Source organism: Neobacillus sp. BF23-41, from assembly GCF_041106275.1.
The window spans coordinates 115,344-172,439 of record NZ_JBGBPR010000008.1; the positions used below are offsets into that span (position 1 = coordinate 115,344).

Annotated in this window: 65 protein-coding genes and 2 riboswitches (2 of these 67 running past the window's edge); of the genes, 47 read left to right on the forward strand and 18 right to left on the reverse strand. The window is 39.2% G+C overall.

The genetic code is table 11. The features are described 5' to 3' along the window. Positions 1-322, reverse strand: the beginning of a protein-coding gene (locus AB7942_RS14260) for a cation diffusion facilitator family transporter (RefSeq protein ID WP_335712333.1). Its footprint begins 548 nt before the window's first position; the window shows 322 of its 870 coding nt (coding positions 1-322); it begins with the start codon at positions 320-322; its stop codon lies beyond the left edge, outside the window. A 233-nt stretch (positions 323-555) separates the two neighbouring features. Between AB7942_RS14260 and AB7942_RS14265 the strand changes: the two genes are divergently transcribed. From AB7942_RS14265 to AB7942_RS14280, 4 genes are all read left to right on the forward strand, one after another. Next, entirely contained in the window at positions 556-972 is a 417-nt protein-coding gene (locus AB7942_RS14265) for a BlaI/MecI/CopY family transcriptional regulator (RefSeq protein WP_098932687.1), read from the forward strand. Position 973: 1 nt separating this feature from the next. Continuing rightward, positions 974-1,834, forward strand: coding sequence for a M56 family metallopeptidase (locus AB7942_RS14270; protein ID WP_369447359.1), 861 nt, complete (start codon positions 974-976; stop codon positions 1,832-1,834). Between the two features lie 216 nt (positions 1,835-2,050). Then, positions 2,051-2,455, forward strand: coding sequence for a DoxX family protein (locus tag AB7942_RS14275; protein WP_369447360.1), 405 nt, complete (start codon positions 2,051-2,053; stop codon positions 2,453-2,455). 48 nt (positions 2,456-2,503) lie between these two features. Next, on the forward strand, positions 2,504-3,190 hold the full coding sequence (locus AB7942_RS14280) for a DsbA family protein (protein WP_369447361.1): 687 nt from the start codon (positions 2,504-2,506) through the stop codon (positions 3,188-3,190). 70 nt (positions 3,191-3,260) lie between these two features. On the opposite strand, the gene AB7942_RS14285 is transcribed toward AB7942_RS14280, so the two are convergent. Genes AB7942_RS14285 through AB7942_RS14295 form a run of 3 tightly spaced genes read right to left on the reverse strand, consistent with a single transcriptional unit; the run spans position 3,261 to position 5,649 of the window. Then, positions 3,261-3,431 carry a twin-arginine translocase TatA/TatE family subunit gene (locus AB7942_RS14285; RefSeq protein ID WP_088089754.1) on the reverse strand — a complete coding sequence of 57 codons (171 nt, stop codon included), beginning with the start codon at positions 3,429-3,431 and terminating at the stop codon, positions 3,261-3,263. Between the two features lie 16 nt (positions 3,432-3,447). Next, on the reverse strand, positions 3,448-4,614 hold the full coding sequence (locus tag AB7942_RS14290) for a ZIP family metal transporter (RefSeq protein WP_335440149.1): 1,167 nt from the start codon (positions 4,612-4,614) through the stop codon (positions 3,448-3,450). A gap of 21 nt (positions 4,615-4,635) precedes the next feature. Beyond that, positions 4,636-5,649 carry a multicopper oxidase domain-containing protein gene (locus tag AB7942_RS14295; protein ID WP_369447362.1) on the reverse strand — a complete coding sequence of 338 codons (1,014 nt, stop codon included), beginning with the start codon at positions 5,647-5,649 and terminating at the stop codon, positions 4,636-4,638. A gap of 417 nt (positions 5,650-6,066) precedes the next feature. Here AB7942_RS14295 and AB7942_RS14300 point away from each other — a divergent pair, with 417 nt between their 5' ends. The 5 genes from AB7942_RS14300 (at position 6,067) to AB7942_RS14320 (ending at position 11,615) form a co-directional block, all read left to right on the forward strand. Beyond that, positions 6,067-6,612, forward strand: coding sequence for a copper resistance CopC family protein (locus AB7942_RS14300; RefSeq protein ID WP_369447363.1), 546 nt, complete (start codon positions 6,067-6,069; stop codon positions 6,610-6,612). 2 nt (positions 6,613-6,614) lie between these two features. Next, entirely contained in the window at positions 6,615-7,691 is a 1,077-nt protein-coding gene (locus AB7942_RS14305) for a copper resistance D family protein (protein ID WP_369447364.1), read from the forward strand. Between the two features lie 310 nt (positions 7,692-8,001). Continuing rightward, entirely contained in the window at positions 8,002-8,733 is a 732-nt protein-coding gene (locus tag AB7942_RS14310; RefSeq protein ID WP_369447365.1) for a ZIP family metal transporter, read from the forward strand. A 191-nt stretch (positions 8,734-8,924) separates the two neighbouring features. Next, on the forward strand, positions 8,925-10,457 hold the full coding sequence (locus AB7942_RS14315; protein WP_369447366.1) for a CehA/McbA family metallohydrolase domain-containing protein: 1,533 nt from the start codon (positions 8,925-8,927) through the stop codon (positions 10,455-10,457). Between the two features lie 102 nt (positions 10,458-10,559). Beyond that, complete coding sequence (locus tag AB7942_RS14320; protein WP_369447367.1) at positions 10,560-11,615, forward strand: HupE/UreJ family protein; 1,056 nt, start codon at positions 10,560-10,562, stop codon at positions 11,613-11,615. 103 nt (positions 11,616-11,718) lie between these two features. On the opposite strand, the gene AB7942_RS14325 is transcribed toward AB7942_RS14320, so the two are convergent. The 3 genes from AB7942_RS14325 to AB7942_RS14335 form a co-directional block, all read right to left on the reverse strand. Continuing rightward, positions 11,719-11,925, reverse strand: a complete 207-nt coding sequence (locus AB7942_RS14325; RefSeq protein WP_369447368.1) for a hypothetical protein — start codon at positions 11,923-11,925, stop codon at positions 11,719-11,721. Positions 11,926-12,299: 374 nt separating this feature from the next. Next, positions 12,300-12,476 carry a hypothetical protein gene (locus tag AB7942_RS14330; RefSeq protein WP_369447369.1) on the reverse strand — a complete coding sequence of 59 codons (177 nt, stop codon included), beginning with the start codon at positions 12,474-12,476 and terminating at the stop codon, positions 12,300-12,302. Between the two features lie 80 nt (positions 12,477-12,556). Beyond that, a complete protein-coding gene (locus AB7942_RS14335; RefSeq protein ID WP_369447370.1) occupies positions 12,557-12,880 on the reverse strand; it encodes an ArsR/SmtB family transcription factor in 324 nt (107 codons plus the stop codon). A gap of 289 nt (positions 12,881-13,169) precedes the next feature. Here AB7942_RS14335 and AB7942_RS14340 point away from each other — a divergent pair, with 289 nt between their 5' ends. From AB7942_RS14340 to AB7942_RS14430, 19 genes are all read left to right on the forward strand, one after another. Beyond that, positions 13,170-13,616, forward strand: coding sequence for an ArsI/CadI family heavy metal resistance metalloenzyme (locus AB7942_RS14340; RefSeq protein ID WP_369447371.1), 447 nt, complete (start codon positions 13,170-13,172; stop codon positions 13,614-13,616). 205 nt (positions 13,617-13,821) lie between these two features. Continuing rightward, positions 13,822-14,625, forward strand: coding sequence for a prohibitin family protein (locus AB7942_RS14345; RefSeq protein ID WP_369447372.1), 804 nt, complete (start codon positions 13,822-13,824; stop codon positions 14,623-14,625). A 248-nt stretch (positions 14,626-14,873) separates the two neighbouring features. Beyond that, positions 14,874-15,581 (forward strand): DUF421 domain-containing protein, encoded by a 708-nt coding sequence (locus tag AB7942_RS14350; protein WP_369447373.1) that lies wholly within the window; start codon positions 14,874-14,876, stop codon positions 15,579-15,581. Between the two features lie 195 nt (positions 15,582-15,776). Continuing rightward, entirely contained in the window at positions 15,777-15,857 is an 81-nt protein-coding gene (locus AB7942_RS30545) for a YjcZ family sporulation protein (RefSeq protein ID WP_410884644.1), read from the forward strand. A gap of 205 nt (positions 15,858-16,062) precedes the next feature. After that, positions 16,063-16,764 carry an alpha/beta fold hydrolase gene (locus AB7942_RS14360; RefSeq protein WP_369447374.1) on the forward strand — a complete coding sequence of 234 codons (702 nt, stop codon included), beginning with the start codon at positions 16,063-16,065 and terminating at the stop codon, positions 16,762-16,764. 185 nt (positions 16,765-16,949) lie between these two features. Continuing rightward, positions 16,950-17,741, forward strand: coding sequence for an IclR family transcriptional regulator (locus AB7942_RS14365; RefSeq protein ID WP_369447375.1), 792 nt, complete (start codon positions 16,950-16,952; stop codon positions 17,739-17,741). Positions 17,742-18,024: 283 nt separating this feature from the next. Beyond that, positions 18,025-19,302 (forward strand): MFS transporter, encoded by a 1,278-nt coding sequence (locus tag AB7942_RS14370; protein ID WP_088089744.1) that lies wholly within the window; start codon positions 18,025-18,027, stop codon positions 19,300-19,302. Between the two features lie 159 nt (positions 19,303-19,461). Continuing rightward, positions 19,462-19,998: a cupin domain-containing protein gene (locus AB7942_RS14375; RefSeq protein WP_369447376.1), complete on the forward strand. Its 537-nt coding sequence runs from the start codon at positions 19,462-19,464 to the stop codon at positions 19,996-19,998. Positions 19,999-20,133: 135 nt separating this feature from the next. Next, a complete protein-coding gene (locus AB7942_RS14380; protein ID WP_369447377.1) occupies positions 20,134-21,048 on the forward strand; it encodes a VOC family protein in 915 nt (304 codons plus the stop codon). A gap of 17 nt (positions 21,049-21,065) precedes the next feature. Beyond that, entirely contained in the window at positions 21,066-21,857 is a 792-nt protein-coding gene (locus AB7942_RS14385) for an SDR family oxidoreductase (RefSeq protein WP_369447378.1), read from the forward strand. A gap of 25 nt (positions 21,858-21,882) precedes the next feature. Continuing rightward, a complete protein-coding gene (locus AB7942_RS14390) occupies positions 21,883-23,571 on the forward strand; it encodes a thiamine pyrophosphate-binding protein (RefSeq protein ID WP_098932677.1) in 1,689 nt (562 codons plus the stop codon). A gap of 12 nt (positions 23,572-23,583) precedes the next feature. Continuing rightward, positions 23,584-25,029, forward strand: a complete 1,446-nt coding sequence (locus AB7942_RS14395; protein ID WP_369447379.1) for an aldehyde dehydrogenase family protein — start codon at positions 23,584-23,586, stop codon at positions 25,027-25,029. Between the two features lie 15 nt (positions 25,030-25,044). After that, the gene (gene nadX, locus AB7942_RS14400; RefSeq protein ID WP_369447380.1) at positions 25,045-25,827 is read left to right on the forward strand and encodes an aspartate dehydrogenase; all 783 of its coding nucleotides are present in this window, start codon (positions 25,045-25,047) and stop codon (positions 25,825-25,827) included. Between the two features lie 102 nt (positions 25,828-25,929). After that, positions 25,930-27,234: an aromatic ring-hydroxylating oxygenase subunit alpha gene (locus AB7942_RS14405; protein WP_369447381.1), complete on the forward strand. Its 1,305-nt coding sequence runs from the start codon at positions 25,930-25,932 to the stop codon at positions 27,232-27,234. Between the two features lie 55 nt (positions 27,235-27,289). Continuing rightward, positions 27,290-27,799: an aromatic-ring-hydroxylating dioxygenase subunit beta gene (locus AB7942_RS14410; protein ID WP_335437450.1), complete on the forward strand. Its 510-nt coding sequence runs from the start codon at positions 27,290-27,292 to the stop codon at positions 27,797-27,799. 26 nt (positions 27,800-27,825) lie between these two features. Continuing rightward, on the forward strand, positions 27,826-28,611 hold the full coding sequence (locus tag AB7942_RS14415; RefSeq protein ID WP_369447382.1) for an SDR family NAD(P)-dependent oxidoreductase: 786 nt from the start codon (positions 27,826-27,828) through the stop codon (positions 28,609-28,611). A 34-nt stretch (positions 28,612-28,645) separates the two neighbouring features. Further along, a complete protein-coding gene (locus AB7942_RS14420; protein ID WP_369447383.1) occupies positions 28,646-29,608 on the forward strand; it encodes a VOC family protein in 963 nt (320 codons plus the stop codon). A gap of 135 nt (positions 29,609-29,743) precedes the next feature. Next, a complete protein-coding gene (locus tag AB7942_RS14425) occupies positions 29,744-30,418 on the forward strand; it encodes a hypothetical protein (RefSeq protein WP_369447384.1) in 675 nt (224 codons plus the stop codon). A gap of 71 nt (positions 30,419-30,489) precedes the next feature. Further along, positions 30,490-30,915, forward strand: a complete 426-nt coding sequence (locus AB7942_RS14430; protein WP_098932670.1) for an OsmC family protein — start codon at positions 30,490-30,492, stop codon at positions 30,913-30,915. A gap of 452 nt (positions 30,916-31,367) precedes the next feature. Here AB7942_RS14430 and AB7942_RS14435 read toward each other — a convergent pair whose 3' ends face one another. Next, on the reverse strand, positions 31,368-31,901 hold the full coding sequence (locus AB7942_RS14435; RefSeq protein ID WP_088089732.1) for an NUDIX hydrolase: 534 nt from the start codon (positions 31,899-31,901) through the stop codon (positions 31,368-31,370). Positions 31,902-32,047: 146 nt separating this feature from the next. Here AB7942_RS14435 and AB7942_RS14440 point away from each other — a divergent pair, with 146 nt between their 5' ends. Both AB7942_RS14440 and AB7942_RS14445 read left to right on the forward strand, forming a co-directional pair. Next, complete coding sequence (locus AB7942_RS14440) at positions 32,048-32,812, forward strand: hypothetical protein (protein ID WP_369447385.1); 765 nt, start codon at positions 32,048-32,050, stop codon at positions 32,810-32,812. An 18-nt stretch (positions 32,813-32,830) separates the two neighbouring features. After that, positions 32,831-33,286, forward strand: coding sequence for a hypothetical protein (locus AB7942_RS14445; RefSeq protein ID WP_369447386.1), 456 nt, complete (start codon positions 32,831-32,833; stop codon positions 33,284-33,286). A 90-nt stretch (positions 33,287-33,376) separates the two neighbouring features. Here AB7942_RS14445 and AB7942_RS14450 read toward each other — a convergent pair whose 3' ends face one another. Next, positions 33,377-33,847 carry a DUF6376 family protein gene (locus tag AB7942_RS14450; protein ID WP_369447387.1) on the reverse strand — a complete coding sequence of 157 codons (471 nt, stop codon included), beginning with the start codon at positions 33,845-33,847 and terminating at the stop codon, positions 33,377-33,379. A 347-nt stretch (positions 33,848-34,194) separates the two neighbouring features. Here AB7942_RS14450 and AB7942_RS14455 point away from each other — a divergent pair, with 347 nt between their 5' ends. Further along, positions 34,195-34,362 carry an aspartyl-phosphate phosphatase Spo0E family protein gene (locus tag AB7942_RS14455; RefSeq protein WP_088089728.1) on the forward strand — a complete coding sequence of 56 codons (168 nt, stop codon included), beginning with the start codon at positions 34,195-34,197 and terminating at the stop codon, positions 34,360-34,362. Between the two features lie 195 nt (positions 34,363-34,557). Here the strand turns inward: AB7942_RS14455 and AB7942_RS14460 are convergent, their stop codons facing one another. Continuing rightward, entirely contained in the window at positions 34,558-34,950 is a 393-nt protein-coding gene (locus tag AB7942_RS14460) for a hypothetical protein (RefSeq protein ID WP_369447388.1), read from the reverse strand. A 215-nt stretch (positions 34,951-35,165) separates the two neighbouring features. Between AB7942_RS14460 and AB7942_RS14465 the strand changes: the two genes are divergently transcribed. The 9 genes from AB7942_RS14465 to AB7942_RS14505 all read left to right on the forward strand — a co-directional run bounded on the left by AB7942_RS14465 (position 35,166) and on the right by AB7942_RS14505 (position 44,887). Beyond that, positions 35,166-35,807 carry a response regulator gene (locus AB7942_RS14465; RefSeq protein ID WP_098932725.1) on the forward strand — a complete coding sequence of 214 codons (642 nt, stop codon included), beginning with the start codon at positions 35,166-35,168 and terminating at the stop codon, positions 35,805-35,807. A 1-nt stretch (position 35,808) separates the two neighbouring features. After that, a complete protein-coding gene (locus AB7942_RS14470; RefSeq protein WP_369447389.1) occupies positions 35,809-36,912 on the forward strand; it encodes a sensor histidine kinase in 1,104 nt (367 codons plus the stop codon). A 119-nt stretch (positions 36,913-37,031) separates the two neighbouring features. After that, positions 37,032-37,970 (forward strand): ABC transporter ATP-binding protein, encoded by a 939-nt coding sequence (locus AB7942_RS14475; protein ID WP_369447390.1) that lies wholly within the window; start codon positions 37,032-37,034, stop codon positions 37,968-37,970. A 13-nt stretch (positions 37,971-37,983) separates the two neighbouring features. Further along, positions 37,984-39,096, forward strand: a complete 1,113-nt coding sequence (locus tag AB7942_RS14480) for an ABC transporter permease (protein WP_369447391.1) — start codon at positions 37,984-37,986, stop codon at positions 39,094-39,096. Beyond that, positions 39,096-40,241 carry an ABC transporter permease gene (locus tag AB7942_RS14485; RefSeq protein ID WP_369447392.1) on the forward strand — a complete coding sequence of 382 codons (1,146 nt, stop codon included), beginning with the start codon at positions 39,096-39,098 and terminating at the stop codon, positions 40,239-40,241. The genes AB7942_RS14480 and AB7942_RS14485 overlap by 1 nt, the downstream gene beginning before the upstream one ends. Positions 40,242-40,526: 285 nt before the next feature. Next, a riboswitch (SAM riboswitch) is annotated at positions 40,527-40,633 on the forward strand. Positions 40,634-40,724: 91 nt separating this feature from the next. After that, entirely contained in the window at positions 40,725-41,738 is a 1,014-nt protein-coding gene (locus AB7942_RS14490; protein ID WP_369447393.1) for a methionine ABC transporter ATP-binding protein, read from the forward strand. Continuing rightward, entirely contained in the window at positions 41,728-42,399 is a 672-nt protein-coding gene (locus tag AB7942_RS14495) for a methionine ABC transporter permease (protein ID WP_088089722.1), read from the forward strand. The genes AB7942_RS14490 and AB7942_RS14495 overlap by 11 nt, the downstream gene beginning before the upstream one ends. A gap of 20 nt (positions 42,400-42,419) precedes the next feature. Then, complete coding sequence (locus tag AB7942_RS14500) at positions 42,420-43,247, forward strand: MetQ/NlpA family ABC transporter substrate-binding protein (RefSeq protein WP_369447394.1); 828 nt, start codon at positions 42,420-42,422, stop codon at positions 43,245-43,247. Between the two features lie 284 nt (positions 43,248-43,531). Further along, the gene (locus tag AB7942_RS14505; RefSeq protein WP_369447395.1) at positions 43,532-44,887 is read left to right on the forward strand and encodes a C40 family peptidase; all 1,356 of its coding nucleotides are present in this window, start codon (positions 43,532-43,534) and stop codon (positions 44,885-44,887) included. A 571-nt stretch (positions 44,888-45,458) separates the two neighbouring features. Here the strand turns inward: AB7942_RS14505 and AB7942_RS14510 are convergent. After that, complete coding sequence (locus AB7942_RS14510; RefSeq protein ID WP_098932658.1) at positions 45,459-45,677, reverse strand: spore germination protein; 219 nt, start codon at positions 45,675-45,677, stop codon at positions 45,459-45,461. Positions 45,678-45,902: 225 nt separating this feature from the next. Between AB7942_RS14510 and AB7942_RS14515 the strand changes: the two genes are divergently transcribed. From AB7942_RS14515 to AB7942_RS14525, 3 genes are all read left to right on the forward strand, one after another. Continuing rightward, the gene (locus AB7942_RS14515; protein WP_098932656.1) at positions 45,903-46,418 is read left to right on the forward strand and encodes a DoxX family protein; all 516 of its coding nucleotides are present in this window, start codon (positions 45,903-45,905) and stop codon (positions 46,416-46,418) included. A gap of 207 nt (positions 46,419-46,625) precedes the next feature. Further along, positions 46,626-46,916 carry a hypothetical protein gene (locus AB7942_RS14520; RefSeq protein WP_369447396.1) on the forward strand — a complete coding sequence of 97 codons (291 nt, stop codon included), beginning with the start codon at positions 46,626-46,628 and terminating at the stop codon, positions 46,914-46,916. Positions 46,917-47,319: 403 nt separating this feature from the next. Continuing rightward, a complete protein-coding gene (locus tag AB7942_RS14525) occupies positions 47,320-47,454 on the forward strand; it encodes an anti-repressor SinI family protein (RefSeq protein ID WP_335719817.1) in 135 nt (44 codons plus the stop codon). Positions 47,455-47,547: 93 nt separating this feature from the next. On the opposite strand, the gene AB7942_RS14530 is transcribed toward AB7942_RS14525, so the two are convergent. Then, positions 47,548-48,459, reverse strand: a complete 912-nt coding sequence (locus AB7942_RS14530) for a DMT family transporter (protein WP_088089714.1) — start codon at positions 48,457-48,459, stop codon at positions 47,548-47,550. 294 nt (positions 48,460-48,753) lie between these two features. Beyond that, positions 48,754-48,800: riboswitch (PreQ1 riboswitch) on the forward strand. A gap of 127 nt (positions 48,801-48,927) precedes the next feature. Here AB7942_RS14530 and queF point away from each other — a divergent pair. Then, entirely contained in the window at positions 48,928-49,428 is a 501-nt protein-coding gene (gene queF, locus AB7942_RS14535; protein WP_088089713.1) for a preQ(1) synthase, read from the forward strand. A gap of 42 nt (positions 49,429-49,470) precedes the next feature. Here the strand turns inward: queF and AB7942_RS14540 are convergent, their stop codons facing one another. After that, positions 49,471-49,647 (reverse strand): hypothetical protein, encoded by a 177-nt coding sequence (locus tag AB7942_RS14540; RefSeq protein WP_179195961.1) that lies wholly within the window; start codon positions 49,645-49,647, stop codon positions 49,471-49,473. 115 nt (positions 49,648-49,762) lie between these two features. On the opposite strand from AB7942_RS14540, the gene AB7942_RS14545 reads away from it, so the two are divergent. Together AB7942_RS14545 and AB7942_RS14550 are read left to right on the forward strand one after the other, a co-directional pair. Beyond that, positions 49,763-49,894 carry a hypothetical protein gene (locus AB7942_RS14545; RefSeq protein ID WP_369447397.1) on the forward strand — a complete coding sequence of 44 codons (132 nt, stop codon included), beginning with the start codon at positions 49,763-49,765 and terminating at the stop codon, positions 49,892-49,894. 223 nt (positions 49,895-50,117) lie between these two features. Then, on the forward strand, positions 50,118-50,399 hold the full coding sequence (locus AB7942_RS14550; protein WP_369447398.1) for a hypothetical protein: 282 nt from the start codon (positions 50,118-50,120) through the stop codon (positions 50,397-50,399). A gap of 136 nt (positions 50,400-50,535) precedes the next feature. On the opposite strand, the gene AB7942_RS14555 is transcribed toward AB7942_RS14550, so the two are convergent. The 3 genes from AB7942_RS14555 to AB7942_RS14565 all read right to left on the reverse strand — a co-directional run bounded on the left by AB7942_RS14555 (position 50,536) and on the right by AB7942_RS14565 (position 53,743). Further along, positions 50,536-50,952: a VanZ family protein gene (locus tag AB7942_RS14555; protein ID WP_369447399.1), complete on the reverse strand. Its 417-nt coding sequence runs from the start codon at positions 50,950-50,952 to the stop codon at positions 50,536-50,538. Positions 50,953-51,160: 208 nt separating this feature from the next. Beyond that, positions 51,161-52,684, reverse strand: a complete 1,524-nt coding sequence (locus AB7942_RS14560) for an N-acetylmuramoyl-L-alanine amidase (protein WP_369447400.1) — start codon at positions 52,682-52,684, stop codon at positions 51,161-51,163. Between the two features lie 249 nt (positions 52,685-52,933). Continuing rightward, positions 52,934-53,743 (reverse strand): N-acetylmuramoyl-L-alanine amidase, encoded by an 810-nt coding sequence (locus AB7942_RS14565; RefSeq protein ID WP_369447401.1) that lies wholly within the window; start codon positions 53,741-53,743, stop codon positions 52,934-52,936. A gap of 329 nt (positions 53,744-54,072) precedes the next feature. Between AB7942_RS14565 and AB7942_RS14570 the strand changes: the two genes are divergently transcribed. Further along, positions 54,073-54,264: a hypothetical protein gene (locus AB7942_RS14570; RefSeq protein WP_088089707.1), complete on the forward strand. Its 192-nt coding sequence runs from the start codon at positions 54,073-54,075 to the stop codon at positions 54,262-54,264. A gap of 221 nt (positions 54,265-54,485) precedes the next feature. Here AB7942_RS14570 and AB7942_RS14575 read toward each other — a convergent pair whose 3' ends face one another. Together AB7942_RS14575 and AB7942_RS14580 are read right to left on the reverse strand one after the other, a co-directional pair. Beyond that, on the reverse strand, positions 54,486-55,787 hold the full coding sequence (locus AB7942_RS14575; RefSeq protein ID WP_369447402.1) for an NCS2 family permease: 1,302 nt from the start codon (positions 55,785-55,787) through the stop codon (positions 54,486-54,488). Between the two features lie 218 nt (positions 55,788-56,005). Continuing rightward, positions 56,006-57,096 carry the 3' portion of a sensor domain-containing diguanylate cyclase gene (locus AB7942_RS14580; RefSeq protein WP_369447403.1) on the reverse strand. 418 nt of this gene lie beyond the right edge of the window, so only the last 1,091 of its 1,509 coding nucleotides appear in the window; the start codon falls outside the window, past its right edge; it ends in the stop codon at positions 56,006-56,008.

A 57,096-nucleotide genomic window follows, 5' to 3' on the forward strand; every position in this document is an offset into this window, starting at 1 on the left:
TACTAGTAATCGCTTCATATGTTACTTGTATTCCAACAACCATCATAATAAATGAAGCGACCATGGAGGCAACTGTTTCAGATTTCCAGTGCCCATATGGATGGTCATCATCAGCTGGACGTTGTGATAATTTAAGACCAATCAGTACAGCAATTGATGCAATTATATCTGTTGCATTATTTAGACCATCCGCTTTTAGTGCTTCAGAGTTAGCTATTAAACCTACTGCTAATTTTAATGAAGATAAGCATATGTAAGCAATAATGCTTATTATCGCTCCTCGCTCTCCTCTTTTCAGATCCAAATATCCTTGTTCATTCATGCTTCTATCCCCCACTATTTCATCCTTAACTATTATGGAATAAAAGTATCTAGTGGGTCTAGAGAAACCTTTTGTCTTCCTTCAAACTAAGTAATGGCAATGAAAAATAGTTTCACTGGGGCAACTATTCGGAGTATTGTTTTAGAAAGGAAGGGTAGTTTTTTAATTAACCATTAATAATTGAAAAAGATAAAACATTACACTACAATATGTAATGGATGGGAGGCTGTTATATGACAATCAATAATTTTCGTTTTGACCAAGAAGGACTTAATCGTTTTTTCGGTCCGCTTGAGTCTAAAATAATGGACATTCTTTGGGAAGGCAATGAAAAGAGTATAAAGGACGTTCAACAAAAATTAGAAAATGAAAAACCGATAAACTTTAATACGGTTATGACGGTTATGAACCGTCTTGTCGATAAAAACATACTTACCAAAAGATTGGAAGGGAGAACATCTCTCTTTAAACCTGTAAAGAGCAAAGAGGATTTTATTAGCGACCAATCTAAAAAACTAACGGATAACCTTTTGGACGAATTTGGGGGATTAGTTGTAAATCATATGCTGGATTCATTAAATGAAGTTGATGATCGATTACTTCAGAAACTGGAACAAAAAATTGAACAATTAAAAAAGGGCAGAAAGTAAAATGGCCTGGAAACATAAATCAATTGCCGTTTTAGGTTTAGCCCTTTTCTTTGCGATCATTTTGTTTGTTCAAATAGCTATGTACCTATTAAATATTCTATTTGGCCCATTAGAGCTATTTAATATCTTTAATTTTTGCGTTAGCCTATTTGAGAAAGGCACATTTGCCCATTATGCAATCTTACTAATTGTGAATGCTTATATTTTTTATACCGTTTTCATCATTTGTAAAAAAATCGTTCAGCAAATCTCGCTATTAAGTTCATTTCAAAATAAAATTCAACTCCTTATTAATAACGATAAATCCAAACAATTGAATCAAACTTTTAATAGAAATAATGATGATATAGTGGTTATCGATTATAAAGAGCCTTTGGCATTTACATTTGGGTTTTTTAAACCTGTAATTGTCCTTTCTACTACATTAACTGAAATGTTAGATTCAAAGGAATTAGAGGCAGTCATCTACCACGAGACTTCCCACCAAAGGTATTATGATGGAGTTAAGGTTTTTATTTTACAAATCATTTCAGAATCTATATGGTATATCCCTCTTACGAGATGGTCCTATCAGAATTATCGGATTATGATTGAACTAGTTGCAGATGAATATGCTATTAATCGGATGGGTTCAGAACTTGGATTAGGAAGTGCTTTATTAAAGCTAATTAAGAAGAAGCAACTAAAAGTTAATTCAAATCTTACTCCAGCAATTGTGCATTTTGCGGATACGACAGTCGATTACAGGCTTCAACAATTGATTAATCCGCAACAATCCATTCCCGTTAAAGTTCAGACACGATCAATCGTTATCTCTTTAAATGTATTTATTTTAATATTATTCCTATTAGTTATTGCCTAACAAGGATTGGAGGTAAAGTCCAATCCTTTATGTATTGATTGGTTAATAGATTAAGTTGTAGAAAATTATTATCTCTTGACCATTTACAACAGTTTACACTACAATAGGTAGTGTAAATTAAGTTATTTCATGTAAAAGGGAGAATATGTTACCTTTTAACACTACGATTTGTAGTGTGAAATTAAAGACATTTAGATTTTGAAAGGAGAAAGTAAATTGAAAAAATCAGAAGTCGGGACACTAATTCTAAGGTTATTTTTAGGGTTATCATTCTTTATTCATGGTGTTTCAAAGTTTCAAAATGGGATTGAAAATACTATAGGTTGGTTTGATAGTCTAGGAATTCCAGGTTTTGTGGCGTACATAGTCGCCATTATTGAATTAGTAGGGGGTCTGTTGTTAACAATTGGATTTGGAACACGATATATCGCAGCTCTCTTTGTATTCATCATGATTGGAGCCATTTGGAAAGTAAAATTGGCAGCAGGTTTCATGGGAAATGGACAAGGTGCGGGGTTTGAATTGGATCTTGCCTTTGCGGTCATGGCAGTATTTATATTCCTAAATTCAACTTCTGCTCTTTCTCTTGATTCAAAATTGTTATCTAAAAAACCACAATAAAGATGTAAATTCATAGAGAGATTAAAAGTTTAAATAGAGGGTGAATAGATGTCTTCAGGAAACAAAAAAACAAAAAAATCGAAAAATCAATCATCTAAATTTATATTCTGGGTGATTGGTTTAATAGCTGTTTGTCTAGTCGGTATAATTTTTTTATCAAATACGGCTAAAAAAGAAGCAATAGACTATGAGGGACAACCCTTTTTAGGAGAGAAGTCTGCCCCAGTAAAAATAGTTGAATTTGGTGATTATAAATGTCCTTATTGTAAAAATTTTAATGACACACTTCTCCCGAATATCGAAAAGGATTTTATCGATACAGGAAAAGCTTCGTTTTATTTCATGAATTATTCGTTTATCAATGTGGATTCTACTCGTTCTGCAAAATTTGCAGAAAACGTCTTTAAGGAACTGGGAAATGAAAAGTTTTGGAAGTTCCATGAACTATTATATGAAAAACAGCCTGATGATACTGAAGCAGAGCAAATGGATATATATTCAGATTCTTTTCTTAAGGACACTTTAAGCGAAATTGTTTCTGAAGCAGAGGTGAAAAGAGTGGTTAATGCCTTTAAAAATGACCAATCAAAAGAGGCATGGGAAAAAGATATGAGTGCAGCTAATAAGTTAAGTATTACAAGTACCCCTTCGATTTTTATTAATGGTGTGAAATTTGAAGGGAACACCTATGACGATTTCAAGAAGCGAGTAAACGAAGCAGCAAAGGAAGAGTAATTTCTAGAATAAAAAGTAATACATCAAAAAAGGTGGTACATCGTCTTAATCGATGAGCCACCTCGTAAATTTATTTCTTCTCTTTATCGTGGTCATCATCCATTATGCCCTTTGTTGACTGTTTAAATTCTCTAAGTGTAGATCCTACGGCACGACCGAGCTCTGGGAGTTTTTTCGGCCCAAAAACAATTAAGGCAATCACAAATATCAATAATGCACCACCAATTCCTATATTAGCCATTTCAAATTCCTCCAGATTATTTTACGAAAAAAGCCGTAAAATACATGATTAATATTCCAAGAGTAAATCCAGTAAAATTCATCCATGATACAACTGGTTCATTATTCTTTTTGTGTTCTTCCATCAGCATTTTGGAAATAACGAATATTACCTGTAAAATGGCACCTGCACCAACACCTAAAAATACTGCACCCCAAATTGGTGAAAAAATAAACCCTCCGAACCAAGTTCCCAATATCGCAGGGGCACCTGCAATCGTGCCTAATAACACAAATTGGCTAATCTTTGGCTTACTTTTCAGTAATGGTGCAGCAATCCCAATCCCTTCAGTAATATTATGCAGAGTAAATCCGATTACTAAAAATGTACCCAATGCAGCTTCACCTAGTGCAAATGATGAGCCAATAGCCAATCCTTCACCAAAATTATGAAGACCAATTCCTGTTGCCATCAATAATGAAATTCCTAGTGGAGAATAACCCGTTCGTTTTTGTCTTTGGTTTTGATATTGATCAAATCCAACCAGTAAAAGAAATGAAAGAACTGTACATATAATCACAACCATGTTGCCCTGGAATACTGACGGTGCTTCTGCTCCTATTTCAAATCCATCAAATAACGTACCAAAAAATAAGAATAGCAGGAGGCCAACTGTGAGAGCAAGAATGGCATTAATCCAGCTTTTTTTCAAACGTTTCATAAATGGAAACCATAGTAATCCTAATGTAATGGGAACAATTCCTACATAGAAGCCAATAAATCCGTAGTTCAACACATTATCCCATGAAAATTCGGGAGTTAAGGTGGCTGCATCAATAACAGCTTCTGTTATTATCCCATTTTCAGATATTAATAGAATTGTATGAGGATCACCTTCTACCCATGGATACTTAATCGTCACCTTTCCATCTTCAAATCGTTTAAGTGTTGAATCAGGAGTTATTGAAAAATTCCATACAGAATCATCCACAATCACTTGAGATATGGTCAATGTCTCTGGGCCAGTATTACTGACATCTAGCTCAAATCCTGAAGGTACAATTTTAATCTGTTCAACATTTAGAACCTCTATTGGAGCAGCAGGATCTCGTTCTACTCCAGCACCATTTTTAAATACCCACCCCAATACAAGCAGTAACAGAACAAGTGGAATAAGACCTGTAATTAACCACTTTGATTTCATAAACATGATGACCACTCCTTTCTATTCAACCTCAAAGAATCCCATCCAGCCAAGTTCTGCAAACTCACTAACATGAGCGTGAAACATATATTTCCCCTTGTACGGAAAGCGAACTTCAATGATTCCACGTTCCCCTTGGCATTGCATGATGGTATCAGTAAATTGAGTCGGATTGTCGTTTCTACCAGTTGGAATATAGGTAAAATAATTTGCGTGTAAATGGAAGGAGTTTAGTAAGTCAAACTCGGTTAAATTGCTCAAATAGATGCGGACAAGTTCATCCTTCTTGATTTTAATTGGATGATTCATAAAGGCAAAAGCGTACCCATTCACCGTATAAAATTCGTTTGCACCGTCTAAATCTAAATCAAAAGCATTCATGACCATATTTAATTCTAGTGCAGGTTCCCTTGGAGTTTTTGGATCTATAATAAAATTACCGTATAACCCTTTATGAATATGTCGTCGTAGCGGTAGAACATGGCAATGATAAAGTTGTAATCCATATGGATTTGCTTCAAATTCATACGTAAATGATTGACCTGGATCGATAGGATCTAATCCATCCATGTCTGGTGGGTGAATCCCATGAAAATGAATAGAATGTGGATGACTCCCACTGTTTGTAAAATGAAATCGTAGAAGATCGCCTTCGGTACAGCGGAATGTTGGACCTGGAACGGTTCCATTATAAGTCCAGCCTGGAAACTTAATACCATTTGCAATTTCAATTTCCTTGTCAATCGCTACAACTTCATATTCACGTAAAGTCCGACCGTCTGAAAGTTTTGTTGCTTTTCCATAATCAAATTCGGTTAAAAGACGTTCAGCCATCTTATAACCCTCTGTTTTTGAAGAATCATACTTATTGGTGTGATTTGCAGAATGACTATTGTGATTGGAAGCATGATTCTCTGCATGAACTACACCTGAAAAGGGTGCCACTTTATTTAAATAAATACTGCCTGCAATCCCTAGTGCTCCAGTAGTTCCCATTTTTAAAATATCTCGCCTAGAAATTTTATTTTCCGCCATTCTTTGACCTCCTCTTAAAAAGTTTCCTTTATGCAAATTTATTTGTCCTTGCCAATACTCTATGACAAAGACAAACTTATTGTCAATAACCAAATATAAGTTTTTATTAAAACATTCAAATAATTGTTTGACCATTGGAATACCTTTTTATATACTAATAATCAAATAGGTGTTTGAACGAGATAGTAAGGGTTTTGAAGAAAAATGGCCACTTTCTTATTTTTGATGGAACAAAAAAATGACTAGAAAACAGCGGATCCTTTGTCCAATTCTTAAATTTCTCGGTACGGATATAGGATTGGATTTTTATGATATTCACAAAATTGTTGAAAATCAATACAAATTAATACAAGATACAAATGTTATGATGAAAGGAATGTATAGAAAAATAGTGGCTATGAAGAAAGGAAATACAAGATGAAAAAATTACTTTTCTTACTAATTAGTATGTTGGTGATGATTCCAACAATCGCAAGTGCACATACAGAATTAACTTCATCCAATCCTGCTGCAAATCAAATAGTTAAAGAGGATCTAAAAGAAATCGATCTTACATATGAAGGTAAGATTGAATCCTTAAGCACCATGACTTTGGTAAAAGATGGGCAAGAAGGACCCTTAGTAAGTGTTACACCAAAAGAAAATCAATTAATAGGTACATTATCAACACCGCTAGAAAATGGCTCCTATACGATTAAATGGAGTATTGCTGGTGAGGACGGTCACCCCATAACAGGTGAAATTCCATTCACTGTACAAAAAGAAGTTAAGGAGGAACCAAAAGCTGAAACAAAACAGCCAGTTACTCCTAAAAAAGAAGAACCTAAAAAAGAGAATACCAAACAGGAAAAAACTAATAGTGAATCGACGGATAAGACATCTAATTTAAACCCAATTATTATTGTAGTGGTACTCGTAATTTTTATCATCGGTCTATTCCTGTTATTTAGAAGGAAGCGTTAAAAATGGGGTTCGTAATTCCTATTACAGAATTCGGAAGTTATTTATTGTATTCCATCCTTGTTGGTCACGTAGCGTTACAATTTGTACCAGAAGCCAATAAGCCCAAAATAAATATTCCGAAACCAATTTTACTGCTTTCTACACTTGGTCTGATTATCTTTTCGTTAGGACCCATTATTCAAACCGTTTCCTATTTTCAGGATGGTATAGGTCTTGCACTAGCAACGAAATCTGTTTTGTTAGACTTTCAAGTTGGGCGAGCATGGATCTTAATAGGTTTAATAGCCACATGTTTATATCTAACGATTTTGCAAAATGGCTCAAAATATATACAAGCTATTTTACTGTTCTTAATGATATTGGCTGTTGGTTATTCTAGTCATGTGGCTTCGCTCTCATTTTGGGCAGGTTTATGGTCGCATAGCATTCATTTTTTAATAGTTACATTATGGACAGGCATACTGATTAATGTTGCCTGGTTCTCAAAAGAGGAGACAAATTGGTCTAAATTTTTAAGGTGGTTTACTCCATTTGCGGTTTTATGTTTAATCATCATTCTTTTAAGTGGTATCTATCTGATGTTATTTTTGGTTGAACCAAAGGACTATGTAACGGCTTGGGTTTTGCCTTATGGACAAATGCTGCTTTTAAAGCATATTAGTATAATCCCTGTTTTAGTTTTTGCCTTTATAAATGGTGTACTTTCAAGAAAATCATTAAAGATTTCATCCTTCAATCCTAGACCATGGATAAGAGGGGAAAGCGTGATTCTTTTATTCGTTTTTTATTTCACGGCTGTGATGGGAACGTTATCCCCACCACATGAAGTTGAATTTACCGTGAAGTCGGAGGGTGCATCTAAGTGGGTGGAATGGTTATGGGGGAAAAATATCGTTTCAACCTTACAAGTGCATTTTGCACCTTCATTCCAATCGCTATTGTTAGTTATTCTTTCAATGCTATTTTTGTTAATGATTTTGTTCAGTTTTAAACAGAAAAGACCTATATTAGCAGTAGCACTTGGTGTGACTTTTATCATTGTTTTATATATGGGTTTGATGTTCTCTTTGTCCATTTAAATTTTAAAACGTAAAAATCGCTTCGAAAATTGCTGGATAATAACAAAAATCAAATCATAAATTATAAGAATAATTTAATACAGGAATATATAAAAGATGGTAGCCATATTATTGGCTACTTTTTTGTTGCCTTTAGAAAGTAAGTGCATAAACGCCCAACTAATAACCCATGATAATATCATTTCTAAATGTTTACCTACTAACTAGGAGATTGTCCCAATCATTTTTTGCTTTTAAGCCTAATATACAGCTAAATATCATATGTTAGTAAGAATTATTTTTTAAGCAAAAACGGATTGGGAGGATCTTTATGATTGAAGAAATAAGGTTAAGCAGTTTGGTAACCTTGCTTATTTTTGGTGCTATGTTTTTGGGTGGATCCTCCGTTCGACTTATGATTCATTTCTTAAATAAGAACTCTTTATACTTACAAGTCCTTTGCGGAGGAATGTTAACAGGCATGTTTGCATTTGATTTACTTCCTGAAGTATTTAGCCATTTTCAAACAATCGGTATTCTTACGGGCATTTCAATCGGTATCTTTATCATGATAACAATGGAAGTTTTCTTGCATAATAAATCTTATCTTCATCAAGGTGATCAAGAGACGCTTTATCTTTTATTTATAGCATTAATCATACATAGCATTCCTACGGGGGTCACGTTTGGAATTAGCATCCAACAGGGGCAACTGATAAACTTTGGACTTTTGGCAGCTTTTATTCTCCACCATATCCCCGAAGGTATGATTCTTATGTCATTAATACCAATTACAAAAATGAAAAATCGATTGTTTACAATTTTTTGCTCAACACTATCGATAGTGATTGGCCTGAATATCCTTATGGGACTAAATATGAGATGGGATTCATTAAAATGGAACACTGTCATGATGGGAATGACAATTGGAACCATGGGTTACGTTACATTTTATGAACTGCTGTGGAAGAAATCGAAAAACCTGCCGAAAGGAAAAGTAGCTTTCGTCGTTCTTTTGGGGATGATTGGTATTCATTATTTCCTAAGATTAATTGGTCTTTGAAAGACTACCTGATGTTTAGGTAAATCTAAAAGGAGTAATTTTTATGCCGCACTTCCAGGGCTCTTTATGTGGTATCGAGATAAAAGAAATGTTATCAAAATTTACAATAATTTTACTGAATATCCATCTCCCTATAACACAACTAAATTACTATTATAACTGTTGAATAATATAAATGGGGGCCAGTAAACATGAAATCTCGTTTTAAGAAGGCTATTCCTTTAATCGCAACGACTGTTCTCGCAACCACTGCTTTTACAACCCAAACCTTATTTAATCAGGGTGGTAATCAAAAAGCGGAAGCACAAGCATTCTCAAAAGAAGATGTGAAAAAGAAAGACGTTACTTGGCTTGCAGGTGATCACCATATACATAGCGAGTGGAGTGTAGGCTGGGACAATTCTACAAACCCTCCAACGGCAATTCGAGGTGGAGATGCCATTTATCCAACTGTAAAAAATGCAACAAATGCCAGAAAGTACGGACTTGATTGGATGGTCACAACGGATCACGGCGGTCCGAACCATTCTAAAGTGAATTTAGAACAAGCATATCCTGAATTATTGAAATCTCGTCAAGCAGTACCTGAAGTTCTTCAATTCTACGGAATGGAATTCGATACACCTGCTGCTGATCATAGTTCATTAATTATTCCAAATGGGGATAATGAATCGCAAACACTTTATGACATTGAAAGCAAGTTTAATACTCGTGAACCATATCCGAATGATGGCAGCAGAAATACTGAGTCTAACATGATAGATGCTCTTAACTATATGAAAGGACTAGAAGAAAAACCTGTTCTTTTTGCCAACCATCCTTCTCGTTCTGCAAGCGGGGATGCAAAGTGGGGGCAGGATACACCGCAGGAATTCCGTAATTGGAATGATACAGCACCGAATGTTTCTGTAGGTATGGAGGGTGCTCCAGGCCATCAAGCGGGTGCGATCAATCCAGATGGGTCTATCGATCCTAGTGGTACTCGTAGTGGATACGGAAATTATCCGACAATGGGCGGATTCGATCAAATGACGGCTAAAGTTGGAGGCTTTTGGGATTCAATGCTAGGTGAAGGAAGACATTGGTGGGTAACTTCTACTTCTGACTCACACGTCAACTGGCGTGATGGAGGCAGCGACTTCTGGCCTGGTGAATATTCGAAAACATACGTAAAAGCAGAGAAAAACTACAAAGATATAATGGAAAACCTTCGTAATGGTCATGTTTTCGTTACAACTGGTGATCTTATCTCAGAACTAGATGCTAAAGCACAAGCTGTGGGCAATACTCCAATGCATGCTGAGGCTAAAGGAAATACAGCATCATTTGGTGAAACTCTAACTCTTCCAGGGAAGAAATCTAGCGATGTAGCGGTAACGATTCGCCTGAAAGATCCAAATGCTGCGAACTCTCATGGCGATAAGCCAAATGTAAAACGTGTAGACTTAATTATGGGTGTTGTAAAGGGAAAAGTGGAAGACCGTTCAACTGCTGCTAATCCTACAACAAAAGTCGTGAAACGTTTCACTGAAAGTGACTGGAAACAAGACGGTGAATATATCAAGATTTCCTATACATTAAAAGATGTGGATAATGATAGCTATATTCGCTTGCGTGGCACGAATACAGACCAATTAGAACCAGTAGCAGATCCAAAAGGCGAGAACCCATGGACCGATCTTTGGTTCTACTCAAACCCAATTTTCATCAATTCTAGTAAATAATTAGGTACAAACGGAAACTTGACGAGGGGCATAAAAACTCCTCGTCTTTCCATTATCTTGGTCAGACAACATTGAAATAACATAGAAATGGACGTGAATATAGTGAAAAAGTTATGGTTCCCTATTTTGCTCATCTTTCTTTCATTAAGTTCTTTCCCTCCTCCCTCGGCATCTGCTCATACCAATAATAGTGAAGGTTTTTCCACCATTGAAGTCAAAGAGAAATCATTGGATTATGAATTGAAGCTCGATCTGGAAGAACTAGGGCATGCGCTGAATAAGGAAACTGATCAAAAGCAGTTAATTGACCACAAGGTTGTGCAGCAATATATTAATTCCCATATAAAACTTTATACAGACAGCGAACTGATTGAAGGTAGCGTGGTAAAAACAGATGTAGAGATGATAAAGGAGCGTCCTTTTGCGGTCATTAACTTGGCGTATAAAACCGAGCATAAACCAGAAAAACTAGTAGTCCAATATAATATGTTTATGGATGATTCTGACCCAAGCCATGCGAACTTTGCCACCATTAAAATGGATGGGAAACAGCAAGAAAAGATTCTTACATTCGAATCAAGAGAATTAGAGATTGGAGAAGTAAGTTTCTTACAGAATACGAAACAGTTTTTAGTTCTTGGATTAGAACATATTTTCACAGGTTATGATCATATCCTGTTTGTTATTAGTTTGCTTTTTGGGGCAAAAACGATTCGTCACATTTTATCCTTAGTAACAGCCTTTACGATTGCCCATAGTATCACATTAGCATTGGCAACTTTCGATATCATTCATCTACCAAGTAGATTTGTAGAGTCTGCTATCGCATTAAGCATTATTTACGTTGCACTCATTAATATTTTTAATCAGGACTCAAAACACCAGCCATGGCTTGCTTTTGGTTTTGGATTAATCCATGGATTCGGTTTTGCAGGAATCTTATCGGAAATGAGATTAGACACAAACCATATGGTTACGTCCCTTGTATCCTTTAATTTAGGAATTGAAATAGGTCAATTAATAATCGTTTCTTTAGCATATCCGCTAATTTTGTGGATCAAGAAATTAACCTTAAAACCAATTAAATGGGTCATCCCTGGAACCTCAGTAGCTATATTAGCATTTGGACTAGTATGGTTCATTGAAAGAGCTTTTTAAATTGAATTATTATCAACCTGATTCCTAGTAAGAAATAGAAATAGATAAGAAAGGGAAAATTAATATCTCTGAACCCCCAAAAAGAGACTTTCAGCTAGTCTCTTTAACTATTAAGCATTTCCAATTGGTAATAGGCATCTAAAAATTTTTCATAAGTTTGTTTACCATATTGTTCGAAATTGTTATGGAAAAACAGATCCATAGTTAATTCCTTAGCTTCTTCAAGAGAACAATTTCGAGAAATCATTATTAAATTTATATAAGAGAGAAAATACTCTTTTTTTAACGTACTGGCATGATTTATAGTCATGAGAACCCCCCTTTCTAGAAATAAAACTATGGCCACAATAAGTTACCTTGTTCTGTGGCCATCTATTTATACGAGGTAAAAGATGAAACCTCTTAGCACATTTTAAAATTCTCCTAGCACCCGCAAACGCAATTGTTTTGGTTACTTAAATCCGTTTTTACATTCTTGGTAAAAGTAAATTTCCTAACTAATTTTTGTAAAAATGATTCATTATTAACGTTAGTAAATATCCAAGCTTCGTATGATATTTTCTCAAGTTCTTTCTGTTTATCCCTAACTAACACTTCGATATTGTAATGATACATATAAAAATCCTCCTTCTTAAAAGTTTTAATCAAAAAAAATTGATTTATTTTCGAGAAGTAATTTTTTCACTAAGCGCGAGCACACTGGCAGCAGAGGGAAACTGAGGTTGTAGATTCAGGTAAGAAAGGTTTTAAGTCTTTTTTATCAGATGAATCAGTGTAATGTTTCCATGCATTTCTCGCATTCCTTTCGGTTTCTTCCTGACGAAATTTCATCATTTGATAAACTGAATACTCATGAAACATAATGAATTCCTCCTATTAATCAAATGATATTGATATATATATAAATCAAAAAAAATTGATATATGCTTTAAAAAAATTTATTAACTGGACGGCTTGAATATGCAACAAAGTTCATGGGATAACAAATGATTGAGCTCTTCTTGATTCAGTTCGTAATAACTCCAGGTTCCTCGTGTTTCTTTTGTTATAATGTTGGCATCTAATAAAATCTTTAAATGATAAGATAGCTTTGATTGAGCCATATCCATCATTGGAGCAAGATCACAAACACACATAGAACCTTTTTGAGTTAAAATATTCATGATTTGAAGTCTCTTTTTATCAGCTATTGCTTTAAATTTTAACTCATAGTCTTCAAATACCTTTTCTAATGATATATCTTGTAATTGAATTTCTTCTTTCACGTTTTTCACCTACTTTTTAAATCAAATAATCTTGATACATTCATAATATATCCAATATTTTCATATGTCAATCACCTTTATCAAAAAAAATTGATTTAGTTAAAGGCCTCATTTAGAGGATAAATAGCTGCTCAATGAAAAAACAATTTTTTTTGATTTAAGGGTTGCAATTAGAAAAATTTGCTAATATACTTAAAATGCAAAATCAAAAAAAGTTGATTTATAATTATTAAATCAATTTTATTTGATTTAATATACTTTTTAAAATAAATCATTTGGAGGGTTTATTATGAGAATGCATGTTGGGGTAAATGTCACTGATTTAAACAAGTCGATTGAATTTTATACAAAAGTTTTTAATTCGGAGCCGGTTAAAGTCAAGTCGGACTATGCTAAGTTCTTACTTGATGATCCTGGTCTTAATTTCACTTTAAATTTAACAGAAGCAGTTGCAGGAAACCAAGTTGGTCATTTTGGTTTCCAGGTGGAAAATCTAGAAGAAGTTCTACAACATAAAGACCGTTTAGAGAAATTAGGCTTTTTTGCAAGGGAAGAGATGGGTGTTACCTGTTGTTATGCAACACAGGATAAATTTTGGGTAACCGATCCAGACGGGAACGAGTGGGAATTCTTTTTTACAAAAGGTGATGTCGAGACAATGAAAACTGAATCAACATGCTGTACAACTCAACCAGTAAAAGTTGAAATCAAAACCGCTTCATCTTGTTGTTCATAAGTTTGGAGAGTATAATGCCTCCTGATATCAATAAGTTCTTAATGCCTCCTTTCAGTTAAATGAAAGGAGGCATTTTTTTGTTGGATAGAAAATTATAAAATAATTAATCGCGGCTAACATTGCAATAGTTCTTTGCTTGCTCCTGTTTGTTCCCTGTATAAATCTGGAACTATTTTCATAAGGTTATCTTAAAGGGGGGATCAAAATGTACTATACGAAATCTATAGTAAGCGGAATTATTGCGCTGGTTATTATCGTGGTTGGCTTTTTTTCTAGTACATCCGTTGATTCTGGATATAGAGGAGTTCTTTTACAGTTAGGGGCCGTTAAACCGACTATTTTAACGGAAGGATTTCATTTTAAGATTCCGTTTATTCAAACCGTTCAACCCATTGAAGTTCGGGTCCAAAAAGAAGAAAGTTCGCAAACAGCTGCCTCAAAGGATCTGCAAATGGTCACCGCCATGGTGGCCGTAAACTATTCTGCTGATCCAGATGCGGTGAATAAGCTCTATCAAGAAATCGGCTTGGATTATCGTACCCGCATCGTTGACCCAGCAATTGCCGAATCACTTAAGGCAATCACCGCCCAGTACACAGCGGAAGAATTAATTTCCAAACGACCGGAAGTATCCGCAAAAGTGAAAGATATGCTCGCAAGTAAATTAACTAAATATTATATGATTCTTGAAGATATCAATATCAAAGAATTTGCTTTTAGTGAAGAATTCAATAAAGCAATTGAATCGAAACAAACCGCGGAACAAAATGCGTTACGTGCAAAAAGAGATCTCGAAAGAATCAAAATCGAGGCCGAGCAGAAAATTGCTCAAGCTGGTGCAGAGGCTGAAGCCTTACGATTGAAAAAACAAGCGGTAACGGCGGAATTAATCCAATTAAAGCAAATTGAAGTCCAAGAAAAGGCTTTAGAAAAATGGGATGGCCGCTTGCCAAGTGTAACAGGCGGAGCCACTCCATTTGTTGATGTGGAGGGACTTTCAAAAAAATAAGCTGGGATATGTCTCACGCAAACCATGCTGATTATACTTCAACAATATACGGTGATAAAGGAGAGGCAATGGGCCTCTCTTTTTCTATGGTGAATTGCCGTTTCCAAAGTGTCCGAGACGAAATCGGAGATCGCGATATGTATTGCAACCATCCTTAAGAGGTTTAGACAGGAATGAAACTTCTAATACTATAGATAACTTTAGTTCCGTTACGGCGTTTGATAGGATTTATAAGGAGAGATGCAAATTTGGAAGCAATTTACCATGCATTTTTGGTTTTTGTGGTAGGATATTTGTTTTTAAGGCTGACTGGAAAAAAAGCTGTAGCTCAAATGCACAGTTTCGATTTATTGTATATTCTTGTCCTAACCAATATCATCAGTACCCCTATAGAGGTTAAAAGTATGGGAATGGCTATTACCTATGCTGGAATCACAGTCATTCTATATAAAATCTTTATACGTTTATCCTTACATAATAAATTAAGATGGATTCTTTATGAAAGTCCAACGGTATTAATTCATAACGGGGATATCGATCGAAAAGGGCTGAAAAAGGTGCGTATGACAATAATTGAGTTATTGTCATATTTAAGAGTACAAGGGTACACTGATACTCAAAACATTGCCATTGCAGTGATGGAGGAAACAGGAAGTATTAGTGTGATCCCCAAGTCGGAATACCGACCAGTTCAACCTAATGATTTAAATTTACATGTAAAGAGAGAATATCTTCCTATCCCACTGATTATGGACGGTCAAATTGTTTACCATAATTTAAAATATCTGCAATTAGACCGTGGTTGGCTAATTGACGAGCTCGAAAAATCGGGTGAAAAAGTAGAGAATATTCTATTAGCAACTTTTTTAGAAGATGGAAAGTTATTTATAGACAATAATGAAATGAAGGAACATAAAGGCGATCCATATTACTACAAACCAGGGAGAGATAATTAAATTAAGTATAGTTGGCTGGGGAGCCTACATATTCTATATGAAATAGAAATTTGTTTGTCCTTATAAAAATCCTAGGGAAAGAGCCCTTCCGATTCTTATTTCTTAACATAAATTGTAGGGAATAAGTCTAAGGAGGGGTATAAAATGTTTGGATATGGTGGATTTGGTGGTTGTTGTGGCTATGGCTACGGTGGTATCGGCTACGGGGGCGGATTTGCCTTAATCGTTGTATTGTTTATCTTGTTAATCATCGTTGGAGCCACAATCTGTTTCTAAGAAAATTCGATTAGTCGTAACTTAAAAAAGCCCTACAAGGGCTTTTTTGGTTGAAACTATACTTCATTAATATCGTCCATGGGATTTTGAAGCCGTTATAAAGATTTCAGGAACTTCTGAAAATTCGGTTGACTTATCCTGCAGTTGTTTTATTATAGGAAATATAAAACGATGTTTTACTTATAAAACGAATAGGAGGGAGAATATGCCTTTTTTACAAGTGGAAGATTTACAGATCCATTATGAAATCGAAGGAGAGGGTGCCCCATTAATTATCTTACATGGAATGGGGAACAACTCTCAATCATGGCAAAAGCAATTAAAGGGATTATCCAATCAATTCACGGTGATTGCATGGGATGCACCTGGGTATGGAAAAAGCTCTGATCCAAAAGTGGAATTTAGGGAATTTAAGCAATTTGCTGACGTTTTAAAAGGATTTATCGAAAAATTAAACTATGAATCTGTCACGCTGCTAGGACATTCAATGGGGTCGGCGATTGCACTCGATTTTAGTTACCGCTTTCCCGAACTGGTTGATGCGTTAATTATTTCAGATGCAACAAGAGGGGCAGCGGCACTAAGTAAAGAAGAGAATGAACGGAAATTAAAAAATCGTCTACATAACATTGAAACAGTAGAGCCGGCAGAACTGGCGAAGCTTCGCGTAAAGGAACTCCTTTCACCGCAGCCAGATCTGGAAATAAAGAAAGAGGCAGAAAGAATCTATTCGCAAATCAGACCGAAGGGATTCCGCTCTGTCGCCTATTCACTTTTTTCTTTAAATCAAATGAATATTATATCTTCGATCACTACACCTACCCTTGTTATTTGCGGAGAATTAGATAGAGTAACACCAGTTAGTGAGTCGCAGATTTTTCATGAGACAATAAAGGATTCAACATAAATGACCATCCCTAGGACTGGTCATTTATGTTATCAAGAAGATCCCAATAACTTTAATGCAATCGTTCTAGACTTTCTGACCTCATTGGTGAAAGTATAAATCAAGAAGAGATTGCCCTTCTTTGCATAAACTTTGATATGATTGTAGTATATGAAAATTAATAACAATGAGATGGTGAAATGCTTATGGCAAAAGATGAAAAGGAACGATATAATGCCAATGCCTTAGTGCGAGGATTGGAAATTTTAAAGCTATTTAGTGAAGAGCGTCCCACATTATCCTTGGTTGAAATCGCGAAAGAACTGGATGTAAGTCGAACTGTTCCGTTCCGGTTATTGTATACACTTCAAACACTTGGATATCTCTATCAAGATGAACATACGAAGCGCTACAGTTTAACCCCAAAGGTGTTGGAATTAGGCTTTGCCTATTTAAGTACCTTAAAACTCCCTGAAATTGCGCAGCCATATTTAGAAAAATTAAGGGATGAAACTGGGGCATCTTGTCATTTATCGATTTTGGATGGTCAAGAAGTTGTCTATGTTGGCAGTGCGCCAGTCCGAGGAGTCTCGGCAATTAATGTGAATATTGGCTTAAGACTGCCCGCCCATGCGATCGCTAATGGAAAAGTACAGCTGGCCTATCAACCCCAAGAAAAATTAAACCAAATATTATTTGGTTCTAATTTAAAACCATATACGGAAAGAACGCAAACAGATTACATGGATTTTCAACAAGAATTAGCTACGATTCGGCAAAAGGGATATGCGATTACCAAGGGTGAATTCCATCATGGAATTCAATCGGTTGCTGCTCCCATATTTGAGCGAACGGGTCAAGTGATGGCAGCGATTAATGTGGTCGCCACAGAAGCTACCTTCAATCAAGAATTTATTGAAAAAATTGCCTTACCTAAAGTGCTGGAAGTTTCCGACATATTATCTGGATTTATGGGCCGCCACTCAAAAATGAACTAGAAAGCTTGCGAATTTTCGCAAGTTTTTTTGTTGTTGTGTTTTATATATGAAACTAATTTTATTTTGTGAAACAAAATGAATGATTTTTGTTGACGTAATATTCTCAAAACTTTAAAATGAACTTAGTGGTAAACTGTGTTTTGTATATAAAACATTTTTCTTACTGCGAAAAATAAAAAAAGGAGTGATAAGAGTCCGTTTGGGCGTTTGAAGTATTATATATTTAATAATTAAATCTTCTGGAAGCGCATTCACTCGATTAAAATCAAAAGGGGGCTCTTTAATGCTGAGAACGAATAAACGTTGGATTTATATTGCTATGCCAATTTTCTTTTTTTGGTTTTTTGGACAAATTGATAAATTAGGTATTTCAATTATCCAAACGGATCAAGGTTTCTTAAATGATCTGGGATTAACAGGTGCAGATAAGAATGCAAAAATTGGGATGATTACATTTATCTTTACCATAGCTTATGCCTTATCCAATATCTTTTGGGGATTTATCATTGACAAGCTTGGAGCAAGGAAGACAGGTATCTTCGGTCTGATTGTATGGGCTATTACCATGATTATTGGCGGGTTATCTACTTCCTACGAGATGTTTATCTTGAGCCGTGTCATTCTTGGTATTGGTGAGGGGATGATGATTCCGATTTGCGGAAAATTTATCTCAAACTGGTTCAATCAGCGTGAACTTGGGCGGGCACAATCCTCATGGCTGGTAGGAAACTATTTAGGACCTGCTAGTGGAGCGATTATCTTAACGCTTGTTATTGCCACCTTCCATTGGCAAGCCGCCTTTTTCGCTTTAGCAGCCTTTAATATTTTAATCGTTCTTCCTATGTTTATCTTCCTTACTCGCGATACACCTGAAGAACATCCACGACTAGATCAAAGGGAATTAGCGTATATTCGACAGTCAGATTCCAAAGTATCAACGAAAAAACAAAGCTTTGTTCAAGACTATCGTTATTGGATTGTCTGGTTCGGTATGTTAGTGTCGTCATTTTTATTTTTCGGTATTAGTATTTGGCTGCCTACTTATTTAGTCGGAGCGAAAGGTTTCACAAGGGAGGCTATGACTGGAATCACCTCTTTATCTTGGCTATTTGCTTTAGGATTCGTATTAATTTGCGGATTTCTAGCGGATAAAACCAAGCGTCCTGGTTTACTTGCGACGATCCTATTTCTTTTGACGGCATCATTTTTAACTGCGGCCATTCTTTCTCCGCAGCCAGTTATGGCCGGGGTATGCATGGGCTTAGCAATGGGAACACAAGGCGGCGTATTCCATTTAAGTAATTTATTTATGGTTAAATTCTCTACGCCTGAAACAGCAGGACGTGCTGCCGGGTTGATGGGATTTACTAACATTCTTGGCGGTTTTTCAAGCTATATTATGGGTTGGATGGTTGATATTGCCGGTGGGGACTTTGGACCTTCCATTGTGATGTTGATTATCGCAGCTACGCTTGGGTTCATTGCGTATCTATTTACATTGAAAAGGGAAGCAGCAGAGCTAAAGATTGAGAATCTACCTCCTCAACAGGTGATTTTATAATATGTTAGTAGGCTATATTGTTTCTCATATAAAACATAGTTTGATATATTAAATATTCTCAATATTTATAATTGACAATTATAGTATTGGGGATTAATATTAGTTTATAAAGGAAACAACGTTTTGTATATAAAACATATTCAAGAAGGAGTGTTGTAAATGTCTGAGGAAAAGTTTTCAGTTGAAGCGTTTGAGAAAAAATATGTGGCGAGGTTAAAGGATCGCTCACTAGATTTTAACGTGTTGAAGTTTCAGGAAGAAGTGGACCCAGCTTATCGTAGAGCACAGATGAGATATATCGGCCGCGGTGCCACGGCTAATAATGATGCAAATGTGATTGCTGCAGAACACTTCACATTAAGCACCATGGTTTTACCAGCAGGGTGTAAAGGACCACTTCATTTACATGATGATGTGGAAGAAGTTTTCTTTATCTTAAAAGGCAGTGTGACTGCACTCATCCAAGAAGAGGGTGAAAGTGAAGTCCATGAAATCGTCTTAAATGAAAGGGATTGTATCAGCTCTCCTCCAGGCGTCTATCGCGGACTGCGCAATGATAGCGATGAAGAGGCATTAATGCTCGTTATGCTGGGTGCTGTTAAGCCGAATTTACCGACCTATCCAAAAGGAAGTGCTTTAGAAGAACTTCGCATCAAACGTGCAAAGGAAAGAGAAGCAGTTATTAACGGAAAATAATTTTTCAATAGGCAGATGTTTCTCAGCAAACATACTCCCTGAAACTTAAGAATTTGTTCGTTGACAGGGATGGTCCTCTTATTTTCATGCGGGATCATCCTTGTTAACTTTAAACGAAAAAATGGAGGTAGCAGGATGTTAGGAATCACACATTTAAGGCATATTAGCTTAATTACCCCCGTTCTCAAGGAACAAGCTGAATTTTATGAGAAAATTTGGGGCTTGGATAAGGTTTCTCAAGATGAACAGTCTGTTTACTTTCGCGGGGCCGGCCCTGAAAACCATATATTAAGCTTGCATGCAGGAGAAAAAAGAGGGCTGCACCATATTGCATTCGGAATGGTGGATAAAAACGCAGTCGACAGAGCGGCAGAAATCCTTGCTTCAAAAGGTGTGAAGATTGTTTTTCCGCCTGGTTATTTGGATGAGGAAGGAAAAGGTTATGGGTTGCGTTTTGTCGATCCAGAAAATCGCTGTATCGAATTATCAGCTTGGGTGGAAATCCATACCTCGATTTGGAACAAGAAAAATGTCGATCCAGTCAAACTGAACCATGTCGTAATGAATACGAAAGACCTTGATATGATTACTGATTTTTATACGAATGTCCTAGGGTTTAAGGTGACCGACTGGAGCGAGCACCAAATGTCCTTCTTACGCTGTAACAGGAAACACCACTCGATTGCCTTCAATCAGGATGCTCACGCTTCTGTTAATCATATTGCCTACGAAGTGGATACGGTGGATGAAGTGATGCGAGGAATCAGTAATGTCAGAAAAGCAGGCTATCAAGAGATTTGGGGCCCAGGACGCCACGGTCCTGGAAACAATGTTTTTTGTTACTTCCAAGATCCAGGGAAGTTTGTGATGGAGTATACCTGTTATTTGGAAACGATTGAAGATGAGTCAGAATGGAGAGCGCGTGTCTGGAAGCGAGTGCCACATTTAATGGACCAATGGGGAATTGCCGGCCCTCCAAAACCGGAAACACGGGCAGCAATGGGCGGCGAGCCAGACCCAGGCTGGGTAGATGTTAAAGCATTGGTATAGCAGGAAGGGGTGTCATAATGGATTTGGGATTAAAGGATAAAGTAGCGGTCATTATGGGTGGAACATCTGGAGTGGGCTTAAAGACAGCAGAAATGTTTCTTCAGGAAGGTGCCCGCGTCGCGGTTTGCGGCAGAAATAGCGAGCGGAAAGAAAAAGCCTTTGATCACCTGCTGAAATTTGGACCAGCCGATTCGATTTTTGCAGCAACCTGTGACGTGACTAATAAGGATGATGTTAACGCGTTTATCAACGGGACAGCGACACACTTTGGCGGGATTGATATCCTTGTGAATGCTGCTGGACAAAGTGTCATGGGTTACTTTTTTGATGTGACGGATGAACAATGGGAGCAGCAAATCCAGTTGAAATACTTTGCGATTATTTATGCTGTGAAGGCGGTTCATCCTTATTTGGTTAAGAATGGCGGCGGCCGCATCATTAATATCAATGCTACGTTAGCGAAAGAGCCGGAAAGACATATGATTGCGACGGCGGCAACAAGAGCCGGATTATTGAATTTAAGTAAGACTCTATCGCAAGAGCTTGCTTTCGATAATATTTTAGTCAACTCAGTGAGCTTAGGGTTGATTCGTACCGATCAATGGGAGCGAAGAAGATTGAAAAATGCCCCAGATATGAACGCAGAAGACTATTATTCTGACTTAGCCAAAAAGCGAAATATCCCTTTAGGGAGAGTTGGCGAAGCAGAAGAAGTGGCGAGTGTGATTTTATTTTTAGCATCAAGCAAAGCGAGTTATGTAGCGGGTTCAACCATTGAAACAGCTGGAGCGCTGGGGAAAGCGCTTTAATTACTGATAAAGGCAGGAATGAATGATGAGCGAACAAAATCAGATGGAATATACCACAGCAGATGCAGTTGTAAAAGAACTTGTCCGTGCTGGAGTGGAAACAGCGTTTGGAATTGTCAGTATACACAATATGCCGATCTATGATGCGATTCTCCGGGAAGGAAGCATTCATTTAGTCTGTTCCCGCGGTGAGAGCGGCGCGGCAAATATGGCAGATGGTTATGCCAGAGCAACGGGTAAATTGGGAGTCGTGATTACGAGTACGGGAACAGGTGCCGGAAATGCGGCAGGTTCGTTAATTGAAGCATGGGCCGCAGGTGTACCAGTTCTTCATCTTACCGGTGAGGTGGCTTCCCCTTACCTAGGAACGGGCAGAGGATATATCCATGAATGTAAAGACCAGTTGTCGATGATGGAAGGGTCTTGTAAAAAAGCAGTTCGCTTAAGAAGACCAGAGCAGGCAGCTGCCGTCGTCCGGCAAGCCATACAAGACGCGTTTGCCTATCCGGCAGGACCAGTAACACTTGAAATCCCCATTGATTTTCAATCAGCCATTATCCCTAATCATCCGATTGAGGATATCAGTTTAATAGCTCCAACCAATCAAACCATTCCATCCATTCCTGAAGAGGCATTAGCCAAAATTAGTCATGCTCGCCGGCCGGTCATTTGGGCAGGAGGAGGAGTGATTACATCTGGCGCCTCAAATGAGGTTACCGCGTTGGCAGAAACGATTGGGGCGGCCGTGATCACCAGCCAATCTGGAAAAGGAAGCATTCCTGAAAATCATTCACAATGTATCGGTCACTTTGCTGCGAATGAATTAACGAAAAACCTACTGAAAGATTCAGACCTGTTGATCAGTATTGGGGTTCGCTTTAGAGGGAATGAAACAGCCAATTGGAAAGTCCCTGTTCCAAAAGAACATATCTCGATTGACGCGGATTGGCAGGCGATTAATCGTAACTATGAAGCGACCTATGGATTAGTAGGCGATGCGAAACAAATTTTACAAGGATTAAATCAGGCATTATCACAGAAATCAATCGTTCCAGATCCTGCCTATCTAGATGAAGTACAGTCCGTTCGGGAAGAATTGCGGACGCAGTTACGAGCAACACTGGGTCCTTATGAGCAAATCCTCGATGGGATGAGAAACGTGTTACCAGAAAACACGATTTTAGTCCGGGATGTAACCGTTCAGGCGAATGTGTGGGGAAGCCGCTTATTTGAAATCTATCAACCTAGGACATCGATTCACGCGTCCGGCGGCGGGATTGGACAAGGGCTGCCAACAGCGATTGGTGCGCAAATGGCTTTTAAGGATCGTCCGGTTGTGCTGATGGCAGGCGATGGCGGATTTATGGTCAATGTCGGTGAAATGGCCACTGCGGCCCAGGAAAAACTACCGTTGATTGTGGTCCTGTTTGATGATGCGGGTTACGGGGTGCTTCGAAATATTCAAAGTGCGGCCTATGGTCGTCAAGTTGCCGTTGATTTAATGAGCCCTGACTTTGTGCTACTAGCGCAATCGATGGGATTTGATGCCTCACGGATCGGTTCAGCCACAGAATTTGTCACTGAACTGGAAAAGGCCGTTGCTGGTAAAAAGCCAACGATGATTGTGGTTGACATGGAAGCGGTCGGACCAATGGCGAAACCCTTTGGAGGTCCTCCAGGTGCAGCAGATGCTTTCAAACCGAAAAAGTTATAGGGAGGAATTAGTGTGATTTCAACACATCCATTTGTTTCAGGAAAATACCTGATTGGCGGGCAGTGGCTTCAAGCGGAAAGAACAGCCAATGTCACCAATCCAGCACATACGAGTGAAGTGGTCGGTGAAGTTGCCTTATGTTCAAAAGCGGATGTAGATCAAGCGGTGGGAACGGCTGCTAAAGTCTATGAAAGCTGGTCGCAAAGTGACATAGAGGATCGGGCAAACCGGATGAAGCTCGCAGCTGATGAGATTAAGGAAATCGTGGAAGAGAATGTCAGTTTGTTAGTTCGCGAGAATGGCAAGGTCCTAGTTGAAGCGAAAAAGGATTTGCTTCGAGTAGTCGATATAATGAAACAAGGGGCAGAAGAATTACTAGAATGGTGGAAACCTGAAAGTTTGCCTGGAGGTCAAAAGGTGCAAATCCGCAAGCGTCCGCGCGGGGTTGCAGCTATCATTTCTCCCTGGAATTCACCGCTGATTCTTACCTTTAAACGAGTCATTCCCGCTGTGTTGACAGGAAATACGGTGGTCGTTAAGCCTGCAACCAGCTGTCCATTAACGATCATGACGTTCTTGAAAGTGGTAGCTTCCTATTTTCCAGATGGGGTTATCAATGTTGTCACCGGTTCTGGCGGTGTGATTGGTGATGCCCTTTGTTCTGATTCGCGCGTCCGTACGATTGCGTTCGTCGGCAGTACGGAAACAGGCAAAGAAATTATGCGTGCTGCTGCTGGGACAGTAAAGAAACTGTATATGGAGCTGGGCGGGAATGATGCAGCAATTCTTCTTGCTGATGCTAAGTTGGATGACGAAGCAATCAAACGTCTCCGTTTTGGGGTTCTTCGCGCGGCAGGGCAAGTGTGCTCCGCCATCAAAAGGATCTATGTTCACGAATCCAGATATGAGGAAGTCATTGAAAAATTAACGAAGGAATTTAGCCGTATTCGGGTTGGGAATGGGATTCAACCGGATGTTGAAATGGGTCCATTAAATAACAAATCCCAATATGACTATGTAAATGGCCTGATCAATCGAGCAAGTGAATCAGGAGCAAATGTCATTACTGGAGGAATTCAGTTAGATCCGGAATCGTGGGAACAAGGTTATTTTATTATGCCGACGATCATTACTGGTGTGGATCAACAGAGTGAAATCGTTCGTGCCGAACAATTTGGCCCGGTTATTCCGATCTTACCGTTTTCAGATGTAGATGAAGTAGTGCGGCTCGCTAATGACAGTGAATTCGGGTTAAGAGCGTCTGTTTGGACGGAGGATGAATTGCTCGCCGTGAAATTAGCTGATCGATTAGAAGCAGGCGCCGTCTTTTATAATAATCATACCGTTTTCCAGGATCTCCATCTTGATTTTCCTGGCCTAAAAGAAAGCGGCTTGTCCCGTGAAACGAGACATTGCGGACTCGAATATTTTGCTGATTCATACGGTTTGGCCAACTAAGAAGGAGGGCATCAGATGAGAATAGGATTAATTGGCGGAGGAAATATTGGAAAGTTCCTCCTTCAAAGCATCAATATTGAGGGTCTTCTTACAGGTGGTAAAATTGTAGGTATTTATACACGGAATCAGCAAGCAGCCGGGGAGCTTGCTACTGAGTTTGCAGTAGAAAACTATTCGGATATTCAATCACTTATCCAGTCTAATATTGACCTTGTTGTTGAAGCAGCGACCATTCAAGTAGTTAAAGATTATGCAATGGCGATCTTAGCAAGCGGCAAAGATTTAGTGTTAAGCAGTATTGGCGCCTTAGCCGATGTGGATTTTTTTCGAAATCTAGAAAGAATATGTCAAGAAAGCAGTACAAAAATTTATTTACCATCAGGTGCCATTGGTGGATTAGATGTTCTAAAAGCGGCGAAATCGATCGGCGAACTAGAATCTGTTTCGATTACAACTAGGAAACCGCCACAAGCATTGCCTGGTGCTCCTGCCGATCAAGAAAAAGTGATGTTCGAGGGCTCTGCGGCTGAAGCGATTGAATTGTTCCCGAAAAATATTAATGTATCGATCATCTTGTCTTTGGCGGGCCTCGGACCAGAGCAAACAGGTGTGAAAATTATTTCCGATCCAGCGGTGAGGAAAAATAGTCATTCGATTGAGGCAACAGGGTCTTTCGGAACATTATTACTAAAAGTGGAAAATGATCCGATGCCTAATAATCCCAAAACAAGTTATTTGGCTGCATTAAGTGTGCTGTCCGCATTGAAAAATAAAGATGCGGTCATTAAAATGGGATAAGTGTTAAAAATATTATATGGAAGAAAACAGGGGAAACCCGTAGATTTTTGATCTCATTCTCCTGGAAAAAGTATAAGAAAATAGTGTTAGGGGGAATAGTTGATGGTTAAAACAAACATAAATCTAGAAGACATGTCGCAAAAAGATGTTGTTGAATACTTAAGTGAATCCGTTCAGCCAGAAATTGGCGCGATTCCTGCCTCTCTATTAGGAGATCCAAAAATCTATGATCTTGAACATAAAAAGGTGTTTTTAAAAACATGGATATTTGTTGGTCATGAATCAGAAATTCCCAATAAAAATGATTTCATTACAAGAGATGTTGCTGGTTATTCTGTCATTATTACACGAGGCGCTGATGGTGAAATTCGCTGTCTCTATAATATGTGCACCCACCGCGGCATGAAGCTTTGCCGGGCGGATGCAGGAAATAAATCTTTATTTACTTGCCCGTATCATGGGTTTAATTTTAAAAACAATGGGGATTGTGTTGGGGTACCGCTGCAAAAAGATATTTATGGTGAGGGATTGGATAAATCTGGTTTAGGGCTTCATCAAGTTAGAATCGAAACCTACAAGGGTCTTATGTTCGGGACTTGGAATGACGAGGCTGAACCATTAGAAGATTTCTTAGGCGATTTTAAATGGTATCTCGATATTTTGGCAGGCCGGGCGGAAATGGAAGTATTGGGGCCGCCGCAACGATTTATTATTCATTCGAACTGGAAAATTGGCGCGGATAACTTTGTAGGTGATTCGTATCATACCATGGTTACGCATGGCTCGATTGTCAAATTGGGAATGGTCCCAAGTGCTACCTATTCCAAAAAGGGTTATCAAATTCATACTGACAAGGGGCATGGCTTAAATCTAGGCACGCCTAATCCTGATTTTGCCTTTCCAGAGGAACTTAAAGAAGAATATAAGTCTAATTTAACAGCAGAGCAGTATGACGTTTTGTCTAATCTAAAAAATATGATTGGCAATATTTTTCCCAATCTATCTTTCTTAATTTCTCATACGAAGGTAAAAGGCCAGTTGATTTCGAATACTTCGGTTCGTCTATGGCGGCCGGTTGGTGTCGATAAAATGGAAGTGATCACTTGGTTTTTAGTGGAGAAAAATGCTTCAGCCGATTGGAAAAGACGATCTCGTGAGTCGTTTGTTTTAACCTTCAGCCCGTCAGGAATCTTTGAACAAGATGACACAGAGGTATTTACCGATATTACTGCTGCAGCCTCCGGGACGATGCCATTAGTGAAGCAGCTGACCTTTAATTATACGATGGGCTTACATCGAAAGCCTGTGAAAGATTTTATTGGACCGGGTGTCGTTTTTGATGATAAATTCACCGAGGCCAATCAAAGGAACTTTTATCATTACTGGCTCGATCTCATGACTTCTTAAGGTTTTATTTTTTGAAGAGAGAAAGCGCCTACAAAAAAAGATTGGAGGAGTCATGATGAGTTTAGAGAAGATGCTTGCAACCTTTGAAATGGAGCAATGGTTATACCGGGAAGCGAAGTTTCTCGATGATATTGATTTTGATGGCTGGTTTAGTTTGCTGCACCCAGACATTTCTTATCAAATGCCGGTAAGGGTTAATAAGGAAGGGATTGAACGTCCCGATTATTCCTTCGATATGTTTGCTTTTGATGATGACATTGAATTATTGAAAATTAGAGTGGACCGTTTAAAAACAGATTATGCCTGGGCGGAAATCCCGCCGTCTCGTACACGAAGGTCAGTCAATAATGTTCGCCTTCTTGAGTATGTTCCCAATGAAACAGCGGTTGTTAACAGCTATTTGACGATTTATCGCAGCCGAAGTACCGATATTCATCACGATTTAATTTCAGGTGAACGTCAGGATGAATTCACGTATGTTGACGGGGAATGGAAGCTTTCTAAGCGCGTATTCATTGTAGATCAAACGACTTTAAATACTAGAAATCTGGCTATATTTGTATAGAAGCTAAAGTAGAAAGGAGCACCTTGATGGCTCAGCTTAGTGGGAAATCAACTTATTTGACCGGAGGTGCCTCCGGAATTGGAAGGGCTGTCACCGAGGCATTTGTAAAAGAGGGCGCCGTTGTGACCATCCTTGATCGGTCTGCAGCAGGCTTACATGAGCTCAAACAGCAATATGGTGAACAGGTTCAATGCATTGAAGGCGACGTTACGATCTATGATGATCATGTACGAGCAGTGCAAACGGCTGTAGAAACTTTTGGAAAGTTAGATGTCTTTGTGGCCAATGCAGGTGTATTCGATGGTTTTGCCAAATTTGAAACCGTTACACCGGAAGCCATGTCAGATGCCTATGACCTCCTGTTCAATATTAATGTAAAAGGATATTTTAATGGGGCAAAAGCGGTCACTGCGGAACTTAAAAAAACAGCAGGGAATATGATTTTCACTGTCTCAGGTGCTGGGTTTTATCCGGATGGCGGCGGGGTTTGGTATACGGCGAGTAAGCATGCTCAAATTGGACTAATGCGCCAACTGGCGTTTGAATTAGCACCGGAAATCCGGGTGAATGCGGTGGCACCTGGAGGAACGGTAACGGCATTACATGTCATTCCGCCTCTACAGCCCTTTGTAAAAATGGTCGATAATGAGACGAAAGAGAAAAGCATAAAAAAACGGAACCCGCTACAAATTGCGATGAAATCTGAAGATCATGTTGGGGCCTATCTACTTCTTGCTTCGGAACAGGCACGTGCTATTACGGGTGAAGTGATTTCAAGCGATGGAGGATTAGCTGTTCGCGGGCTAGGTTGATTTGTATCCGAATTACTAATTGAGGTGAATTTAATTGACCGAATCATTGACGGAAAAAAAGCCGTTAGCTGGAAATAACGTCATTAATCAAATTGCATTCGTTGTTCGTGATATTGAGCAGGCATCGGAAGCATATGCGAAACTTCTTGGGATACCAAAACCAAATTGGTTCTTAACAGGCAATCGTGAAGTTTCTAAAGTGGTCTTTCGCGGTCAGCCAAGTGCTTCTCGGAGTAAACTAGTATTTATGAACACGCCGACTGTTCAAATCGAATTGATTGAACCCAACCAAGAACCTGGGACGATGCGTGAATTTTTGGATACTGTTGGGGAAGGAATTCATCATATCGCCTTTGATGTCGATGCTATTCAAGAGAAACTTCCTATTTTTGAGGAGAACGGTTTCCCATTGCTTCAGAGCGGGGAATTTACGTCTAGTGATGGAAGATATGTTTATGTGGATACGTTAAAAAGTCATAAGACACTATTGGAACTCCTAGAAAGTGCTGTTCCGAGAGATACGGCCCCTACCACAGCTATCTTTACCCCTTTATTAGGAACCAATAAAGTCGAGCAGTTGGCAATTGTCGTAAAAGATTTGGATGCCGCTGCCGAGGCGTATTGCAAGTTACTGGGCGTGGAAAAACCTCCAGTGATTCAATCAGGTCCGAGTGAGCTAACTCAGGTTATTTTTGAAGGAAAGCCAACTGAAGCTGACTCGAAATATATGTTTATTAATACCCCTTTACTTCAACTTGAATTAATTGAGCCGGGTGATTCACCAAGCACTTGGAAAAAGCACCTCGAAACACAAGGAGAAGGTGTTCATCATATTTCCTTTGTGGTTAATGATATCGAGGAAAAAGTGAAATTGCTGGAGGACCTGGGCTATCCCGTCATCCAAAGAGGTAATTTCTGGAACGGTAAAGGCCGATACGCTTACATGGATACTTCATCTACATACAAAGTAATCATCGAATTACTTGAAAGATTTTGATAAGACAAAATGGTGAGCCCTTGGACTCTCCGTTTTGTCTTATTTATTTGCCCTGTATTTCATTGTGAAAAATTGTACAATAGGAGTTGGGAAAATACTTGGGTTTCGAAAAACATTAAATTTAGGGGTCATAAAATGGATAGAAAAGAACGGACATTAATTAATTATTACTATGAAAAATTATTGGATAATCGCTTGGATGAGAAGGATGTATACGCCTTTTTAATCCTTATTAGCAATAACAGCAATGGCAATAGCTGTCTTCAGGAGCTGGCGGGCTTTGTTGTGAGCCGAGGTACGAAGCCTGGGGTTGTCACGGAGTATCTTTGCGAGACAAGAAATAAGTTTGCTAATCTCGCAAAAATGAACACGACTCTTAAGATAGAAGAGGTATTTTCATTCAAGGAAATAAAAAATGGCATCAATCAAGTGCTGGTTGATTGCCAATTAAAGGGCTTATCCAATGAACAAGTTAACGATATTATTGTGTGTGTTATCTCGATACTACAGCATGTGAAAATCACTGAAAACGGAAGAGAGATCGGTAGGCTGTTTTTTGCCATCGCTAGTAAACAGGTCATGTTAATGGCTGAAGTGGAGATTGTGCAGAATGGTGGAGGTAAGAAAACAAATGTAGTTTTCCCAGTTCTCACCGCGAAAAACAATTATGCAACGATCAAGAAACAAGATAAATATGATGCCCCATACTTTTTTGAAGAAAAAGTCATTGAAATTACCAATCAGGACGGAAAGTTAGAGATTAACTTTGTAGGGGCAATGGGGTCTGCCCCCCAGTCGACTAAAGGTTAAAACGGTAAATGATCATGTAAAATAAGGAAGTAATGAATGGGTAAGAATATAAAAGTGAAAGGGGAATGAGTATGGAATTAACAATTAACTGGAAAGAGAAAATGGCGTTTGCGGGGGTTACTCCTTCTGGACATGAATTTACGATGGATGCCGCTCCAGAAGTCGGAGGAGAGAATTCGGGCCCAAGACCGACGGAACTGCTGCTACAGGCGGTGGCAGGTTGTACAGGGATTGATATTATTTCGATCCTGAATAAAATGCGCTTAGAGCCATCCGCTTTTCATATGGATGTTAAAGGCGAACGTGCCGAAGATCATCCTAAGCGCTTTACAACGATTAACATTCATTATGCATTAGAAGGAGAATTGCCTGAAGATAAGGTAATCCGGGCGATTCAATTGTCGAAGGACAAATACTGTTCCGTTTCCCATTCCTTGAACTCAGAAATAACCGTCAGCTACTCTATTAATGGGGTAAAGGGTGAAAAAACAATATAACATTGAAAGAAGTAACAACCAACTGGTGTTACTTCTTACTTTATATGCTTTGTAGAAAAATCTATTAAGTTTTGGGGTAATGTAGGGAGGTTCTACGTGCCCGAAGCCAAGGAATATCAGATGGTGCAGTAATGTAGAAAGGTTCTACGTGACCCAAACCAAGGAATAACAGAGAGTGGGGTCACGTAGAGAGGTTCTACGTTACCGAAACCCAGGAAAATCAAAGAGTACAGTAACGTAGAGAGGTTCTACGTGCCCGAAACCCAGGAAAATCAAAGAGTACAGTAACGTAGAAAGATTCTACGTGCCCGAAGCCAAGGAAAATCAATGAGTACAGTAACGTAGAAAGGTCCTACGTGACAGTAGCCAAGGAATATCAGAGATTACGGTCACGTAACACAAATGGCCTTTCGCCGACTAAATCGTCCTCTTATTACCATCCATAACCTACATCAATTATTCTCCGTCATTAACATATATCGTAATATCGCGGCGAGACCCGCACCATGCTTGAATTCGCCGTTAATAATTAAGGTCATTACTTCTTCCATGGTTAGCTTATGTAACTCAATTTGTTCACTGTTTTCCAATCGTTGCTCTGTAGCGATGAGGCCTGTTGCTGCAAATAAATAGATTTCCTCGCTTGTTGAACCAGGAGAAGGATAAAAGCTTCCTAAATCCAGCCAATATTCCGCTTTATTTCCTGTTTCCTCCTCAAGTTCTCTTTTCGCGGTTTCTAGTGGAGCATCACTTTCTTTATCAATCATCCCGGCAGGCAGTTCCCATTGCCAACTCTTTATCGCATGTCGATATTGTTTTATACAGATAATCTCTTTATCCGCCGTGATTGGCAGGATACATACGCCCTTTGCAAAATCTAAATAGGAGAAGTTCTTTTCCTCTCCATTTGGGACAATGACCTTTTCTATAATCACCCCAAAGCGATCTACCTGTTCTTTAATGGAACTACTAATCTTCCAAACCATCCGCATTCACCTCTACATTTCATTATCTTTAAACTATTTTACATGGATTGTGGCTGATTGACTAATTATACCTGACGGGGATATTTATCCCATAAATTGCAAACGATAAACGAAGACGTACATCTTTAAAGGAGAAGAACTTACTATTGAATCAAATACCTCCGTTTCGAAGACAAAGGTCGTATTTATCCCAATTTTCAACAGGACAGCTGCATTTAAAAAACCCATGGATTTCAGCCTTTTTTTCCTTTTCCTATCCAGGGTTTGGGCATATCATGCAGCATCGTTACGCGGCTGGGTATATTCTCATTCTCTGGGAGACATTTATTAATGATCGGGCAAAAGTAAACCTCGGAATTTTTTATACCTTATTGGGTGAATTTGAAAAAGCAAAAGACGTATTGGATAATCGGTGGCTGATTCTCTATCTGGCTATTTATATGTTTGGAATTTGGGATAGTTATCGGACAACCGTTGATTTAAACAAGCAGTATATATTGGCTGACCGAGAGGACGCTCAGGTCTTGATCATGCAAATGGGAACATTTGATGTCAATTACTTGGATAAACGAAAACCGTCAATAGCTCTCATCTGGTCAGCCTTATTTCCTGGTTTAGGTCATCTGTATCTCCATCATGTGATTACAGGATTCTTTATATTTGTTTATGCGGTAGCCATATGTTATTTGGGACATATTCCTAAAGCGATTAACTACTCAATGGTGGGAGAGTTTACAAAGGCTATAAATGAACTAAATATGCAATGGACCCTTTATTTCCCCTCTATTTATTTTTTCATCATTTACGATTCTTATGTTTTAACGATTGAACACAACAAACTGTTTGAAAAAGAAATGTCCAAATATTTGCGAAAAAAATATCAAAGTAAAGATTTCCTTTACCCTTTGTAGAAAGTGAGTGTTTGTCCATTGTTTGTCATTGTCACTTTCGAGAATAGCATTTTTATTGAGTTAGCTATCACAGCCTTGGAACAAAACGGAATTTCAAATGATAAGATATTAGCGGCCCCGCTCGATAAAAGATCTGAACCGCGAAAATTATTTGATACGATTCATCGGGCTGACGGGATGAGTCTTTTTGATGCTGCCGCCATGTTAGGAACCTGTTTCATGCTACTTGGGGCCATTTACGGCTATGTATTAAAATGGGGTCCGATTATATGGGGAATTATTGGGGCAGTGAGCGGTTTACTACTAGGATTTTTGATTAAATTGTTACTTGTGAAAAAAAGTAAAGGTGGAGCAAAAAACATTAGATCAGAAATAGTCCTCATGATTCGTTGTGAAGAACAGCAGTGGGAAACCATAGAAAAGATCATCTGGGAAAATAACGCACTCGGGATGACAACGATAAAGGGGGCATAATACCGGGTGCCTGACCCCCGCTCTGTTATAAGTTTAAAGCGTTAAAGTGAGTAAAGAAGACGAGAGGAAAAATCTCGTCTTTTGTTGGTGTCAGGCACCAAGTGTTTCGTTCACTTGCGCCCCGAGCTTTTGGATTTGCACGATAATGGTTGTGATTTCTTGTACGGGTTGAAGTAGTTTGATGTTATCGAGGGTTGATGGGTTAAGTTTGCCGTCTTTGAGATCCTTTAAGTAGAGGTCAATTTGTTGAGTTAAGAGGTTATTTTGTTCAATAATTTCCTGATGGAATCCCTTTACCGTTTCCGGGACATCAAGAGTATTAAAGGATTGTATCTCATTTTTCATCTGTTGGAGTTGTGCCGTGAGTTCATTTGCTTCTGCTTGGTTATCTAAAACCTGTTTGATAAGTGGAGGAGTTTCAGCGGCAAAATTGTCTAGGGTTGCTGCGTAGCTTGTGGCCTCCTTTACATAATCAAGCGTGTCAGATGCCGTGTTTAAATAAGAACACCCACTCAGGAGCAGCAATAGACTGGCAGAAAAAACAGTCAACCACCTTTTCATCTAAAAACCTCCGTTTCACCATAAGTATTATTGAAGAAACAGTTTTTTTACGCTCTTCTTATTTATGTATTCAGATACAAAAATAATATTCATTCTAGTGCTTGTAGAACAAGGTGCTATTTCTGAAATTCATCATCCATTGACTTTATGTATCTTTGTGTCCAAAAAATGAACTTTTTTCCATGACAAAATGCAGTATTCAACATATTCCGAGTGTCACTATAAAAATAAATGTCATAAACATTATGAAGATAGTAAAAAGTGTCGATATTTGATGACGAAAACTATTTTATTGTATTCGCTTACAATTGGTACACTTAGTACAAGTTCAAAATAAGGAGTTTCTGATGATGACTAACGACGATCTATTTACTAAAATCGAACATCTAAGAAAAACAATGATTTCAGTGGGGCTATCCAAAGGTTTTACCTCAAGTGAAACGGTAAGACTAAGTGAAAGGCTTGATAAATTAATCAACTTACAAATGGGTTTACTAGAGAAAATATCTGCTTAATTACTTATTATATTTATCCAATATATTCATAATAATTAAGTTTGAAAGAAAAGGCACTTGATACCATGCAGTATATCATGATAACTCTCTCATAGAGAAAAAGCGTAAAAGTCCTTTGAGGAGGCCTTCTACGCTTTATTTTTAGGCTCAAAAGGTACCGACCTAGTGTCAGTTCCACCTCATTAAATCAGTTTCTTACTCAACATAGGGATACCCTCCATATGGATATCTGGTTGGATATGGTACAGGTGCCGGATAGGGTGCAGGGTATGGGGCAGGATAAGGTACTGGGTATGGATAACCTCCGCCAGATGACAATGCACCGACCGTTAGGCCGCCTAACAATCCTCCGACAAATGGAGCGCCATAGCCAGGGTAGCCACCGTGATACCCACCGTGATACCCACCGTGATACCCTCCATGGTAGCCTCCGTGATAGCCCCCATGGTGTCCATCATGATGCCCAAAATCGTGATAGCCCCCATGGTGTCCATCATGATGCCCAAAGTCGTGATAGCCCCCATGGTGTCCATCGTGATGCCCGCCGTCGTGCCCCCCATGGTGACCACCGAAATGTCCTCCCATCATACAAATACATCTCCTTTTTTGTCGATAACAAATCGTCCTTTTGGTTACCCTTGAAAATGGTTACCTTTTGTACTGTATGCATGATAACGTCCAATGAATGGGCGGATGAACACATTTATGAAATCCGCCACTTGATTTGACATGCATCTTCCTCCAGGTTTCTTGCTATAATGGCAGGTATAGAGAGTAAAAATAAGGAAGTGGCTCCTAAACTTATGAAAATTAAAGTCATAATTGCGGATGATAACTCATTTATTCGAGAAGGTCTAAAAATCATTCTATCTACCTACGGGGAATTTGAAGTGCTGGACACCGTCAGTGATGGAAAAGAGGCAGTCGATTACTGTCAAAAGCATGAAGTCGACATTGCCCTGCTCGATGTTCGCATGCCTAATATGAATGGGGTGGAAGCCACGAAGGTGATTACCGAAACAACGAACACCAAGCCAATCATATTAACGACATTTGATGATGATGAATACATCCTCGATGCCATTAAAAATGGGGCCAAGGGCTATCTATTAAAAAACAATGACCCCGAACAAATCCGTGATGCGTTGAAGAGTGTGTTCCACGGAAACAGCATCATTCAGGATGTTATTTTAGAAAAAATAAAGTCGAATTTAAAAGCGGCAAACAAAGAAACAGAAACAAAAATCGATCTCACAGGATTTACCGAGCGGGAACGTGAAATCATGTCCTTGATTGCGAAGGGGTATTCCAATAAAGCGATCTCCAAGGAATTATTTATCTCTGAGGGGACGGTAGCCAATTACATCACGTCTATTTTAGGCAAGACCGAACTTGAACACCGCACACAAATCGCGATTTACTTTCTGACGGGGAAAGTAGACTAAAATGGAGTTTTGGATCATTTTTACGAAGCTGCTTTTGTTAGTGTATATTGCTTACCTTGCAGTACAAACCAATATCAGCCATATCTCCTGGATTGTCCTCGCCTTTCTCGTGTATTTTTGTGCAAATATTACGCTTTATATAATAAAAAATAACACCATCAAAAGGATACTGCATATGGTGTCCATCGCTATTACAACAGGAGCCTATCTCTTCGTGCATCCCTTGTTTAGTTTGCTTCTGCCTTTATCGATTGTGGAATTGGCCGCTGGTTTTTTTGATAAAAAAATAACGCTAATGATTCTTTCCTTGCTTCCTATCTTGTATATGAATGAATCGTTGAAGCCCCTATACGGTTTAGTGGCGTGTCTTTCTTTTATGATATTTTCGCTCACGACTATCTATAGCGATAGACTGGTAAAAAATGAAGCGCAAATCGATACGATGCGAAAAAAACTCCAGAAGTTAACGAAAAATATCAATGAAAATACCGAATACATACGGCAGTCCGAATACACATTTAAATTAGAGGAACGCAACCGAATTTCACAGGAGATTCATGATAAAATTGGCCACTCGATGACCGGTGCGCTTTTTCAGATGGAAGCGTCCAAACGATTAATGGAGACCGATCCTCAAAAAGCAACCGAGCTCCTCCAAAATGCGATCAACATTTCGAAAGAGGGGATCGAAAACATCCGCCTGACCCTAAAAAATATGAAGCCCCCCACGGAACAAGTGGGGATTAACCGCTTGAAGCTACTAATCGATGATTTTAACGCCAAACAACAGATAAAAACCGTCCTCACCCATGAAGGCAATTTAGATATTATCGAGCCGATTCAATGGAAAATCATCCATGAAAATGTCACAGAGGCGCTGACGAACGCGATGAAATATTCACATGCAACACATGTTTCCGTCGATCTAAAGGTTTTAAACAAATTGGTCAGAGTTGAAGTGAAGGATAATGGTGCGGGAACAGCTATGATTAAAAAAGGCCTAGGTATCATCGGAATGGAGGAGCGGACGGCATCTGTCCATGGAAAAATGATTGTCGACAGCAGCGATGGTTTTTCCGTCACTACGCTCCTGCCGCTGGGGTGATGAGAATCTCATGCTCCCAATATGAATAATCTCATGTGAAAAGAATGAACGATTGCACTTATGCGCGTTCATTCTTTTTCTATATACTGGAAACAGACAAACGATTTAGGGGTGAGAGGATGAACGTTTTAGAAATTAACAACTTAACGAAAAAATTCGCTGACTTTATCGCAGTTGATAATATGAGTTTATCTGTTGCGGAGGGAGAAATATTTGGTTTTCTGGGCGCCAATGGAGCTGGAAAAAGTACGACGATCAACATGATTGCCGGCCTGCTGCGCAGCAATGATGGAACGATTAGCATACTCGGAAAAAATAGTGCTAAATACAGCCGATTTGCGAAAATGAATATTGGCATGGTGCCGCAGGATTTGGCTATCTATGAGGATATGACGGCCTATGAAAATGTAAAATTCTTTGCTGGACTTTACGGTCTGCGTGGTGCCGAATTAAATGAACGAGTCGATGAGGCCCTTGATTTCGTCGGCCTACAGGATAAACATAAAAGCTATCCAAAAAGTTTTTCAGGTGGGATGAAGCGCCGCCTAAATATTGCTTGTGCAATAGCCCACCGGCCAAAGCTCATCATTATGGATGAACCAACGGTCGGGATTGACCCACAGTCCCGGAACTATATCCTTACATCAGTAAAACGGCTGAATGAAATGGGCTGCACGATTATTTACACGAGCCACTATATGGAGGAAGTCGAAGAGATCTGTTCCCGGATTGCAATCATTGATCATGGAAAAATCATTGCTGAAGGAACGCAGGAGCAGCTGAAGTCGATCATTACCAATACAAAGGATGTCTGGATTGAGGTTAAATCAACGGAAAAGGTGAACCTAGAATCGATTAAAGAAATAAACGGGGTCGAAGCTGTTTCAGTCGATGAAAACTTGATTAAAATCAACTCAGATACGGGCGTCAATAACTTAAACAAAATCATCGAGCATTTTATGAGCAGCCAGATCGAAATCCGCTCCTTACAAGAAAAAGCACCGAACCTGGAAACAGTATTTTTAACATTAACGGGTAGAAATCTACGTGACCAATAAGGGGGGACTCACTTTGAACATACTCAATATCGCGTGGAAGGGTATTAAAACAGACTTCCGGGACACCCGAACCTTGTTTTTTATGTTAGCTTTCCCAATTGTGTTAATGCTCGTCCTTGGAACGGCACTATCGAACACGTTTACGACCAGTCTGCGCGTCGATGATATCGATGTCTTATATAAAGATACAACGAAGGGTGAGTACTTTCCTCACTTTATCACTGAGGCCGAAAAATCAGGGCTTCATTTTAAAAAAGCAACTGAACATAGCGATGGCGAAAAAGAAGTGAAGCAAGGTAACTATGATGGTTATATAGAAGTAACCGATAAAGGGATTCAGCTCTATGTCAATAATGGGACCAGTATTGAAGGAAATATTCTGCAAGGGATGCTCGCCTCCTTTGTCGATCAATACAATATTACTTCTGAAGTCATGAAGGTGGCTCCGGAAAAGCTGGAAAGTGCCTTCACGCGTGAAAAGCCGGCGGATTTCATTAAGGAAACTTCGCTGCTTCCCGATAAACAGCCGGGATCTATGGATTATTATGCAATTGTCATCACAACGATGATTGTTCTTTACGGTGCGATGTCGTCAAGCTCGTTAATCGTAAGCGAAAGAGTTCGCAAGACAGCGGACCGCCTGATTGCTTCTCCAGTACGAAAAAGTGAAATTTTCATCGGGAAAGTACTCGGGAGTCTCGTTAGTAATAGCATCTGTATCCTGCTCGTCATCCTGTTTAGCAAGCTTATTTTCAAAGCCAACTGGGGCGAACATCTTGGATTGGTATTCCTTGTTCTGCTGACAGAAGTCGTGTTTGCGGTCAGCATGGGGATTGGCGTCAGCTTCCTGTCAAAAACAAGTGCAGGTCCGAGAGTGATCATCATGCTGTTTGTGCAGTTATCGTCCTTTTTTGGCGGAGCTTATTTTAAAATTGACAACCCAGAAGGCATTTTCAAGCTGATTACTGAGCTTTCGCCGCTAACCTGGATGAATACAGCGCTGACAAAGATTATTTATGCGAATGACTTTGCGGCAGCTATTCCAGCGCTAACGATGAATCTTGGCGGGGCGCTCTTATTTTTACTCGTGGCGATCATATCTTTGCAAAGACGGGAGGGGCTATAATGAAGGATATCCTCTGGTTAATTCAGAACACGTTACGTGTGACGTTTCGAAAAAAGAAAAACATTATTATGTATCTATGTATGCCGTTAATCGGGATTTTTATCTCCTTGCTCGTCTATGGCGGCGATCAAAAAACAATCCTTCATGTTGGAATTGTTAATCAGGACCCTAGCGAGATTACTACGGATACAATCCAATTTTTAAAAAGATTAGAGAATGTGGAAATTTCCAAGATTACCACGGCCGATGTTCAAGATCAAATCTCGTCTGGCTATCTAGATAGTGTAATTACCTTTGAAAAAGGATATTCTGACAGTGTCTTGGCTGGGGAGCCTGACCATATCCAACTGACCTCGATCAAGGGTGCAGCAATTACCGCATACGTGAAATCTTATTTACATCAGTATATCGATAATATTGCGACGATCAGTTATGTTGCAGGCGGTAATCAACAGACTTTTGAGCAGATGTATCAGGATTACCAGCAAACAGATTATAAGCTGACCACAAATGCTTTAGAAGATTCTTCAAAAAACAAGTTTATGACCAACCAAACGATTGGCTTCCTGATTATGATCATGCTGATGTCGGCCTGCAATATGTCCGAGATCATCCTTTTAGAAAAAGAAAACCGCACCTATTTTCGGTTATTATCAACACCGATTAATGCCAGGAAGTATATCTTCTCCAATGTCATGGTCAACATGATTGTGATGACGATACAGGTGCTGATCACGTTAACGATTATGAAAAGTATCTTTGATATTGGCATCAATATGTCCTTTTGGTCAGCGGCGTTCGTCATGATGCTATTTTCATTGATTTCCGTAGGGATCTCATTAATGATTGTTTCTTTTTCAAACAGCCGCAGTGCCGCGGGCGCCTTGCAAAATTTAATTATCACTCCGACCGTCATGCTTTCCGGCTGCTTCTGGCCGGTGGAAGTGATGCCGAAATCGTTACAGAAAATTGCTAATTTCCTGCCGCAGCGCTGGACATTGGATACGTTAACGAAGCTTCAGGAAGGAAATGAATTTAGCGGGTTGTATTTAAATTTCATGATTCTATTTGCCTTTGCCGCTGCGTTTTTCTTGATTGCGGTGTATCGATTTAGTAGAAATAATTCTACACAGACTTTTGTGTAGTAGATATGTGGTTCAGACCTCCGCACAGCTAATGTATAAAGCGGAAAAGTGTAAACGTCGGATGAGGGCAAAGTTGCTCTTGTCTTTTTTTTGGCTGGTCGGAATGAGATGCAGGTAAAATAAAAATAGAATAGACTAGTATAGTTGAGTATAGTATAGTTAATCCAACTATTTTGATTGATTTTATGGGAATGGAAATCCATATTATGTTAGAATACTATTTTCAGATGATTGACAAGATTAAAATAGATTGGTAATATCTTAAATATCTTAATTTAATGATGAAACTTATCGAGAGCGACTGAGGGACTAGGCCCTATGACGTCCGGCAACCCCCATTACAGGGAAGGTGCCAATTCCTGCAGAATGACGATCATTCTGAAAGATAAGTCGAAATATCCACTTGTATTTCGATGTCCCTTTCAGTTGAGAGGGGCATTTTTTTATATCCAAAATATTGCATTTTAAAAAAGAGGTAATCGTATGATTGAGATTCAGAATCTTTCGAAAGTTTACAATACGAAAAATGGCACGGTAAAAGGTGTGGATGATGTTTCGTTAACCGTTCAAAGAGGCGGAATTTATGGAATTGTCGGCTATTCAGGTGCAGGAAAAAGTTCGCTCTTGCGCTGTATTAATCTGTTGGAGCGACCAACATCAGGGAGTATTACTGTTGATGGTATTGACCTTACTTCACTAAAGGGGGAGAATCTACGCTTATCACGATTAAAAATAGGGATGATTTTTCAACACTTTTATTTAATCAGTCAAAAAACGGTGTTTGAGAATATCGTGTTTTCCTTGAAAGCGGCCAACTATCCAAAGAGCCAAATCAAAGAACGGGTGGAAGAACTGCTTGCAACGGTCGGTCTTGGAGATAAAAGGGATGTTTATCCTTCCCAACTGAGCGGTGGACAAAAACAACGGGTAGGGATTGCACGAGCGCTGGCTAATAATCCGAAGGTACTATTATGTGATGAAGCAACATCAGCCCTGGATCCAACCACGACAAAATCGATCTTAAATTTATTGAAAAAAATTAACAAAGAACTCGATATTACGATAGTTTTAATCACGCATGAGATGAATGTTGTCAAGGAAATTTGTAATCGAATGGCGATTATGCAAGAAGGAAAGGTCATTGAAGAGGGAGCGGTATATGATATATTTGCCAACCCTCAGGCAGAACTGACCAAAGAATTTATCGACAGTGTTGTTTCCTTTGACGTTCCGGAGACCATTTTAAATAATTGTGAAGGACCGATTATCAAGGTCATGTTTAAGGGGAAAGTCGCTGGAGAGGGCGTTATTTCCGATATGCTCCAGCAATATAACGTAAAAGGGAACTTCCTGCATGGATCGATTGAATATATTCAAGAATTGCCACTTGGCATCTTTATCATGGAATTGAAGGGACAAAAGGAAGACGTGAAAGCAGCACTTCAGTATATCGAAGACCGGGCAGCGCAAGTGGAGGTGTTACGTAATGGGCTTTGATTTTCAGCATCTTTTGGAACTAATTCCTGATATAAATACAGCATTTTTACAAACGATTTATATGATCCTCATCTCATTGGTAATCGCGATAGTCATTGGCTTGCCAGTAGGGATTCTATTATACGTGACCGACAAAGGCTTGTTTTTGCAAAATCGCGTCATCCAACTTTGCATGGGCTTTGTTGTTAATTTAGTCCGCTCCATTCCTTTTATTATTTTATTGGTGGCGTTAATTCCCTTAACCAATTTTCTAGTAGGTACAACAATTGGACCAACTGCTGCGAGTGTTTCGCTTTCTGTAGCTTCGATTCCTTTTTTTGCCCGAATTGTCGAGAATGCATTAAGGGAGATTGATAAAGGGGTCATTGAAGCCGCGATAGCTGCCGGCGCTACGCCGTTAATGATTATTAAAGATGTCCTGCTCCTTGAAGCAAGGTCAGGAATTATCTCAGGTATTACCTTAACACTGATTAGTTTAATTGGATTTTCGGCGATGGCAGGGACCGTTGGCGGCGGTGGAATTGGTGATTTGGCCATTCGGTTTGGTTACTATCGATACGACAATACCATTATGATTGCCACTGTGATTATATTAATTGTTTTAGTTCAGTTTGTTCAGTTTCTTGGCGATTTTCTCGCCAAAGTTTTTGATAAAAGATAAAAAGAGAGAGGGAAATAGTCATGAAAAAATTGTTTTTATCATTTATTTTGCTAGTAGTCTTAGGAGCTTTAGCTGCTTGTGGCAGCTCAGGAAACAACGATAAGAAAAGCGCTGATTCAAAGAATATTAAATTGGGGGCTACAGCTGGTCCGTATAGTGATATGTTGAAGAAAGCGATTGTACCAGGATTAGAAGAAAAGGGCTACAAAGTAGAGATTGTTGAATTTAGTGATTATATTCAACCAGACAAAGCGCTAGATAATGGTGATATTCACGCAAACCTCTTCCAAAACTCGATTTACCTTTCAAGTTTTGCGAAGGAAAATAACATGGATTTATCCGCGTTGATTTCTGTCCCAACGGCACCTATGGGCCTTTATTCAAACACTTATAAATCGCTTGCTGAGGTGAAGGATGGGTCAACAGTTACCCTTCCAAATGATCCGACGAATGCCGCTCGGGCCTTGAATACGCTCCGTGATGAAGGTTTGATTAAAATTAATGAAAAGGCAGACCCGATTAAAGTGTCTGAGAAGGATATTACTGAAAATAAGAAGAACTTGAAGTTTCAGCCGATTGAAGCAGGTCAGCTGCCTCGTTCTGTCGATAGTGCTGACATAGCCGCTGTACCTGGAAACTTCGCCCTTGCTGCTAAAATGGACTTGCTTAAAGCGCTAGCGCTTGAGAATATGCTCGATCCTTATCGCAATGTTGTAGCGGTGAAAACAGAAAACAAAGATGCTCAATTTGCAAAAGATATAAAAGCTGTTGTCGAGTCTGAGGAATTTAAAAAAGTAATCGATGAACAATTTGAAGGATTTGGAAAACCGGATTGGATGAAAAAGTAAATCCAGAACAAGCCTCGAAGTCTCTATTCTTCGAGGTTTGTTTTGTGGACATTTCCGTACCAACTCGTTTATTCTCTCAAGTTTCTTCTATATATTGAAAAATGACGAAAGTTAACATACTCTCACGAAAACTAGGTTCTACATTCGACGCTTTCTATGAAGTTTCTACATAACATTACAAATTTATTACAATCTGTCCAGTTCCATTGTTATTATTCTCTAACAAACTTAAACTATATTTATATGAATTGGAATAATTTTCTCTAAGAAAAGGTGATTATAGTTTGAAACGGAAAACATTAATATATACGCTATCGGTTGCTCTTTTAACTTCGATCGTGCAAGCAGCCCCTGTTTTTGCAAGTCCACCTGTTACTCAAGGACAAATCAATCAGACAAAAGGACAAATCAACAAGACAGCAGGACAAATTGAAGAGCTAGAAACAAAGATACAACAACTAGACAATCGAATCATTATAGGAATGGAAAAAAGCAAACAACTAAACGATGATATTAAAGCACAACAAGGTCAAATGGAAGAAACAAAGACTGAAATTGAAAGAGCAAGAAAAGACTTAGAAACGAACAAAGACTACTATTCTACAAGACTAAGAACCATGCAGGCACAAGGGAAACAGTCCATTATCACTTACGCAGAATTTATCATTTCTTCAGAAGATTTTTCTCAGTTATTAACTCGATCTACTGCCGTTATGCAAATTCTTGAAAGTAATACAGATATAATGAAGGCTCTAGCTAAAAAAGAAGCAACCTTAAATGCTGCAGAGCAAAAGCTCGAAAATGAATTAACACAATTAAAAAAGAGTCAGGCTGAATTAGCTTCGGAACAAAAGAATGTTGAAGCTGATAAGGTAGAAATGAATCAGGTATTGGCAGATTCAAAAAGCGCCTTAAAGCAACAACAAACGGAACTAGTTAAACAACAAACTCAAAAAAATGCACAAGATAAAGCTCGCCTAGAAGCACAAGAGAAGGCACGTCAAGAAGCGCAAGAAAAGGCACAACAACAAGCACAGGAAGAAGCACGGCAACAAGCACAAGAAGAGGCACAGCAACAAGCACAGGAAGAAGCACGGCAACTAGCACAAGAAGAGGCACAGCAACAAACACAGCAACAAACACAGCAACAAACACAGCAACAAACACAGCAACAAACGCAGCAACACACACAGCAAGAAGCACCAAAAAGGCCAAGACAACAGGCACCACAGTCTTCGGTAAAGAGCCCATCAGCTTCCAGTTCGCCGACAATTCAAGCAACTAACTCTGACAAGGCAAATGCGTTAATAGCAGCCGCTAAACAATATTTGGGCGTTCCATACGTTTGGGGCGGGTCATCTCCAAGCGGGTTTGACTGCTCAGGGTTCACGCAATATGTGTACCGATATGTTGGGATAAGTCTTCCAAGGGTATCCCGTGACCAACAAGATGTTGGAACCAGAATTTCTCCATATGATGTACAGAAAGGTGATTTAGTATTTAGGGGTAACCCTGCCTATCATGTCGGCATATATATTGGAGGCGGGAAATATATACATGCCCCGCAAACGGGTGATGTTGTGAAAATTGCTACGTATAATCCGGCTAAATTTACAACTGCAGCAAGAGTATTGCATTAGATATAAGTTAATAGAAAAAACAGGCTTGGAGGAAAACTCCAAGCCTGTTTGGTATAGATCAACATGTTTCAGCATATAATTTTGCGTTTAAGCACCGAACTCGGTGAGAAGTAGAAGGAATGTGACACCGACTGCGAACTATAAGAAATGGAGTGGTTTTAGAATTTTTTTTGCCGATAATCACATATACTAGAAAAAAGGTGATATAACTTTTTTCTAAGAAGGTGATAAACATAACCACAATTCAAGAAATTGCTCAAGTCCTTGCCGGTCTTGAGCATAAATTAGCCCCTAACTGGCTAGAAAATGACATGATCAAAAAGACTTTGGCGATTAGTTATGATTATTGGTTAGAAGATACGGGTATCCCGATGACATTAAAAGACTTTGTGCAACAATATCTCGAACACGCCGAATATCTCGGTGGGATTTTCTCACCAGATTCTGAAATAAACGATCTCAGTTGTTAATCAGCTGGAAAAATAGAAACTGATCACGAAAAAAGCAAAAGTAAGTGCTTAACTGTTCTATTTAAAGAAAGACGATTCGGGCTTCCGAGTCGTCTTTTTGCTTAGTTATCCTGAACGATGGGTTGATCAAGTACATCCGCATTGACCGAAGTGGTTGTACTTTGACCAGTAATAGTTGTGACATGAAACCCTGTATTTATTGAGCCTGAGCCCTGTGTGTTTTTCGAGGCGCTCTTAGGAGAAATGAACAACGAATTGCCAAATTGAACAATCCCGCCACTGACTGTATCAATCTTCACTGGAACTGGAAATTCTGACATGGATGAACATCCTTTGCATTTTAATAACTTACTATATGACAAATAAAAGGGAATGGTTCGAAAGCAATGACTGCAGATATGATGGATTACTTATTGCTGTTCAACAGTTCGTCATAACATTTTTAACAAACTGTGAACTTGTCACTATACCTATGTTGTTTAACAGAAAAAGGGAATATAGTGTAATCATAAAGAACAAACAAAAATTGAAAGGCGGAATGAATTATGATTAACAAATTTTTAAGAGAAAATAAAATCGCTGCCGCTATCTTAACTGTCTTACGTTTATACCTTGGCTATTCTTGGTTTACAGCAGGTTTTCATAAATTAACAGGCGGCTTCGATGCGGCTGGATTCTTAAAAGGAGCTATCGCGAACCCAGTAAAAGGTCCAGATGGTGCAGTCGTATTTGGATGGTATGTTGACTTCTTAAAACACTTTGCCTTACCAAACGTGGATGTGTTTAACGTCATCGTCCCTTGGGGCGAAACACTAATCGGCTTAGGCTTAATCTTAGGCTGCTTAACAACAACTGCAATGTTCTTTGGTTTAGTAATGAACTTTAGCTTCTTCTTAGCCGGTACAGTATCTCATAACCCTAGAGACATTTTCCTTGGCTTCATCATCTTAACAGCTGGTTATAACGCTGGAAGAATCGGTTTAGACCGTTGGGTGGTTCCTTTCATCACAAAAATGAGCAAAAAAGGTCCAGATCACGAAAAAGCAAAAGTCACAGCTTAAATGAACATCAAAAAGCAGAAGTTAACCCTAGGGTTCCACTTCTGCTTTTCTATTTTAAGTCCAAACTCATTTAATGCCATCCGTTATGTCGATTTCATTGATTTTTATTTAAGTTGCCACCCTTTATTTTTTTTCACTAAAATTTATTTTTGGATTTTGTTCCAAATCACCTTTTGTTCCATATGCTTTAAGATAAGGGGTGATGTAATGACTGAACAATTTGATCTCGAGACGCTAAAGCACATAAGGAACAAACTTGATTATATTTACTATATCGCCAAAAGCAATTACAATGATAACCCTGAATTAATGGACACGATTGAAAATTTAGCTCAAGTGTCTAACATGTTTACGAATATAAAAATTCAAGAGTTAAGCAAACAAGTCGAAATAACAAGCCCTCAAGGATACATTTTATCAAAACTATCAAACTCTTACTCAAGAATGAAAGAGTATGAAAAAAAAAAAGAACCGGATTTCCCAACTTGGAAGCTGTGAAAATTGGGAAAATCGTTGGGTAGGCAGAAGGTTCAATTGACCCGCTGAAAGTGTGGGTCGCAGGAAATACGACTAGAGGTACGGCTACCGTGACGATCGAAAGGAAACTCAGGAAAATAAGTTCTTCTAAGGGGCGGCTTCAAGAGGCATATTCATGTCTTTTGAAGCCGCCCTTTTTCGTATGTTCAAGATTTGGTTATCTTAATTTCTAAGAAGGCTAGTGTAGTAATTTGTGATAATTTGGAATAATCCAGCAGATAATAGTTGGGAAAATTTTATAAATACGACAGAATCCAACACACTGTTATAAAAGTACTAGATATAATAGCTTATATTGAGCAGTATAGACTATTTAATAGATAAATGGATAATTGAAAACGGAGAGCATTTTAGGAGGAAGAATATGAATGTTTCAGAAAGTGATGTTACGGTTATTGATAAGGAATGGTTTGCGCTAATTTTGGAAGCAAAAGAACTTGGATTATCCGTAGAAACGATCAAGAGTTTTCTAAAACAGGATGAGGTAAAAGGGTATTAAATGAATATTTTAATGTGATTGATCGCCGAATACATTTATACAAAAAGGGACTAATCTTAGTCCCTTTTTTCTGTATTATTGTTCTCTTAAATGCTAATTAAAAGTACCTTCTTTTACTGTTTGTGGCAGTGGTTTTTGCTGCTGACTTAAAAAGAAGAAGACACCGAGCAGGACGAGCAGGCCGCCGACAATTTGCCAGCTGACGAGATGTTCATTTAATAATAGGACCGCTAGAATCGTGGCGCCGACGGGTTCGCCTAAAATACTCATCGAGATCGTTGTCGCATTGACGTAGTTTAAAAGCCAGTTATTGATCACGTGACTGACCGTTGGAACGGTGGCGAGTAACAAGAAGATGCCCCATTCCTTGGCAGGATATCCAGTTAAGGAAACTCCTGTTGTAAGGTTATAGATGGTAAGAATAATTGAAGCCGAGAAAAATACGCAAAAGCTATAAAGCCAATGTGATACCTTTTTGACGATCGTCTGACCGATTAATAAGTAACCAACCACTGAGATGACACTGAAAAACGACAGCAGGTCCCCCATGATTGCATCGTTGCTTAAACCGAAATCCCCCCAGCCAATCATCATTGCTCCGATAATGGCAATACCCATGGTCATCAATGCGGACAAGGTGGTTCGTTCCTTGAATAGGAGAAAGCCTCCAAGCAAGGAGACAATCGGCTGCAAGGCAAGGATGATGGTCGAGCTTGCGACGGTTGTTAATTTCAAGGACCCGAACCAAAGGACAAAGTGCAAGGCTAAAAAGAAGCCTGAAAAAAATAAAAAGAACCAATCTTTTTTCATGATATTATTAAATTCACTGCGTTTTTTCCAGACGATGGGAACCATTAAGATACTAGCAAACCACATCCGGTACATACTCAAAATCGAGGCCGGTGCGTCTGACCATTTGACAAATATAGCCGAAAATGAGATGGCAATGATTGAAATGGTCAGCGGCAGCCCAATTGATCGTGACCCTATTTCTTGTTGTTTCATCATATCCCCCTATGCCCTGTAACAGGTCTTTTCTATAAAATTAAAACTTTCGCATCCCGAAAGTCGTGGCAAATATTTTTTATTATACCACATGGTGTCAGGCACCAGCGCTGCAAAAATTCACCTTGGCGAGAGAACTAATTAAAAAACGGGAAGGCGAGGTCAAGGGACAGCTTTTGTTCAGTCACCATGTGGGGTTCCTTATAAAAAAAAGAGGTTGTGAAATTGCCTTGATCTGCCATTGACGAATGTTGTGGTGTTCTATATGATATGAAGATGAGAATGCCCGTACTTGCGGGAGAGGTTCATAGCTGATACCCTCTATAAAAAACTATGGATACATGACTTTAGGCCATGTCCATACTGGACGTGGCTTTTTTGTGGGATCCTTTTAGTTTGAAAAATAGAGCTGCTATGGGAAACTCTACTCTAGTGAAGTGTCGGGACAGATTACAAGGGGGTTTTTGTATGTCTGGCAGAAGCCATGAAGAAGGTTTAAAGGATTTAACTTTATTAGGTAATCAAGGGACTACCTATTCATTTGAATATGCTCCAGAGGTATTGGAGGCGGTCGATAATCTTCATCCGGATCGTGATTATTTCGTGAAATTTAATTGCCCGGAGTTCACTAGTTTATGTCCGTTGACGCGCCAGCCGGATTTTGCGACGATGTATATTTCGTATGTACCGGATCAAAAGATTGTTGAGAGTAAGTCATTGAAGTTATATCTTTTCAGTTTCAGGAATCATGGAGATTTCCATGAGGATTGTGTGAATATCATCATGAATGATTTAATTAAGCTGCTTGACCCAAGATACATTGAGGTATGGGGGAAGTTCACTCCACGCGGCGGGATTTCGATTGATCCATGGTGTAACTATGGAAAGCCGGGAACTAAGTACGAGGAGATGGCAAATTTCCGTTTAATGAACCATGATCTTTATCCGGAGAAAGTGGATAATCGATAGAAAAATGAGGCCGGGATTCCGGCCTTATTTTTTTTGTTTGGGTTACCATACGTAATCGTTATGGTCATCATCCTGATAGTCATAGTCTTCATCATCTGTTCGTCTGTTTTCGAGCCATTCATCGTCGATTATTCCGCTGAACATGGTTTCATTTTGAACCTCTTCACTATTCCATTCATTATCGATCATATTTCCACGAAGATTCGGGTCGTTTGTCATCTTTTTTTCACCTCCTCTACTATCATTGCCAATTTTCTCGTGACTATAATAGTAATGGTAGGGATTAAAAGAAAGAGTGTGATATTGAGGGGCAGATTCGAAAGGATTCTTTCCATTGAAAATTTCTACATTAAGCGAGACCCTATTGGAAAAAATTGAACTAGAAGAACCGATGACTGTTGAAGAATTAGAATCGATCTTAACTAGTGCGGAAGGAAAAAAAGTAATAAGTGAAGATAATAAATAGGCGGCATTTTTTGAAAGGAAAAGTAGAGGGCAAAAACAAGAAGCTGCTGCTGCTAAACTCAAAAAAACTCCAATCGCTCAACAGGGTGAGCCTAAGATATCACGCCATCGCATGGCCATAGTTGGTGGAGCAGTCTTGGTTGTGCTGATTTTGGCCGTTTATTTTCTATTTTAAAAATAATCCTCAGGGAAACCTGAAACTCTAGAACAGGGGCAGGACTTGCATGTTATATTTTCTATTAGATTTATTGGATGGGATGTTCACTGGTTCTACCACTGGTTTGGATACGAGAAGAATTGACCGTAATATTGAGCAACTAAAACAACAAGATTGGTTTAAAAAAATATATAATGATGAGAAATATCGCCGTTTGTTTTATGTTAACAGGCATGTGAGAGGTTATTTACAAAGCACGAGGCGTGTTAAAAAGATTATTCGTAATCAAAAGGCTCAAAAAAAGTTAATGGTCTTGCTTAATAAACAAATTCAAAACTCTGGTGCCTGACACCACACGTTGGAGGGGAAATTCTATCCGCGACAAGGATTAAGGTGAAACGAATCAAGCGTTTAGTTAGGATTCTCAAAGCGCTAGAAAAAAGGAGAAATAAACTAAACTGCTATTAAAATATGAAGCCATTCCATCAAAGATAGGTTTGCCTTGATTGGTGCACCGTAAGTAGACTCCGTGTCCCTGATGCAAAAAGAATACCGATTAGATCGAATCCCATATCAAACATTCTTCCATCACGAGAGAAGTATAATTGCAAGATTTCAGTTAGCAAAGCAAGGGCAATAGCTAGAATTAGAATGTATGCTTTTGAATGGAATTTAGTTTGCAGTAAAAATGTCAGAATGAGAAAGGCAAAGACATGGCCACATTTTTGAAGCAGGAAGTCGCGGCTGAGCTCGAGCGGTAAGGGTAATAGCAAATCAGAGAAATTCGGATGACCGACCCACTCAAAGCGGACTTTGCCAGATGTAATTAATTCAGAAAAATCGGCGGTACAGGTCAAAATCAAGATTGCAGCTGCCCATAACAAAATAAATATTCCGCGCATGGTGAGACCTCCCTTTTAATATCATTGTGGTCTTGTTTTTTCGGTAATATACCAAATCGAGGGGGCGGAATTATCTATCTGACAAAGGAAAAGACCTCTTCTAAAAATAAAAGAGGTCTTTCGTTTGGGGAAATCATCCAAGTAAGTCACTGAAATTGGGGAAGACAATCTGGGAAGATGCTGGAGTTGTTGCTTCTCTAGCTATTAATTATCCGGAATGGATCATTTTTTCATAGAGATTTAGAATGGCTTGCCCGTATGTGGTACCTGGAACAGCCCATTTTCCGTTTAAAGCGGTCCATGTGGGAGCAGATCCTCTGTCGACTAGATGAAAGCGGGGATCAACCAATGGATATTGATCTGGTAGTGGCTTCGCTGTCGCATACGCATACAAGTGTTGAAGTTGTGCAAGGACACCTTCTTCTTGATTTTCAAAGCTTGCTCCGCGAGTATCTCCTCCAGTTGCTCCTATCCCTGAGTAGTTGTTTTGTTCAGGGTTGACGACTCCGGTAAACCGAAAATAGTCTGTTTCGTGGATGGCTTGTGCAAAGGCGACATCGCCTCTAATGCCGTAATATTTCCCTAACGTTTGATAAAATTGACCTAATTCCGGCGCGTTAGGATTGACCTTTTTCACAAATTGATTCATCTGTTCCGGAGTTAGGAAGGTCGGACCGAAAATGGTAAATTGACCGGGGTCGGCGATGATGGGGAGTTCCTTTGCACTGTTGGCTGGAGCCGGACTTGGTTTCGTGTTCGTGCCGCCTTTTAGATCCGTTTCATTGCTGGTGGTTGTGGCTGGTTTTGCTGTTGTTGTTTTACTGGTGCTTGTGGTTGGTTTTTGAGTAGCTGAGTTACTGGTACTCTTAGTTGGTTCTTGGGTAGCTGATTTAGTAGTAGTTGCACTGGCTTTTTCAATAATTATGAAGGCATCCTTATATCCTGCTTTTTCGATTTCTTTGAGACGTTTTTCTGCGTTTGCGTTGGTCGTATAGGTTGCTATTTTCACTCGGTACCAGGTTGCTCCAGATATTTTAGTGGTAACAATTGAAGAATTAATGTTTTTCTTTTTCAGTTCAGCTACCCTGTCTTGTGCATTTTCTTTGGATTTATAGGATCCAACATAGACGGTGTAAACTGTTGTTAAACTAGATTGGGGTGTTTTCGGTGTTTCCTTCGTTACTTTGCGTTTCAGACCAAAGGCTTTTGCAATTCCGTTGACATGGCCTTGAGCTACTTTTTGCTGCCAGGATGAATCTTTCATCAATTGGGCGTCATGTTTATTACTGATAAAGCCGTTTTCCGTTAGGATTGCTGGCATATTTGTTTCTCTAATTACATGGAAATTGGCCTTTTTTTGTCCCCGGTCTTTTAGCTGATTCACTTTCATCACTTCGGCATGAATGATTTCTTGGACTGTGGCAGCTCTACTTGAGTTAGAGGCGCCATTGTATATAAAATCCTCATATCCTTGGGCTGAACTATCAGCAGAATTGATGTGAATAGCCAGGAAAAAGTCTGCGTCCCAGGTGTTGGCTTCGCTTGAGCGCTGTGCTAAGCTTTTGGTGGTATCGCTTGTACGACTCATCTTCACTTGAACATTTTCATAATCCTTTAGGATGGTATTTCGTATTTTAAGCGCAATAGCTAGGGTAATATCTTTTTCATCTAGGCCATTCCCTTGGGCTCCGGGATCATCACCGCCATGACCAGGGTCTAAATATAGCTTCATGCTTACTCCTCCATTTCATTTAAAATACGTTCATATATAGGGTATGGGAAAAAGTTTAAATTTGTTCGGGTTTTCTGTCCAGTCGCTCAAGTATGAATTGTTAAATATAAAAAATCATACAAAAGACCTCCCCTGATTTTTCATGTAAAAGAAGGTCTTTTGTATGATATTATTACTTTTAAGCGCTTGTCCTTGTGTGAAGGACAAATGTACATGTATGGTGCCTGACACCAGTAATTGACCCAATACTTATTCCGCAACAAGGAAAGCATCGTTGATTCCGGCTTTTTTTACTTCGGCTAAGCGGTCTTCGGCATTTTCTCGATTGGAAAAGGCTCCAGCTTGAACTCGGTACCATGTTTCGCCCGCTATTTTTGTCGTATCTACGAATGATTCGATTCCTTTTGCCTTGAGTTGGTCTACTCGCTCGTCCGCATTTACTTTTGATTTGAATGAACCGGCTATTACTTTGAAAAGTGTTCCGGAATCTGGTTTCGGCGGATCGATTGGTTTCCGTTTTAGGCCAAAGGCTTTGGCAATTCCGTTGGCGTGACCTTGAGCTACTTTTTGGATCCAAGAAGACTGTTTCATTAATGCGGTGTCGTGATCGCTACTGATAAATCCATTTTCCGATAGCAGTGCTGGCATGTTTGATTCACGTAACACATGGAAGTTAGCCTTTTTTTGGCCGCGATCTTTCAGTTGATTCACTTTCATGACTTCGGCATGGATGATATCTTGATATTGGGCTGTCTTAGAAGTGTCGGATAAGCCGCTGTATATAAAGTCTTCATAGCCCAAAGCGGTACTAGGTCCGGAATTGATATGAATAGCTAAGAAAAAATCTGCGCCCCATGCATTGGCCTCACTCGATCGCTGACTTAAGCTTTTTGTGGTGTCGCTGCTCCTGCTCATCTTTACGTCAATGTTTTCATAATCATTTTGTAAAATGGACCGTAGTTTGAGCGCGATAGCTAACGTCACATCTTTTTCATCTAATCCATGACCTTGAGCACCTGGGTCTTGTCCTCCATGACCTGGATCTAAATAAAGCTTCATTACATCCTCTCCATTTCTAAAAATTGATTATATATACATGCTATGTCAGTATGGACAATAGGTTCGGGTGCTTGTCACAGTAATTAATGCAGGATGTCACCAACGGTTGATTCTCTTAGTTACCGAAAATGTAATTGTACCAGTCTTTCGGTAAGAAAGAGAGTTCTTAAGTGACCAAAACCGTCACCTCCTATTACACTCTATATTGAAAAAAGTCGGCAAAAGGGACACGGTCAGAGAAAATAAATATGGGATGATTTATTTAAATAAAGTTGATTAATGCTATACTTGGGGAACGGATTTGGTTTCTGAAAGGAGTTAATCATCTTATGAAGTATTTGAAATCACAAATGCAGCAGCTAATTAAGGATAATAAAGAATTGCATACACGCTTAAAAGAGTTGAAAGTAGAACACGGGCTTGAGAAAAATACTGCCCTAAAGGCATTGTACCATTCAGAAGTGGCAGATGGCGGAAAGTATCAATTAGCGTACCAAGCACTTGATCTTCCTAAAAAATAGGTAACATAAAAAGAGTGGCAGGCACCAAATTGGTGCCTGACACTCTTTTTTGGATGGAAATAAATTACTGAAGATAACGTTGGATAGTTCTCCGAATCCAGCTCCAGCGCCTAGAGGCTCGGGGTCATAAGCCAATCCGTCCTGAGGGTTAAAAAGAAACCTTCACGCTAGCTCGTCTTATGCCTGTCGCCCCTGCACCAGGCGCTTCCGCTTTTTATTGTTTAATGTTGTAAAAATGCAAGTTGGATAAAGAACAAGACAGCGAACACGTATAGCAATGGATGGATTTCACGCCACTTCCCTTTAACTAACTTTAGAAGCGGGTAGCTGATGAAACCAAGCGCGATCCCTGTTGCGATGCTTGATGTGAGCGGCATGCTCAATACGGTCAAAAAAGCAGGGAAGGCTTCATCCAGCTCGTCCCAGCGGATTTTTGCAATGCTTCCCATCATTAGACTGCCGACAATGATTAAAGCCGGTGCGGTAATCGCAGAAATCCCGGAAACCGTACTAACCAGTGGACCAAAGAAGGCGGACAGGATGAACAGGATCGCAACCGTTAGGGAAGTTAGACCAGTCCGTCCTCCTGCTGCTACCCCTGACGACGATTCAATATAGGCGGTTGTTGGGCTCGTCCCAAACATTGCCCCGACTGCCGTACCAATTGAATCGGCAAGTAAGGCTTCGCGGGCCCGCGGCAGTTTGCCGCCTTTCATTAAACCGGCTTGGTTGGCGACACCAATCATGGTACCCGTCGTGTCAAAAATGGTCACTAGAATGAAAGAGAAGACAACAGCATAAAGGCTATGCTGAATTACGTCAGTCAGCGCTGTCACTGGATTAGCAATAATTAGTCCCTCTGGCAGAGTGGGCAGCGACATAAAACCTTTACTGAATTCCAGTTGGCCCGTAAAGAAAGCGATGAGCCCGGTAATCACCATTCCAAAAAATATCGCCCCGTTGACTCGAAGCGCCATTAATACAAGTGTGATCGCTAGTCCTGCTAGCGCTAAAAGGGCGGAAGCTGAATGAAGGTCGCCGAGACCGACAAGGTTCGTTGGATGTGCTGTAATGATTTTTGTAAGACGCAGCCCGATAAAGGCAATGAACAGCCCAATTCCTGCAGTAATCCCGTGTTTAAGGTTTTCCGGGATGGCGTCAATCAATTTTTCCCTTAAGGGAGTTAACGATAAGATGACAAAGATAACACCAGCAAAAAAAACAGCAGCAAAGGCAGTTTGGTAGGTTATTCCCTGATGGCCGCCGACAACAGAATAGGCGAAGTAGGCGTTAAGTCCCATGCCTGGGGCAATGGCGATTGGATAGTTTGCAAAAAGCGCCATCCATAGTGTGGCGACGACTGCGGCTATGATGGTTGCGGTGAACACTTGCCCAAACGGAACCCCTGCATCGGCAAGAATGACTGGATTTACCACGACAATATAGACCATCGTAAAAAAGGTGGTGATCCCTGCAAGCAGTTCTGTTTTTGTATCGGTATGATTTTCTTTTAATTTAAACATAGTTGTTCCTCCAAAATACGAACGTTTTAATAAGGCCTAAACTATATTATTCGTTTTTAGATGAAAATTCAAGAGTTTCCTCTTAATTTGTCCATTTTTGTAACAGATATGATGGTGCCTGACACCAAAATGCACTTCAGTGGACTAAAAAAGAGAACCATCCCGTGCCTTATATGCAAAGCGAACGGGTGGTTCTCTAGTAAAAAAATTTGGTAAGCTCAAATAAATGTCTTTTCCAAGCAAGGGTTGGGAGTGGAACCCATGATTTTACTTTTGTGAACGAACTTTTCTTTGTACATCTCCTGGTCGGCCAGTTCGAGAATTTTTTCAAGCGTTATTTCGGTTCCAGGTTTATAGTGATAAAAACCGTAACAAGCAGAAATTGAATAAGGCTTTTGATTGGTAAAATTAATATCCTCGAACCCACGCTTAATGTTTTTCACCAGCTGCCGGGCATCCTTCATCTGCTTTTGGAAGAAGACAATGATAAATTCATCCCCGCCTAGGCGGAATAAGACATCCACATTCGTAATATGATGGTTAATCGTGTCGCAGCAAGTCTTAATTAAGTCATCACCTGTTGAGTGGCCGAAAAGATCATTGGTTATTTTCAAATCGTTAATATCAATATAGCAGATAATGAATTCTTGAGATTCTGCCTCGCCGCTCATATGCTTGCTAAGCAATTCCATCCCACTTCTTCGATTTAACACTCCAGTAAGCATGTCATATGAAGCGTGTTTAAAAAGTTCTTCCTCATTTTTTTTCAGGTCGGTGATGTCAGTGATTCCGATCAGGATACAAGCTTCGTCCAAGTAATCGATCAATTCTAAACTCAACATGACCCATTTCCGGATATCTGGAGTGATTTGTTGCTCCACACAAAAGTTTTTTATACTTTTTTGCTCTTTCAGACGCTTCAGGATGTCGAGTTTTTCTCCGATGTTTTGAAACAAGAATTTTCCGTCTATTTGAGTCATATCGTTACTTTGGAGTTGGTAGTATTCAATGGCGTGTTTATTCATCAGCAAAATTTCATCATTCTCTAGCTTTTTAAGGATGATCGGGTTCGGATTCAGGTTGAAAAGACGTCTGAAATTTTCCTCATTCCTTTTTAGTTTCATTTTGTTTGAAAAATCATTTTTACGAAATGAATAGAATGATAGGGCAATCATGAAAGAAATGATGACGGTACCGGTTGAATTAATCAACTTTGATAAAAATGAGAAGTGCTCATGTTCGATAAGATATAAACCTGTAATGAAAAATATATGTATACTCAAAAACAGGATCAATACGTTTCTAGGCT

Excerpts from the sequence above, each read along its gene's own strand:
- AB7942_RS14435 (WP_088089732.1), bottom strand. The coding sequence starts at position 31,901 with ATGGTTTGGAAGATTAGTAGTTCCATTAAAGAACAGGTAGATCGCTTT.
- AB7942_RS14300 (WP_369447363.1), top strand. The coding sequence starts at position 6,067 with ATGAAAAAATTACTTTTCTTACTAATTAGTATGTTGGTGATGATTCCA.
- queF (WP_088089713.1), top strand. The coding sequence starts at position 48,928 with ATGTCTGGCAGAAGCCATGAAGAAGGTTTAAAGGATTTAACTTTATTA.
- AB7942_RS14485 (WP_369447392.1), top strand. The coding sequence starts at position 39,096 with ATGAAGGATATCCTCTGGTTAATTCAGAACACGTTACGTGTGACGTTT.
- AB7942_RS14490 (WP_369447393.1), top strand. The coding sequence starts at position 40,725 with ATGATTGAGATTCAGAATCTTTCGAAAGTTTACAATACGAAAAATGGC.
- AB7942_RS14290 (WP_335440149.1), bottom strand. The coding sequence starts at position 4,614 with ATGAAATCAAAGTGGTTAATTACAGGTCTTATTCCACTTGTTCTGTTA.
- AB7942_RS14305 (WP_369447364.1), top strand. The coding sequence starts at position 6,615 with ATGGGGTTCGTAATTCCTATTACAGAATTCGGAAGTTATTTATTGTAT.
- AB7942_RS14565 (WP_369447401.1), bottom strand. The coding sequence starts at position 53,743 with ATGAAGCTTTATTTAGATCCAGGTCATGGAGGACAAGACCCAGGTGCT.
- AB7942_RS14475 (WP_369447390.1), top strand. The coding sequence starts at position 37,032 with ATGAACGTTTTAGAAATTAACAACTTAACGAAAAAATTCGCTGACTTT.
- AB7942_RS14515 (WP_098932656.1), top strand. The coding sequence starts at position 45,903 with ATGATTAACAAATTTTTAAGAGAAAATAAAATCGCTGCCGCTATCTTA.
- AB7942_RS14570 (WP_088089707.1), top strand. The coding sequence starts at position 54,073 with ATGAAGTATTTGAAATCACAAATGCAGCAGCTAATTAAGGATAATAAA.
- AB7942_RS14450 (WP_369447387.1), bottom strand. The coding sequence starts at position 33,847 with ATGAAAAGGTGGTTGACTGTTTTTTCTGCCAGTCTATTGCTGCTCCTG.
- AB7942_RS14555 (WP_369447399.1), bottom strand. The coding sequence starts at position 50,952 with ATGCGCGGAATATTTATTTTGTTATGGGCAGCTGCAATCTTGATTTTG.
- AB7942_RS14365 (WP_369447375.1), top strand. The coding sequence starts at position 16,950 with ATGGCAAAAGATGAAAAGGAACGATATAATGCCAATGCCTTAGTGCGA.
- AB7942_RS14295 (WP_369447362.1), bottom strand. The coding sequence starts at position 5,649 with ATGGCGGAAAATAAAATTTCTAGGCGAGATATTTTAAAAATGGGAACT.
- AB7942_RS14280 (WP_369447361.1), top strand. The coding sequence starts at position 2,504 with ATGTCTTCAGGAAACAAAAAAACAAAAAAATCGAAAAATCAATCATCT.
- AB7942_RS14375 (WP_369447376.1), top strand. The coding sequence starts at position 19,462 with ATGTCTGAGGAAAAGTTTTCAGTTGAAGCGTTTGAGAAAAAATATGTG.
- AB7942_RS14285 (WP_088089754.1), bottom strand. The coding sequence starts at position 3,431 with ATGGCTAATATAGGAATTGGTGGTGCATTATTGATATTTGTGATTGCC.
- AB7942_RS14315 (WP_369447366.1), top strand. The coding sequence starts at position 8,925 with ATGAAATCTCGTTTTAAGAAGGCTATTCCTTTAATCGCAACGACTGTT.
- AB7942_RS14405 (WP_369447381.1), top strand. The coding sequence starts at position 25,930 with ATGGTTAAAACAAACATAAATCTAGAAGACATGTCGCAAAAAGATGTT.
- AB7942_RS14265 (WP_098932687.1), top strand. The coding sequence starts at position 556 with ATGACAATCAATAATTTTCGTTTTGACCAAGAAGGACTTAATCGTTTT.
- AB7942_RS14470 (WP_369447389.1), top strand. The coding sequence starts at position 35,809 with ATGGAGTTTTGGATCATTTTTACGAAGCTGCTTTTGTTAGTGTATATT.
- AB7942_RS14340 (WP_369447371.1), top strand. The coding sequence starts at position 13,170 with ATGAGAATGCATGTTGGGGTAAATGTCACTGATTTAAACAAGTCGATT.
- AB7942_RS14325 (WP_369447368.1), bottom strand. The coding sequence starts at position 11,925 with ATGACTATAAATCATGCCAGTACGTTAAAAAAAGAGTATTTTCTCTCT.
- AB7942_RS14345 (WP_369447372.1), top strand. The coding sequence starts at position 13,822 with ATGTACTATACGAAATCTATAGTAAGCGGAATTATTGCGCTGGTTATT.
- AB7942_RS14415 (WP_369447382.1), top strand. The coding sequence starts at position 27,826 with ATGGCTCAGCTTAGTGGGAAATCAACTTATTTGACCGGAGGTGCCTCC.
- AB7942_RS14510 (WP_098932658.1), bottom strand. The coding sequence starts at position 45,677 with ATGTCAGAATTTCCAGTTCCAGTGAAGATTGATACAGTCAGTGGCGGG.
- AB7942_RS14560 (WP_369447400.1), bottom strand. The coding sequence starts at position 52,684 with ATGAAGCTATATTTAGACCCTGGTCATGGCGGTGATGATCCCGGAGCC.
- nadX (WP_369447380.1), top strand. The coding sequence starts at position 25,045 with ATGAGAATAGGATTAATTGGCGGAGGAAATATTGGAAAGTTCCTCCTT.
- AB7942_RS14390 (WP_098932677.1), top strand. The coding sequence starts at position 21,883 with ATGAGCGAACAAAATCAGATGGAATATACCACAGCAGATGCAGTTGTA.
- AB7942_RS14380 (WP_369447377.1), top strand. The coding sequence starts at position 20,134 with ATGTTAGGAATCACACATTTAAGGCATATTAGCTTAATTACCCCCGTT.
- AB7942_RS14460 (WP_369447388.1), bottom strand. The coding sequence starts at position 34,950 with ATGATGGGAGGACATTTCGGTGGTCACCATGGGGGGCACGACGGCGGG.
- AB7942_RS14360 (WP_369447374.1), top strand. The coding sequence starts at position 16,063 with ATGCCTTTTTTACAAGTGGAAGATTTACAGATCCATTATGAAATCGAA.
- AB7942_RS14525 (WP_335719817.1), top strand. The coding sequence starts at position 47,320 with ATGAATGTTTCAGAAAGTGATGTTACGGTTATTGATAAGGAATGGTTT.
- AB7942_RS14550 (WP_369447398.1), top strand. The coding sequence starts at position 50,118 with ATGTTATATTTTCTATTAGATTTATTGGATGGGATGTTCACTGGTTCT.
- AB7942_RS14495 (WP_088089722.1), top strand. The coding sequence starts at position 41,728 with ATGGGCTTTGATTTTCAGCATCTTTTGGAACTAATTCCTGATATAAAT.
- AB7942_RS14465 (WP_098932725.1), top strand. The coding sequence starts at position 35,166 with ATGAAAATTAAAGTCATAATTGCGGATGATAACTCATTTATTCGAGAA.
- AB7942_RS14430 (WP_098932670.1), top strand. The coding sequence starts at position 30,490 with ATGGAATTAACAATTAACTGGAAAGAGAAAATGGCGTTTGCGGGGGTT.
- AB7942_RS14500 (WP_369447394.1), top strand. The coding sequence starts at position 42,420 with ATGAAAAAATTGTTTTTATCATTTATTTTGCTAGTAGTCTTAGGAGCT.
- AB7942_RS14270 (WP_369447359.1), top strand. The coding sequence starts at position 974 with ATGGCCTGGAAACATAAATCAATTGCCGTTTTAGGTTTAGCCCTTTTC.
- AB7942_RS14310 (WP_369447365.1), top strand. The coding sequence starts at position 8,002 with ATGATTGAAGAAATAAGGTTAAGCAGTTTGGTAACCTTGCTTATTTTT.
- AB7942_RS14455 (WP_088089728.1), top strand. The coding sequence starts at position 34,195 with ATGATGACTAACGACGATCTATTTACTAAAATCGAACATCTAAGAAAA.
- AB7942_RS14540 (WP_179195961.1), bottom strand. The coding sequence starts at position 49,647 with ATGACAAACGACCCGAATCTTCGTGGAAATATGATCGATAATGAATGG.
- AB7942_RS14330 (WP_369447369.1), bottom strand. The coding sequence starts at position 12,476 with ATGTTTCATGAGTATTCAGTTTATCAAATGATGAAATTTCGTCAGGAA.
- AB7942_RS14530 (WP_088089714.1), bottom strand. The coding sequence starts at position 48,459 with ATGAAACAACAAGAAATAGGGTCACGATCAATTGGGCTGCCGCTGACC.
- AB7942_RS14385 (WP_369447378.1), top strand. The coding sequence starts at position 21,066 with ATGGATTTGGGATTAAAGGATAAAGTAGCGGTCATTATGGGTGGAACA.
- AB7942_RS14370 (WP_088089744.1), top strand. The coding sequence starts at position 18,025 with ATGCTGAGAACGAATAAACGTTGGATTTATATTGCTATGCCAATTTTC.
- AB7942_RS14520 (WP_369447396.1), top strand. The coding sequence starts at position 46,626 with ATGACTGAACAATTTGATCTCGAGACGCTAAAGCACATAAGGAACAAA.
- AB7942_RS14425 (WP_369447384.1), top strand. The coding sequence starts at position 29,744 with ATGGATAGAAAAGAACGGACATTAATTAATTATTACTATGAAAAATTA.
- AB7942_RS14575 (WP_369447402.1), bottom strand. The coding sequence starts at position 55,787 with ATGTTTAAATTAAAAGAAAATCATACCGATACAAAAACAGAACTGCTT.
- AB7942_RS14410 (WP_335437450.1), top strand. The coding sequence starts at position 27,290 with ATGAGTTTAGAGAAGATGCTTGCAACCTTTGAAATGGAGCAATGGTTA.